The organism is Streptomyces tardus (assembly GCF_018101125.2).
Lineage (GTDB): Bacteria > Actinomycetota > Actinomycetes > Streptomycetales > Streptomycetaceae > Streptomyces > Streptomyces tardus.
Genome location: NZ_JAELVF020000001.1, coordinates 293,189 through 349,984, shown reverse-complemented (window position 1 = coordinate 349,984; position 56,796 = coordinate 293,189). Strand labels below are relative to the sequence as shown.

Below are 56,796 nucleotides of genomic sequence, written 5' to 3'. Positions count from 1 at the left end.
GGCCGCGGTGGAGGCGGCGCTTCGCGGGATGCTGGAGGCGGCCCGCGGCGGCTCCAACATGATCGAACCGATGCTGGAGGCCGCTCGCGCGGAGGCCACCCTCGGGGAGATCTGCGGGGTGCTGCGCGAGGAGTGGGGCGAGTACGTGGAGCCGCCGGGCTTCTGAGCCGGCCGGCCCCTCCTGTCCCGCCCGCCCCGCACGGAGCGGCGTGCGACCGGCGTGCCCGACACGGTCCGCGCGAGGCACGCCGGGGCGCTCGGCTCCGGTGCCGTGCGGGTGCCGGCGGGAGCTGCGGAGCGCACGGTCCTGCCTCCCGGCGGTGCGGGCCGGGCTCTGCGTCCGGGCCCGGCCCGGCTGTAGGGACTGCAGGGCCGGGGGCGGGGGTTACGCGGTGGTGGGCGGCTCGCCGCGGTAGTGGCCGAAGGACCAGAGGTTGCCCTCCGGGTCGGCCATCGAGAACTCCCGGCTGCCGTAGGGCTGTTCGGCGAGTTCGCGGACGATGCGCGCTCCGGCGCGCTGTACCCGCTCGTAGATCTCGTCCACCCGGTCGGTGACCACGTAGCTGCCGCAGGTGCCGGGCGGCTGGGCGATGGCGGAGCCGTCCGGTCGGTGGGAGCCGAGCATGATGCCGCCGCCCTCGGGCCAGTCCAGCTGGGCGTGGGCGACCAGGTCGCCGTCGGCGTACACGGCGGTTCTGACGAAGCCCACCGTTTCCACCAGGAAGTCGATGAGCGCGTGGGCGTCGTCGGCGAGCAGGGTCGGCCAGACGGTGGGGGCGGGGGTGCTGTTCTGTGTGTTCATGTGCCCCAGTCTTCGCTGCGCTGGTGTGCTCCGGCTTGGATGTTTCGGCGCTCTTCGGCCAGCCAGCCGGTCGGGCTGGTGCCGGTGTACTGGCGGAAGTCGCGCACCAGGTGGGAGTGGTCGTAGTAGCCGGTGGTGTGGGCCACCTCGGTGAGGTCCGGAGCCGCGCCCCGGCCGAGTGTGCGGACGATCTGCTGCCGGGCGTACTCGAAGCGCATCAGCCGGGACGCCGCCTTCGGGGTGACGCCCAGCTCTGCGCGGAAGAGCTCGGTCAACTGCCTTCTGCTCAGCAGGACATGGCGAGCCAGTCCCTCCATGGAGCCGGCGCCCCGGTGTCGGGCGATCCACTGCCACGCCTCGGTGATCTCCGGACGGGGGCCGGGACGGCGGGCGGCCTCCTCGCGTCGTCGGCGCAGAAAGGCGGCCAGCAGTACGTACCGCTCGGTCCAGTCCTGCGCCTCGTGCAGCTGCTCCCGGAGACGGTCCGCACCCGACCCGAGCACCGCCCCGACGTCGTTGCCCAGCATCCCCAGCTCGCTTGCGGGCAGTCCGAGCAACTCCCGTGCCGCGCACGGCCGTACGGCGAGCTGGATGCCGGCCTGCCGGTGGGGCTGGGCGATGAACGCGGGACCGGTGTGCAGCCCGCCGAGGACGATTCCCTCGCGGTGCGCCTGCGGCCCGGTGGCGTGCGCGGGGGAGCGGCCGGTGACGATCGGCTCGTCCAGGCTCAGTACGAGGGTCAACGCGGGGGAGGGGAGGCCGCGGTGCACGCGGGGGGCCGAATCGGCCATCCGGTAGCCGACGGCCGAGACCACCGCGCCCGGCAGCAGCCCGGGCAGCGGGACGAACTCGTTCCGCGCGGCGTCGGCAGCCATGGGACCAGTATGGGCGCTCCGGCGCAGGGACGCTTCGGCCCGGTCGGCCCGGTCGGCCCGGTCGGCCCGGTCGGGCGTGCGGGTGGGCGTCTTGGTCGGGGCCGGTGGTCGGGCCGGAAACGAGGCCGGGTGTCGACGTACGGCCGGGGGTGCCGGTCCGGACGGCGGCGCGGCGCGTACGCCGGATCGGGCGGCCCGGTCAGCCGCTGACCGCGGTGATGCCGCCGACCAGCAGGAGCGCGAAGGCTGCGGCCCACTGCTCGTCGACGGGCTCGTCGCTCACCAGCACCCGGTGGACGACCGCGCCAGCGACCACGTCGAAGGTGAGGTCGATGAGCTGCTCGTCCTCGGCGGAGTCGGGGCGGTCCGCGGGGAGCTCGCCGCGTTCCTGGGCGCGCAGCCTGCCCTGGCGCACCAGACGCTTCTGCCGGTCGACGACGGCGGTGCGGATGCGGTCGCGCAGCTGGGGGCTGTGGGTCGACTCCGCGACGACGGCCATCAGGGCGGTTTTGGCCTCCGGGCGGCTCATGAGCGAGGCGAAGGACAGCACCACGCCCTCGATATCGCTCTGGAGGCTGCCCCGGTCGGGGAGTTCGAGCTCGTCGAAGAGCACGGCCACCGCGTCCACGACCATCTCGCTGCGTCCCGGCCAGCGGCGGTAGAGCGTGGTCTTGGCCACACCCGCACGCTCGGCCACGGCCGCCATCGTCAACTTCGACCAGCCCTTTTCCACCAGTTCGGCGCGGGTTGCGTCCAGGATCGCCAGGTCGGTGGCGGCGTTGCGTGGTCGGGCCATGCGGTGACCTTATCGAGTACATCAGTTACGCTACGACTCGTAGCGAAAAGCTTTGCCTCTCGCTGCGACGACCACAGGTGCCGGGTGGGGACCCGGTGCACCGAACGACCCGCGACGGGCCTGAGTGGCACACCCGGCGCGGCAGCACCAAAGAGCACCAAAGAGCACCGAACAGTGCCCGAGCAGCACCGGCTCGCGGCGGCGTCGGCCCTGCGGGCGAGCGGCGGGCCGTACGGCGGCAGAGGGCAGCGGCAGGCGGCTCGCGCCGGTCGGCAGCCGGTCGACCGGGCGGGGTGGCGGCCCGGGACGACGGCGGTGGCGCCTGCGTTGCGCCCGCTTCGGCACCGGCTTTCGGTTCGGCTACCACTTCGCGCCCGGAAGCAGGGAGACTGGACCCATGCAGCCAAGGAACATGCCCATGAGCGGAGTGGTCGACCTCGCTGCCGTGAAGGCGGCGGGAGAGGCCCGACAGAAGGCGGAGGAGACGCGCGAGCGGAACGCCGCATCCGGTGAGCAGGGTGCACCGGCACCGAGCAGCCTCGTGATCGACGTGGACGAGGCCGGTTTCGAGCGCGATGTACTGGAGCGCTCGGCCGAGGTTCCGGTGGTCATCGACTTCTGGGCCGAGTGGTGTGAGCCGTGCAAACAGCTCGGGCCGATCCTGGAGCGTCTCGCGCAGGCGTACGCGGGCCGTTTCGTGCTCGCGAAGGTCGATGTCGACCAGAACCAGGCGCTCTTCCAGCAGTTCGGGGTGCAGGGCATTCCGGCGGTGTTCGCGGTGATCGCGGGCCAGGCGCTGCCGCTGTTCCAGGGGGCGGCTCCCGAGGCCCAGATCCGCGAGGTGCTGGACCAGTTGATCCAGGCGGCCGAAGAGCGCTTCGGTATCGTCGGCGCGCCCGTCGACCCCTCCGCCGAGGCGGAGGTCGAGCAGCAGGAGCCCGAGGCGCCGGTGGACCCGGTGCTCGCTGCCGCGGAGCAGTCGCTCGCGGCCGGTGACGCGGAGGGCGCAGCCGAGGCGTACCAGCGCGCACTTGACGCCAACCCCGCCGACGCCGAGGCGAAGCTCGGCCTCGCGCGCGCCGAACTCATCCGTCGGGTACGGGAGTTGGACCCCGCGGCGGTGCGCAAGGAGGCGGCGGACAACCCCGGCGACGCGACGGCGCAGCTGCGGGTGGCGGACCTGGACCTGTCCGGCGGCCATGTCGAGGACGCCTTCGGGCGCCTGGTGGAGACCGTGCGTCGCGGCGCCGGGGACGACCGGAACGCCGCGCGGGTGCGGCTGCTCGAGCTCTTCGAGGTGGTCGGCCCCGAGGACCCGCGCGTAGTGGCCGCGCGCAGTGCGCTGGCCCGGGTGCTCTTCTGACATTCGAGTGGCCGCTTGCCGGGCCCGGCGCCGAGTGCGCGGCCTCCGAAGCGGTGCGAGGGGCCGGGTGTTGAGGTGACCGGTGCGGCGTTTCCGTGCGAGCCGTTCCCGCCTCCCGGTCCCGCTCTTCGTGTCCCCGTGTCCCTGTTGGTCAGGGGCGCGGGGACGCCTTGTTGACAAAGCCATGTTGCGCCTGGGTTTTGCCAAAATTTAGCCGTCACGGAACGTTGTTACTCGCGGTAAACAGAAACCGGCATTTCGCCCGCCGCCCGTCCGGTTTCACCCCCTGTGGGGCACTGTGCCGGGGCGACCCTGTGTGCTCGTTCACAGGAGCGGCGAGTCCGCGGGACATCCGGCCGTTACTCATAGGTAACGAGCCCCTTGTGCGACACCGGGTAAATAGACGACGATCGCCACGCTCGGTCCGTTTCCCTGCCCCGACATCCAATCGGTGCCGACGGAGGGCGGAACCCCACCGAGTGCACCGCGAACCGCAGTTGACGGTTCACGGCTGCGGGCAGTGCTCACTCACCCGTGGGCACCGCCCGTCCGGTCGCGTCACCGTGCGCGGCCATGTGGTTGTCGCTCGGGGGGTGAGTGTCGTCGGCCGAGATGACCGGATGTCATCCCTCGGCGGGCGGCGATCTTTCTCCCGAGGACGTAGCGCTTCTCCTGTCCCCGCCGGCCAATCCGCGTCAGAGAGCCGGCTGGCAGATGTACGTCCGAGATGGAGGAAAGTCATGGAGTCTGTGGCTCGTGGCAAGACCAAGTGGCGGCGGTTCGCCGTCGTGATGGTCCCAAGCGTGGCGGCGACGGCGGCGGTTGGCGTCGCACTCGGCCAAGGTGCTTTGGCCGCGTCGTTCAGCATTTCCGGTCAGCAAACCAAGATCGCCGTCGACCGGCTCGAAGGCACCGGCTTCGTGCAGTACGGCACCGTTGTCAAGCAGCACGGCGGGAAGACCGTCCCGGTTGCGGTCTCCGCGTTCAAGAAGGCCGAGATATCGGGTCTTTGTCAGTCCGTCGTGATACCCGTGCCGGGCTTCGGCGACATGTCCCTCACACTCAACGCCGGCGGCGGTTCCAAGAAGGTCGAGGCGTCGAACCTCTACATCGACGCCGACTCGCTCGGTGCCGAGGCCGAGTTCCGCAACATCAACATCGGTGTGGCCGCCGGTGACGCGACGAAGGGCCCGGCCATCGGCAAGGGCGACAACGTGCCCGGTGGGAACTTCGCCCAGGAGGCGGACTCGGCCGTACTGACCGACGTGCAGCAGAACGCGTGGGCGACCAACGCCGGCACCTTCAAGCTCACCGGTCTCAAGCTCGACGTCAAGAAGGGCAAGGACGAGTGCTTCTGAGGCATTGACGGGGAGGCGGGCACGGTCCGCCTCCCCGCCGGTACCTCACGAACCTCTACTGCCCGGCCCGAGGGAGCTGTATTTCAATGAGTGCCGAGTCCCTGGCAGCGCGTGAGCGCCTGGCCCGCTGGCGCGTGTCGTTTCGTCACTGGCGCTGGCAGCGCCCGTTCTGGGCGGGCCTGCTCACCCTGCTCGCCAGCGTGCCGATCGTCTACATCCCGTACGCCGATCCGAGCTTCAGCGACTTCTCGCTGCGACTGGCCACCACCACCGGATCGGGCTCGCTGATCATCGGCGTGCTGCTCATCGTTCTGGGCTTCACCTTCTGGTTCCAGCGGCACGCACGGGTGTTCGCCGGCGTCGCCGCCATTCTGCTGGGACTGGTGTCCCTGGTGGTCTCCAATTTCGGCGGGTTCCTCGCAGGGTTCCTGCTCGCACTGATCGGCGGTGCCATGGGCATCGCCTGGGTGTCGGGCGAGGACCAGGACGCTCCCGCCAACAAGCACCGCCGCAACGGTGGCGAGGAGCCGACCACGTCCGCGTCGGACTCCGAGGGCTTCAAGGACTCCGAGACTTCCGAGGAGTCCGGGGCGCCGACGGAGAAGGCCGACGCGCGCGCCGAGGCAGGCCAGTTGGACGGGGGATCGCGTGCCGGGTGAGGACCGCATGGCGAAGGGGCCGCGGCACGCGGCGCCCAGGAAACCGCTGCTGACCCGACTTCCCTCGGGCGGCCGGATCGCGTTCATGGCCATGCCGTCGGCGCTGCTGCTCGGGGTCGGCCTGAGCCCGCAGCTCGCGCAGGCCCAGCCCGGCGGCCAGAACCCGTTCCGCGACGGGCCCTGCGTCTCGGCGCCCGACCGGGATCCGGAGGGGGCCGACGACCGGAAGGACGCCGACGGCAGCGAGAAGGACGGCGAGAAGTCCGGCAAGGACGGGCCCGAGGAGTCCGACGGCAGCGGCGGCTCCGCGGGCGACCGGCCCGACGGCGGGGACGCGGACGGGCCGGAGCAGAAGCCCTCGCCCGGCAAGGACAAGCCGCAGGACGAGCCCGGTCAGCCGCAGGACGAGCCCGGCGACTCGGACGAGGAACCCGAGGACGAGCCGAAGCGCAATCCGCTCGACCCACTGGGCATCGGCGACAAGCTCCGTGACCTCTTCAACCCGGACCGCGACAAGGAGTCCGAGGAGAAGAAGGAGTCCGACTCCGGTTCCGGGGACTCCGCCGCGGGCGAGGACGAGGGCTCCGACGGGAAGTCCGGCGACGGGAAGTCCGCAGCCGAGAAGGTCGAGGAGAAGGCGGCCGAGGCGAAGAAGAAGCGCGAGGCCACCGAGAAGAAGATCAAGGAGGCCGCCGAGGAGGCGGCCGAGGCCGACCGCAAGGAGCGCGAGGCCGAGGACGCCGAGAAGGCTGCCGAGGCCGCGAAGGACGGGGAGGCCGGCGAGGACGCGTCCGGCAAGAAGCCCTTCCCCTGCCCGGAGTTCGACAAGGATGCCTTCGACGGTGCCGAGCGGGAGGAGACTCCCGCACTGGTGCCGGACGAGCCCTTCAAGCTGAACACCACGCGTCTGGGCCTCGGCGGACTGAAGTACCACGGCATCGTCAAGGTGCGCACGTACAGCGGCATCGAGAAGCGGGTGCTGAAGTTCACCGCGGAGAAGGTCGACATCAAGGACCTGCACCAGGTCGTGGTCGGGCCCGGCGGCACGGACCAGCACATCCGCAGCCGTGAGGGCAGCACCTCCACGTTCCGCGACAGCACCGTGACGATGTACACCGAGGAGCTCAAGGGCAACCTCTTCGGGCTCATCCCGGTCACCTTCAGTCCCGAGTCGCCCCCTCCGCTGGACATTCCGGCGGCCGTCTTCACCGACGCGCAGGTGACCCAGGCGGGTCAGTTCGGCGGCACGCTGAAGGTGCCCGGCCTCCGTCTCGGCCTGGAGTGACGTCCGGACGCAGCTGACAGGAGACGCCTCGGGCCGTACCGCGCACATGCGGTACGGCCCGAGGCGTTTCGGCCGGATCCCGGCGGCGCCGTACGGACGCGGCCCGCTCGGCCGGCGTCGTACGGCGGCCGGTTCAGCTCTCCTGGCCCAGGTGCAGGATGCGCACCATGTTCGTGGTGCCGACCACGCCGGGCGGCGAGCCGGCGGTCATGATCATCACGTCGTCCGCGTTGTACCGCTGGAGCTTCAGCAGTTCCTGGTCGACAAGGTCGACCATCGCGTCGGTGTTCTCCACTCGCGGCACCACGAACGTCTCCACGCCCCAGGCCAGCGTCAGCTGGTTCCGGGTGTGGGGGTCCTCGGTGAAGGCGAGGATGGGCTGCTCGGTGCGGTAGCGGGCCAGCCGCAGCGCGGTGTCACCGGACTTGGTGAAGGCCACCAGCGCCTTGGCGCCGAGGAAGTCCGCCATCTCGCACGCCGCGCGCGCCACCGAACCGCCCTGGGTGCGCGGCTTCTTGCCCGGCACCAGCGGCTGGAGCCCCTTGGAGAGCAGCTCCTTCTCGGCGGCCTGGACGATCTTCGACATCGTCTTGACGGTCTCGATCGGGTACTGGCCGACGGAGGACTCCGCGGAGAGCATCACCGCGTCCGCGCCGTCCAGGATCGCGTTGGCGACGTCGGACGCCTCGGCGCGCGTGGGACGGGAGTTGGTGATCATCGACTCCATCATCTGGGTCGCGACGATCACCGGCTTGGCGTTCCGGCGGCAGAGGCTCACGAGGCGCTTCTGCACCATCGGCACCAGCTCCAGCGGATACTCCACCGCGAGGTCGCCGCGCGCGACCATCACACCGTCGAAGGCGAGGACGACCTCCTCCATGTTCTCCACGGCCTGCGGCTTCTCGACCTTGGCGATCACCGGAACCCGGCGGCCGACCTCGTCCATCACCCGGTGGACGTCGCGCACGTCGGCCGCGTCCCGGACGAAGGAGAGCGCGACCATGTCGCAGCCCATCCGCATGGCGAACCGCAGATCGTCGATGTCCTTCTCGGAGAGCGCGGGGACGTTCACCGCGGCGCCCGGCAGGTTGATCCCCTTGTGGTCGGAGATCACGCCGCCCTCGATGACGATGGTGCGGACCTGCGAGCCCGCCACCTCGACGACCTGGAGCGCGACGTTGCCGTCGTTGATGAGGATCGGATCGCCCTTGGACACGTCTCCGGGCAGCCCCTTGTAGGTGGTGCCGCAGATGGTGCGGTCACCGGGGACGTCCTCGGAGGTGATGGTGAACTCCTCGCCGCGGACCAGCTCCACCGGTCCCTCGGCGAAGGTCCCCAGGCGGATCTTCGGTCCCTGGAGGTCGGCCAGCACGCCGACCGCGCGGCCGGTCTCCTCGGCGGCCTTGCGGAGACGGTCGTACCGCTCCTGGTGCTCCGCCTGGGTGCCGTGGCTCATATTGAATCGGGCCACGTTCATACCGGCTTCGATCAGCGTCTTGAGCTGGTCGAAGGAGTCGACGGCGGGGCCTAGGGTGCAGACGATTTTGGAACGACGCATGGGGGCGATCCTATCGTTTTGTTTAGACGCGAAACGTAACTGGGGTGACCCGGCTCACCGATCATGACCTGACCAGGGCGTACGTCTGGGCTGCGATCTCCAGCTCCTCGTCCGTCGGGACCACGGCGACGGCGACGCGAGCGTACTGCGGCGACACCAGGCGGGCGCGGTCGCAGCGCTCGGAGTTCAGCTCCGTGTCGAGTCCGAGGCCGAGCCCCTCCAGCCCTTCTATCGCCGCCTGCCGAACGGGTGCGGAGTTCTCCCCGACCCCGGCGGTGAAGGCCACCGCGTCCACCCGGCCGAGGACCGCCGTGTACGCGCCGATGTACTTCCGCAGGCGGTGCACGTAGATGTCGAACGCCAACTTCGCCCGGGCGTCGCCCTCGTCGCGGCGGCGGACGATCTCCCGCATGTCGTTGTCGCCGCACAGCCCGACCAACCCGCTGCGCTTGTTGAGCAGTTCGTCCACCTCGTCGGTGGACATCCCGGCGACCCGGGAGAGATGGAAGACGACCGCCGGATCGATGTCGCCCGACCTGGTGCCCATCACCAGGCCCTCCAGCGGTGTCAGGCCCATCGAGGTGTCCGCGCACTCGCCGCCGCGCACCGCGGAGGCGGAGGCGCCGTTGCCCAGGTGCAGGACGATCACGTTGGTCTCGGCGGGATCCCGGCCGAGGAGCCGCGCGGTCTCCCGCGAGACGTACGCGTGCGAGGTGCCGTGGAACCCGTACCGCCGCACCCGGTGCGCGTCCGCGGTCTCCACGTCGATCGCGTAGCGAGACGCGTGCTCGGGCATCGTGGTGTGGAAGGCGGTGTCGAAGACCGCCACCTGGGGCAGCTCCGGGTTGAGCGCACGCGCGGTGCGGATTCCCGTGAGGTTGGCCGGGTTGTGCAGCGGCGCGACCGGGACCAGCCGCTCGATCTCGGCGAGCACCTCCTCGTCGATGACGGTCGGCGCGGTGAACCGTTTGCCGCCGTGCACCACCCGGTGCCCGATCGCCGCCAGCCGGGGCGAGTCCAGGCCCATGCCGTCCGCGGCGAGTTCGGCCGCGACGGCGGTCAGGGCCGCGCCGTGGTCGCCCATCGGCGCCCGCCGCTCCCGCCGTTCGCCGTCGGCCGGGGTGTGGACCAGCCGCGAGGACTCCTCGCCGATCCGCTCGACGAGCCCCACGGCCAGCCGGGACCGGTCGGCCATGTCCAACAGCTGGTACTTCACCGAGGACGAACCGGAGTTCAGCACCAGCACCCGGTTCGCCGGGCTCGTGTTCCGGCCGCTCATCGGCTGTCGTTCCTCTCGGTGCGCGCCGCGGTGCGCTCGCCGCCGTCGGTCCTGCCCTGCGACTGGATCGCGGTGATGGCCGCGGTGTTGACGATGTCCTGTACGAGTGCGCCGCGCGAGAGGTCGTTGACCGGCTTGCGCAGCCCCTGGAGCACCGGCCCGACCGCGACGGCGCCGGCCGAACGCTGCACCGCCTTGTACGTGTTGTTGCCGGTGTTCAGGTCGGGGAAGATCAGCACGGTCGCCTGCCCGGCCACCGGGGAGCCGGGCAGCTTGGTCGCCGCCACCGAGGGCTCCACCGCCGCGTCGTACTGGATCGGCCCCTCCACCAGCAGGTCCGGCCGCCGCTCGCGCACCAGCTCGGTCGCCCGCCGCACCTTCTCGACATCGTCGCCCGAGCCCGAGGTGCCGGTCGAGTACGAGAGCATCGCGATCCGCGGCTCCACGCCGAACTGCGCCGCCGTTGTCGCCGATTGGATCGCGATGTCCGCCAACTGCTCGGCGCCCGGGTCCGGGTTGACCGCGCAGTCGCCGTACACCAGGACCCGGTCGGCCAGGCACATGAAGAACACCGAGGAGACGATCGAGGCGTCCGGCTTGGTCTTGATCACCTCGAAGGCGGGCCGGATCGTCGCCGCGGTGGAGTGCACCGCGCCGGAGACCATGCCGTCGGCGAGGCCCTCCTGGACCATCAGCGTGCCGAAGTACGAGACGTCGGCGACCACGTCGTACGCCAGCTCGTGGGTGACGCCCTTGTGTGCGCGCAGCCCCGCGTACAGCTCGGCGAAGCGCTCGCGCAGCGGGGAGGTCGCAGGGTCGACGACGCGGGCGGTGGCTCCGGTGTCCTCCGTGCCCCACCCGACGTCCTCGGGGCCGAGCAGGTTGAGATCGACGCCGAGGTCGGCCGCCCGCTTGCGGACGACGGCGTCCTCGCCGAGCAGGGTCAGGTTGCAGATGTTGCGCCGCAGCAGCACCTCGGCGGCGCGCAGCACGCGCTCCTCGCTCCCCTCCGGCAGGACGACGTGGCGCCGGTCGGCCCGGGAGCGCTCGATCAGCTCGTGCTCGAACATCATCGGGGTGACCCGGTCGCTGCGCACCACCGAGATGCGCTCCGTCAGCTGGCCGGTGTCCACGTGCGACTCGAAGAGGCCGAGCGCGATCTCCGCCTTGCGCGGGTTGGTCGCGTTCAACCTGCCCTTGAGCGTGTGCAGTTCACCGGCGGTGGGGAAGGAGCCACCGGGCACCGCGACCACCGGTGTACCCGGGGCGAGACGGGCCGCCAGCGCCATGGTCTCCTCGCCGGGACGCTGGTCGAGGGTGAGCAGTACACCGGCGATCGGCGGCGCCCCGGCCGAGTGCGCGGCCAGCGCTCCGATCACCAGGTCCGCGCGGTCCCCGGGCGTCAGTACGAGGCAGCCCTCGGTGAGCGCCGGGAGGAAAGTGGGCAGCATGGCGCCGCCGAAGACGAAGTTGCGGCAGTCGCGCGCCAACCCCGCCGGGTCTCCGAGCAGCACCTCGGCGCCGAGCTCGTCCACGACCTGCTGCACCGTCGGAGCGGAGAGCGCCGACTCCTCCGGCAGCACGTACACCGGCTCCGGCAGATGGCCGCCGAGCTCCTTGGCGGCCTGCGCGGCGTGCGCGTCGTCGACGCGGTTGGCGAGGGTGGCGATCACCTCGCAGCCCAGCGAGGCGAACGCATGGCGGGCGTTGCGCACCTCGTGGACGACCGACTCGGCGCTCTGCCGCAGCCCGCCCACCACGGGCAGTACGGCGGCGCCCATCTCGTTGGCCAACCGTGCGTTGAGGGTCAGCTCGGCGGGAAGGTTGGTGCCGACGTAGTCGGTGCCCAGGACGAGTACGGCCTCGTAGTCCCGGGCGATCAGGTGGTAGCGGTCCACGAGCCGGGAGACCAGCTCGTCGTTGCCCTTCTGCGCCTGGAGGGCGGCGGCCTCGTCGTAGCTCAGGCCGGTCATCGCGGCGGTGGACTGGCCGAGCCGGTAGCGGCTGCGCAGCAGGTCGAGCAGCGGGTCGGGGCCGTCGTGGGCCAGCGGACGGTACACCCCCACCCGGTCCACCTGCCGGGCCAGCAGCTCCATCACCCCGAGCTCGACGACCTGTCTGCCGTCGCCTCTTCCGACGCTGGATATGTACACGCTGCGGGTCACGCGTGCTCGCTCCTTGGCTTGGGGGCCACCGGGGCGGCCGGAGAACCACCCGGGGCCCGGCTGTGAGCGGGAGTTCGGCGGTGGCCGGTTCCCACGGGGTGCGCCCGCGGTCGGCAGCCGTCCGGAACCCTCCACTTCTCGTACCGAACCACTTCTCGACCGTACCTGCGCGCGGCTCCGCACCTGGTGCCGGGCCACAGCATATGGACAGGGTCACATCCTGCGTTCAACACATGAAACAATCCCTCCGCATCCGGACCGTCCCCCGATCAGGAGCAGGATCAGCATGCGCATCGGAGTCCTCACCGCCGGCGGCGACTGCCCCGGTCTGAACGCCGTGATCCGGTCGGTCGTGCACCGCGCCGTCGTGGACCGTGACGACGAGGTCATCGGATTCGAGGACGGCTTCAAGGGCCTCCTCGAGGGCCGTTATCGGCCACTGGACCTCAACTCCGTCAGCGGCATCCTCACCCGCGGCGGCACGATTCTCGGCTCGGCCCGACTGGAGCGGGACCGGCTGCGCGACGCCTGCGACAACAGCGAGGAGCTGATGGCGCGGCTGGGCATCGACGCACTCGTCCCGATCGGCGGCGAGGGCACGCTGACCGCCGCGACGATGCTCTCCGACGCGGGCCTGCCGGTGGTGGGCGTGCCGAAGACCATCGACAACGACATTTCGGCCACCGACCGCACCTTCGGCTTCGACACCGCGGTCGGCGTCGCCACCGAGGCCATGGACCGGCTCAAGACCACCGCGGAGTCCCACCAGCGGGTCATGGTCGTGGAGGTCATGGGCCGGCACGCGGGCTGGATCGCGCTGGAGGCCGGAATGGCCGGCGGCGCGCACGGCATCTGCCTGCCGGAGAAGCCGTTCGCGGTGGACGAGCTGTGCAAGATGATCGAGGAGCGCTTCAGCCGCGGCAAGAAGTTCGCCGTGGTCTGCGTCGCCGAGGGCGCCCGCCCGGCCGAGGGATCGATGGAGTACGGCAAGGGCAACATCGACCAGTACGGCCACGAGCGCTTCGTCGGTATCGGCAACCGGCTCGCCACCGAGCTGGAGCACCGCATCGGGACCGAGGCCAGGCCCGTCATCCTCGGCCACGTGCAGCGCGGCGGGACCCCGACCGCCTACGACCGGGTGCTCGCCACCCGCTTCGGCTGGCACGCGGTGGAGGCCGCCCACCGGGGCGACTTCGGCATGATGACCGCGCTGCGCGGTACGGACATCGTGATGACGCCGCTCGCCGATGCCACTCGCGAGCTCAAGACCGTTCCCCAGGACCGGATGGACGAGACCGAAGCGGTGTTCTGAGCAGCTGCCGACGGCCCGGTGACGGTGTGAGCGGGGGCGTGCGGTGGCGGTGAGCCGACCGCCCGCGCTCCGTCGCCGGGCGGTCAGGCCCGGTCGATCAACTCCCAGAAGTGGGCGTCGATTTCGTCCAGGTAGCGGTGCCCCGCGTCGGCGGGCCCGCGGGCGGTCTCGCTGTTGGTGTCGATCCAGCTGAGCGAGACGAAGCTGCGCCGGTGGTACTCGTCGTGCAACCGCTCCAGGACCCGCTCCACGCGCCGTTTCGTCAGGCTCGGCAGCATCCGGTGGACGGGCCGGACGTACGCCTGCCAGCGCACGCTCGCCGCGCTCCGCAGCAGCCCGGCGAGCTCCGCCTCCCGTCCGGTCAGCGCGATCCGCGCGCGCGGCGGCAGCCGCAGCAGCTCGGCGAGGACCGCCGCCTGGCGGTCGGTCCCGGTCCAGCGCCCGGTGCGTTCCACCCGCTCGTACTCGGCGAACGGCATGCCCAGCCGCATCGCCACGTCGGGCTGTGGCACCCCGGTGGCCAGGCGGTGCTCGCGCAGGGTGCGCGGGGTGCCGATCAACTCCGACGGGTCGCACCACAGCGCCCCCGCGAGTGCGGTGAGTTCGGCGGACCCGGGGGTGCCGTCGCGGTTCTCCCAGGCCCGTACCGTCTCCGGGCCGACCCGTACGCCGTAGGAGGCCGCCATGCCGTCGGCGACCTGGGCCTCGGTCATCCCGAGCGCCCGCCGCAGTCGGCGGGCGGCGTCGGCGTCGAAGGGCGGGGACTGGCGCATCCGTTCACGCTAGGCCGCTACCGGTCGGGAACGAGCCGGTGCGTTCCGCCGAAGCGCGACCCCCTCGGCCCGCCCGAGCTCGTAGGACCGCACAACAGCCGGCCGCCCCCGGGTCCTGCTCGCGCAGGGGCCGTCCCGCTCACGCAGGGGCGGTACGGGCGGGTGTGTCCGTTCACCCCTTCACCGCGCCGCCCAGTGCGAAGCCCGAACCCAGGCGGCGCGCGATCAGCACGTAGAGCAGCACCGCGGGCGTCGAGTAGACCACCGAGAACGCGGCGAGCTGCCCGTACGCCACCTGCCCGGTGTTGCCGAAGAAGGTGAAGATGCTGACCGAGGCCGGCATCCGGTCGGGGCTGAGCAGCAGCATGAAGGGGACGAAGAAGTTCCCCCACATCGCCACGAACGAGAACACCGTCACCACCATCACCCCCGGCGCCATCAGGGGCAGCACGATCCGGCCGAGCGCCTGCATCGCCGACGCCCCGTCGGTCCACGCCGCCTCCTCCAGCGAACGCGGCACACCGTCCATGAAGTTCTTCATCAGCCAGACGGCGATGGGCAGTTGGGCCGTGGCGAGGAAGAGCGAGGTGCCCCACACGGTGTCGATCAGCTCGACCTGCACGAAGAGCCCGTAGACCGGCACCATGATCGCGGTGATCGGCAGGCTGGTGGCGAAGAGGATCGTCAGGAGGTACGGGCGGCTGAAGCGGGCCCGGTAGCGGGAGAGCGGGTACGCCGCGAGCGCCGCGCAGCAGACAGTCACCGCGGTGGCGCTGCCGCACAGCAGCAGCGAGTTGAGCATCGGGGTGAAGGTGATCTCGTCGGTCAGCACGGCGCTGTAGTTGTCCAGCGTGGGGTCGGTGGGCAGACGCACCCGCAGGTCCGCGCCGCCGTCGACCGAGGAGAGCACCAGCCACACCAGGGGCAGCGCGAAGGCCGCCGCCACTGTCAGCAGCGCGACGTTCGCCTGCCAACGGCCGTTGCGCGCAGGGGCGTTGCGTTTCCGTGGGTGGCCTGCCGGCGCCCTGCGGCGCGGCTGCGGCCGGGTGCCGGCGCGACCCCGGGGGTCGGTCGTGGTCATGACGGGCTCCCCTCCTCGTCCTCGCGCAGCAGCCGCAGGTAGACGACGGCGAACAGGCCGCCGACCACGAGCAGCAGCAGCGCCACCGCCGTGCCGTAGCCGATCAGGCTGTTCTTGAAAGCCTGTTCGTACATGTACAGCGGGAGAGTCTGGCTTCGGTTGCCCGGCCCGCCTCGGGTCATCGCCCAGATCAGCCCGAACACCGAGAGCGTCTGGAGGGTGTTGAGCATCAGGTTGGTGCCGATCGCACGGCGGATCATCGGCAGCGTGAGGTGCCACAGCCGCTGGAGCGTGCCGGCTCCGTCCAGCTGCGCGGACTCGTTCACCTCGTCGGGTATCTCGGAGAGCGCCGCCGAGTAGACGAGCATCGAGAACGCCGTGCCCCGCCAGACGTTGGCGAAGGCCACCGCGAGGATGGGCAGGGTGTAGAGCCAGTTCTGGCCCGGCAGCCCGAGGAAGGCGGTGACGGCGTTGAGCGTGCCGTCGTCGCGGAAGAAGGCGTAGAGCAGGAAGCCCGCGACCACCTCCGGCAGCACCCAGGCGGCGACCACGATGCCGCCGGTCAGGGACCGTACGGGCCGGGAGGCGCGCTGCATCAGCGCGGCGAGGGTCAGCCCGAGCACGTTCTGCCCGAAGACCGAGGAGACGAGCGTGAAGACCAGGGTGAGCCAGACCGCGTTGCGGAAGCCGTCGTCGGCGAAGGCCCGGCGGAAGTTCTCCAGCCCGACGAAGGACGCCGACTCCTGTCCGGTCAGCTGCATGTCGGTGAAGGCGATGTAGGCGCAGTAGCCGATCGGGCCGGCCAGGAAGACCAGCAGCAGCGCCGTCGCCGGCCCGATCGGCAGCCAGCGCAGCCCTCTGCCCGGGGCGCGCGGCCGGCCCGCCCCGGGGCCGGCCGCGGCCTTCGGGGACGCCCGGCGGGGCGGCGGACTCCCCGTGCGCGTCGACGAGTTGGTGGTCACTTCCCGGTGACCGCCCCGTCGGTGATCGAACGCACCCGCTCGTCGTACGCCTTCGCCGCCTCCCGCGCCGTGGCGTCGCCGGTGGTGACGGACTCCATCGCCTCCTGCGCCGCCGTGGACACCTGCGGGTAGGCCGGCAGCGCGGGCCGGTAGTGGGTGTGCTCGACCAGCTCGGTGAAGAAGTCGATCCCGGGCATCGACTTCAGGTACTCCGGGTCCTCGGCGACGTCCTCGCGGACGGCGATCCCGGCGTTGCTGACGTGCCAGTCCACGGAGTTCTGCCTCTTGCCCATCGTCTCGATGAAATCCCAGGCCAGGTCCGGGTTCCCGGCCTTGTCCGGGATCGCCCAGGTCCAGCCGCCGGACATGCTCACCGCTCCCGGACCCTGGCCGTCGCGGGTCGGCATCGGCGCCTGGCCGAGCACCTTCTCCCACTCGGGCCACGGCGTACCGCCGTCCTCCACCCAGTTGTTGCCGAGCCAGGAGCCGTCCAGCGCGATGGCCATCTTGCCCTCCGGCAGCCATTCACCCGGCACCCTGACCTGCACGTTGGGGTCCAGGGCCGCCGAGGGTTCGGGGCCCAGCCGCTCCTCGAAGACCGTCTCGACGAACTCCAGGGCGTCCGTCATGCCCCGGCTGCCGGTCACCCATTTTTTGCTCCGCGGCTCGTAGACCGGATCGGCGCCGGTGCCGTAGAGCAGCATCTGGAGCCCCTGCATCGTGGCCGCCTCGCCCGCTCCCTTGCCGGTGAGCACGTTGAGCGGGATGACGCCGTCGACCTCCTTCTTGACGGTCCGTGCGGCGTCCAGCACCTCCTTCCAGGTCCGGGGCTTCCAGTCGGTCGGCAGTCCCGCCTTCTCGAAGATCTCCTTGTTGAACCAGAGGCCGCGGGTGTCCGTGCTGTCCGGAACGCCGTACGTCTTGCCGTCCTGTGCCTTCGCGGCCTGCTTGGCGCTGTCGATGTAGCGGTCCCAGGCCGGCCAGCCGTCCAGGTACTCGTCCAGCGGACGCAGCAGCCCGGCGGTGATGTCCGCGTTGATCATGAAGGTGTCCTCGTAGACCAGGTCGGGCGCCGTCTTCGGGGAACGCATCATCTGCTGGAGCTTGGTGTAGTAGTCCGCGTCCGGCGCCTTGATGGGGAGGAGTTCGACCTTCTTGCCCGGGTTCGCCTTCTCGAACTGCTTCTTCATCCGGGCCAGATGGTTGTCCATGATGCGTACGTTGTTGTCCATCGACTGTTTGAAGGACACCCGGACCGTGTCCGGATCGCTCCCCGAACCACCGCCGCACGCGGTGAGGGTACTCGCCGCGAGGGTGGCGACGAGCGAGACGGTGGTCAGCCTGGCGTTGATGCGCACGGGACCTCCTGGAACTGCGTGAGCAGAGTTGGAGGGAAGGTACGAGCCGACCGAGAGCCGGTCAATGGCGCCTGTAGCAGCCGGTGTTGGCGTTCCCCGAGGTGCCGGCGGTGCGCACGTGGGTGTCTCTCCACGAGTACGTCACTGGACCAACGCACTGTGTTCACACCTCGGTGCCCCCTGGCGTGCGACGCTCCGATAGTCGAGTTCATGTCATCCGCGTGCCGCAGTGCTTCCCACGCCCTGCGCTACGCGCGTCAACCCGGAGGACACCCCCACATGGTCATCTCCAAGCCCAGGCACTGGAAGGCGATAGCGCTCGTGTCGAGCGCAGTGCTGGTAGCCGGCATCGCCCCGCAGGCCCTCGCCGGTGAGAACGCCCCGAAGGGCGCCACCGCGTCGAACGTCGCACCGGCCGACGCACCCGCCGGCTACTACGACGCCGCCGAGGGCAAGACCGGCGACGAACTGAAGACCGCTCTGAGCGGCATCATCAGCGAGCAGGAAGTCCTCTCCTACAGCGACGTCTGGGACGCACTCAAGCAGACCGACGAGGACCCGGCCGACTCCAGCAGCGTCGTCCTGTTCTACAGCGGGGAGTCCTCCTCCAAGGACAACAACGGCGGCGACCAGGGCAACTGGAACCGTGAGCACGTCTGGGCCAAGTCCCACGGCGACTTCGGCACCTCGCCCGGCCCGGGGACGGACATCCACCACCTGCGTCCGACCGACGTCCAGGTCAACAGCATCCGCGGCAACAAGGACTTCGACAACGGCGGCGAGCCCGTCGAGGGCGCGCCGGGCAACAGCACCGACAACGACTCGTGGGAGGCGGACGACGAGGTCAAGGGCGACGTCGCCCGCATGATCTTCTACATGGCCACCCGCTACGAGGGCACCGACAGCCACCCCGACCTGGAGCTCAACGACCAGGTCGAGAACGGCTCCGCGCCGCTGCACGGCAAGCTCTCGGTCCTCAAGGAGTGGCACGAGGCCGACCCGCCCAGCGACTTCGAGAAGAACCGCAACGACGTCATCTTCGACATCCAGAAGAACCGCAACCCCTTCATCGACAACCCGGAGTGGGTCGGCGAGATCTTCTGATCGCCCGCTTCCTCCTCGGTGCACAGCCGCCCCGCCCGACTTCCGGGCGGGGCGGCTGTGCACCGAGGAGGAAGCGGGCGATCAGAAGATCTCGCCGACCCACTCCGGGTTGTCGATGAAGGGGTTGCGGTTCTTCTCGAAGTCGCTGGGCGGGTCGGCCTCGTGCCACTCCTTGAGGACCGAGAGCTTGCCGTGCAGCGGCGCGGAGCCGTTCTCGACCTGGTCGTTGAGCTCCAGGTCGGGGTGGCTGTCGGTGCCCTCGTAGCGGGTGGCCATGTAGAAGATCATGCGGGCGACGTCGCCCTTGACCTCGTCGTCCGCCTCCCACGAGTCGTTGTCGGTGCTGTTGCCCGGCGCGCCCTCGACGGGCTCGTCGCCGTTGTCGAAGTCCTTGTTGCCGCGGATGCTGTTGACCTGGACGTCGGTCGGACGCAGGTGGTGGATGTCCGTCCCCGGGCCGGGCGAGGTGCCGAAGTCGCCGTGGGACTTGGCCCAGACGTGCTCACGGTTCCAGTTGCCCTGGTCGCCGCCGTTGTTGTCCTTGGAGGAGGACTCCCCGCTGTAGAACAGGACGACGCTGCTGGAGTGCGGCCGGGTCCTGTCCGTGCGGCGGCACGCGGGTGTCACGCGTACGGGTGGCGGAGGTGTGGCACCGCCACCCGTACGGGGTGCCGTCGAGCGCGCGCGCCGTACGACCGGACCGGGTTGGTTGCCCCGGGCTCCGGAGGCAACCGGACCCCGTTCGGCCGCGTCTGCCCACGTGGCGACGCACCCGGTCTCACTTGGTCACCGACGCGTTGCGGGCAGTCGCGATAAGTGCGAGAAGTGGCTGCTTCTCGCAAGCTGAATTCCGCTTGCAGTACGTCACTTGTGGGCAGCTTGACTAGTGCGTAGGAAAGGCGGACAGTGATGCCGGTTCGTCACTCACTCAAGGAATCTGCGGAGCCATGAACAAGGGATATCGCATCTTCAAGGGCAGCCGGCGCGAAGCAGTGGCCGAGATGCCTCAGGCGCACGTGTGTCCCACCTCCTTCGGCCAGGCCGTTTACGATCGCCGTGCTCAACTGGGCTGGTCCCAGGGCGAGTTGGCGGAGCGTGCCGGGCTGACGGTGGCCGCGATCGACCGTATCGAGGAAGGTGGCGCGACCCCCAGCCTCCACCTCCTGTGCCTCCTCAACGGGGCTATGGGCGACCAGTTGACCCCCTCCTGACACGCAGGTGCGGGCAGCCGCTCGGATGGGCACGTTCCCTTTCGTGCGCAACTTCGGAATTCCTTCCAGGGTGAGGCGCTAAGAAAGCGTTAAAAAAATCTACCGGGGTGTGCCGGTCACGGGCGCGGTCAAGTGACCTGAGCCACAGAAATTCCCCCCACATGCTTCAGAGGCAGGCCTCGCCCACCTGCCTCTTTTTTGTGCCCGCGGCCCCCGAGGCCCGGCGCGTACCCGCGGCCCCCGCCGCCCTGCCCCGCCCCGACCGCCTCCGTTCCTGCTTCCCGGCTGCTCGCGCCGGTCCCGCGGCACGCTCTTCCGCCGACGAAGGACCAGCCACTCGCCTCGCGCCCCGGATGCCGTGCCCGGACGCACCGCGGGGCGCCCCGGCCTCGCAGTGCCCGGGGCGCCCCGACAGGATCGGCGTGCCGGCTACGGCTGTCCGTCGTCCAGCCGGAAGCCGACCTTCAGCCCCACCTGGTAGTGGGCGACAGCGCCGTCCACGATGTGCCCGCGCACCTCGGTGACCTCGAACCAGTCCAGCCCCCGCAGCGTCTGCGAGGCCCGGGCGATGCCGTTTCCGATCGCGGCGTCCAGCCCCTCGGGCGAGGTGCCGACGATCTCGGTGATGCGGTAGGTGTGCTCACTCATCTGCTCTCTCCAGTGCTCGCGGTCCGACCCGATGCCGTGCCGGCGCCGGTGCGCCCGCACGGCGCCGGCACTTGCGCGCGTTCTGCGGCACGTACGCGTTCCACCGCCCCGGCCTCCACGGTGCCTCAGCGGCTGCCGCCCCGCGAGGCGACGGCTCTGCCCCACGGACGGCGGGTGCGCGCCGGCAACGCCGGTGCGCACCCGGGCCGGCACCGCCGCTCCGGCCGCCGGGTCAGGCCGGCTGGTACCAGACCGTCGCCAGCGGGGGCAGGGTGAGCGAGAGGGACGCCCCCCGACCGTGCTGCTCGTGCTGCCCGTGCTGTTCGGCCGGTACCGGGCTCGGCTGGACGACACCGCTGCCGCCGTACCTCTCGGCGTCGGTGTTCAGCACCTCGCGCCAGTGCGACGGACCGCCGGGGACGCCGATCCGGTAGTCGTGGCGCACCACCGGGGAGAAGTTGCAGGCCGCCAGCAGCGGGCTGCCGTCGGCGGCGAAGCGCAGGAACGCCAGTACGTTGTCCTCGCCCGCGTCGGCCACCACCCAGCTGAAGCCGGCCGGTTCGCAGTCCTGCTCCCACAGTGCGGGCGCGGCGGTGTAGCGAGCGTTGAGGTCGGCCACCAGGTCCCGTGTGCCGCGGTGGTCGGCCGCCGCGCCGTAGGCCGGGTCCAGCAGCCACCAGTCCGGTCCGTGGGACTCGGCCCACTCCGCTCCCTGCGCGAACTCCTGTCCCATGAAGAGCAGTTGCTTGCCCGGGTGGGACCACATGAAGCCCAGGTACGCGCGGTGGTTGGCGCGCTGCTGCCACCAGTCGCCCGGCATCTTGGACACCAGCGAGCCCTTGCCGTGCACCACCTCGTCGTGCGAGATCGGCAGCACGTAGTTCTCGGAGTGGGCGTACACCATCGAGAAGGTCATCTCGTTGTGGTGGTACTTGCGGTGCACCGGCTCCTTGGACATGTAGACCAGCGAGTCGTGCATCCAGCCCATGTTCCACTTCAGGCTGAACCCCAGGCCGCCGTGGCCGAGTTCGCCGCCGGGCAGATGGGTGGGGCGGGTGACGCCGTTCCAGGCGGTGGACTCCTCGGCGACGGTGACCACGCCGGGGCAGCGGCGGTGGAGGACGGCGTTCATCTCCTGGAGGAAGGCGACCGCGTCGGGGTTGTCGCGCCCGCCGAACTCGTTGGGGCACCACTCGCCCTCCTCGCGCGAGTAGTCCAGGTAGAGCATCGAGGCGACGGCGTCGACCCGCAGCCCGTCGATGTGGAACTCCTCGCACCAGTACACCGCGTTGGCGACCAGGAAGTTGCGGACCTCCCTGCGGCCGTAGTCGAACTCCAGCGTCCCCCAGTCCGGGTGCTCGGCCCGCCGCGGATCGGCGTGCTCGTAGAGCGGTGTGCCGTCGAAGCGGGCCAGCGCCCACTCGTCCTTGGGGAAGTGCGCCGGCACCCAGTCCATCAGCACACCGATGCCGGCCCGGTGCAGCGCGTCCACCAGGTACCGGAAGTCGTCCGGGCCGCCGAGCCGCGCGGTCGGTGCGTAGTAGCCGGTGACCTGGTATCCCCAGGAGCCGCCGAAGGGGTGCTCGGCCGCCGGCATCAGCTCGACATGAGTGAAGCCCAACTGCGCCACGTACGCGGGGAGTTGTTCGGCCAGCTCGCGGTAGCCGAGCCCCGGACGCCAAGAGGCGAGGTGCACCTCGTAGACCGAGAAGGGGGACCGGTGGACCGGCCGGGCGCCGCGCCCGCTCATCCACTGCGCGTCGTTCCACTCGTAGGCCGAGTCGGTCACCACCGAGGCGGTCGCCGGCGGGCACTCGGTGCGGCGCGCCATCGGGTCGGCGCGCAGGGTGCGGACACCGTCCGGCCCGCACACCTCGAACTTGTAGAGCGCGCCCTCCCCGACACCCGGCAGGAACAGCTCCCACACCCCGCTGGAGCCCAGCGAGCGCATCGGGTGCGCCCGGCCGTCCCAGTAGGTGAAGTCCCCGGTCACCCGCACTCCGCGGGCGTTCGGCGCCCACACGGTGAATCGGGTCCCGGTCACGCCCCGGTGGACCATCGGACGGGCGCCGAGCGCCTGCCACAGCTCCTCGTGCCGTCCCTCGCCGATCAGATGCAGATCGAACTCGCCGAGGCTGGGCGGCATCCGGTACGGATCGTCCACCGGCAGCGGGCCGTCGCCGTAGTCGACGAGCAGCCGGTGGGCGTCGGGCGCGGTGCCCGGCAGCACGCCGGCGAACAGCCCGTCGCCCAGCGACGGCAGCTCGGCTTCCACCCCCTCGGCGACGATCCGCACCGATACGGCGTGCGGTCGCAGTGCCCGGAAGAGCGTGCCGTCCGGGGCGGGGTGTGCGCCGAGCAGCGCATGCGGATCGTGATGGGCGCCGTCGAGCAGCCGGCGGCGCTCGTCCTCGGAGAGCGGCGGCGCGGGGCGCAGGGCCGCGGGCTCCGGGTGCGGCGCCCGGGAGGGACGGGCGGGTTGGGCGGTACGGGCGGCGGCTCCGGTGGTCGACGGTGCTGCGGTCGCCGGTTCGTCGCCCCAGTCCCCGGTGCCGGCACCGCGTGCAGGGGCGACCGCGTCGGGGCTTCCCGCCGGCGCCGGGTCTGCCGCGGGTACGCTCTCGGCCGAGCGCTTCCGGTCCGTCGTACGCGTCCTGCGGCCGGTTCCCGCGCGGGGAGCGGGCGGGGTGGGTTCGGAGGTCTGCGGGGCCTTCGGGCGGGCGGTCACGGGGTACTCCCTGGGTTCGGCGTCGGCACGGCGTCAGTGGTCGCGGGCGGTACGGGGACCGGGTGTTCGGGAACGGATCCTTCGGGGCCGAGCGCCGCGACCCGTGCCGCGCACGGCGGCTGCGTCACCGCTTGCGGCGGGGTCGGCGAACATCTCATCCGGGGCCTCCGGCCAGGCGGCGGACGGCGGCCATCGGGATCGGCAGCCAGCTGGGCCGGTGCCGGGCCTCGTACAGCACCTCGTACACGGCCTTGTCGGTCTCGAAGACCCGCAGGAGCGCGGCCTGGGCGCGCAGTTCGGTGCCGGCCGCCTCCTCGTACCCGGCCCGGTAGGCGCGGCGGTTGGCGCGCGCCCACGCGCGCGAGGCGGCGGTGGCGCCGCGGGAGTGAGCGGCGTAGTCGAACGAGCGGAGCATGCCCGCGACATCGCGCAGCACCGGTTGCGGGGTGCGCCGCTCGGCCAGGGACTTCGCCGGCTCGCCCTCGAAGTCGATGAGCGCCCAGCTGCCGCCGCCGGCCGAGGCGCCCGTGCGCAGCACCTGCCCCAGGTGGAGGTCGCCGTGGATGCGCTGGACGGGCACCTGGTGACCTGCGCGGGCCATGTCGACCACGGCACGGAAGGCGTCCCGCAGGGCGGGCCGGTAGCGGTCGAGTTCCGGCACGGCCTCGGTGGCCCGGTCGAGACGTTCGGTCATCTCCTCGGCCAGCGCGGCCAGTTCGCCGCCTGCCAGTACGTCGGTGGGCAGGGTGCGGGCGAGCGCGGTGTGCACGTACGCGGTGGCCCTGCCGAGTGCGTGGGCGGGCCCCTCGAAGCTCTCCCCGTCCGCCAGGGCGCGCAGCGCAAGCTGCCATCCGTCGCTGCTGCCGGTCAGATACGGCTGAAGGATGCCGAGCGTGAGCGGGCCGCCGCCGCTGGGCGGTTCGGCCGACTCGAACCAGGCCGCCGGGGCCGGTACCTCCCGGCATCCGGCCCTGGCCAGTGCGAGCGGCAGCTCCAGATCGGGGTTGGAGCCGGGCGCGACACGTCGGAAGAGCTTCAGGATGAAGGCGTCGCCGTACACCACCGAGGAGTTGGACTGCTCGGCGTTGAGCGGGCGCGGGCTCAGCCCGGAGCCGATCGCGGTCCCGGCCTCTCGCAGGAAGCGCAGCGCACCCAGGCGGCCGGGAGCGCGGAGCCGTTCCAGCAGCACGGCGGTCAGCCGCGGGTCGGGTACGGCGTCGTACACCGCGCAGCCGCGCAGTGGTCCGGTCTCGGGACGGCCGATCAGCGCGGGGACGAGCGCGGGAGGCAGTACGGCCCGTACACCGAGCAGCAGTTGGTAGCAGTCGGTGTCGCGGCCCTGGTGGGCGGTGACGAGCAGATGCAGCAGCCCCGGGGTGGCGCTGCCGGGACGGCAGGGGAGCAGTTCGGTGGCGGCGGCGAGAGTGAGCCCGTCGAGGGGGCGCCCCTTGCCGGCGAACCAGCGTTGGTTCGGCAGCCACCTGGTCAGCAGCGAGCTGAGCGAGCTGAGCAGCGTGGAATCGGCCGTCTCCGGCAGAGCGACACCGAGCGGGACGCTGTCCGGGATTACGGTCATGGCACCTTTCACCGGGCTTCCTCCGGACACGACGGTGATACGCGGAACAGCCCCGTCGCCTCCGGCCTGGGCCGGCCGCCACGGGACGCGCGTTGTGGGTTGGGACGTACGAGGTCATGCGGGGAGCGGGGCGAGGCCGGCGGCCCGGCGGGTGGCCGGGCCGCCGGTGTGCTCAGAGAGCGGTCGAGGCGTCCGGGCACTCCTGCGGCTTGCGCAGCCGGAACCAGTAGAAGCCGTGCCCCGCCAGGGTGAGCAGGAACGGCAGTTCGCCGATCGCCGGGAAGGTCACCCCGCCGATCAGCTCGACCGGATGGCGGCCGACGAACTCGCGCAGATCGAGCTCGGTCGGCTGGGGGAAGCGCGAGAAGTTGTTGACGCAGAGCACCACGTCGTCCTCGCTCGCGCTTCCCTCCGGCAGTTTCAGGTGCCGGATGTAGGCGAGCACCGCCGAATTGGAGGACGGCAGTTCGGTGTATTCGCCGAGCCCGAACGCGGGGTTCTGCTTACGGATCTCGATCATTCGCCGGGTCCAGTGCAGCAGCGAGGAGGGCGAACTCTTCGATGCCTCCACGTTGGTGACCTGGTATCCGTAGACCGGGTCCATGATCGCGGGAAGGCTGAGCCGTCCTGGATCGCTGGACGAGAAACCGGCGTTGCGGTCGGGCGTCCACTGCATCGGGGTGCGCACCGCGTCCCGGTCGCCCAGCCAGATGTTGTCGCCCATTCCGATCTCGTCGCCGTAGTAGAGAATCGGCGAGCCCGGCAGCGAGAGCAGCAGGGCGGTGAAGAGCTCGATCTGGTTGCGGTCGTTGTCCAGCAGTGGTGCGAGCCGACGCCGAATTCCGATGTTGGCCCGCATGCGCGGGTTCTTGGCGTACTCCGCGTACATGTAGTCGCGCTCTTCGTCGGAGACCATTTCCAGCGTCAACTCGTCGTGGTTGCGCAGGAAGATGCCCCACTGGCAGCTTGCCGGAATCGACGGGGTCTTGGCGAGGATCTCCGAAACCGGGTGGCGGGACTCCCGGCGCACCGCCATGAAGATACGCGGCATGACCGGAAAATGGAATGCCATATGGCATTCGTCGCCGCCCTTGTCGTAGTCGCCGAAGTAGTCGACGACGTCCTCGGGCCACTGGTTGGCCTCGGCGAGCAGCACGGTGTCCGGGTAGTGCGTGTCGACCTCGGCGCGCACCCGCTTGAGGAATTCGTGCGAGGCGGGGAGGTTCTCGCAGTTGGTGCCCTCCTGCGCGTACAGGTAGGGGACCGCGTCCAGCCGGAAGCCGTCGATGCCGAGGTCCAGCCAGAAGCGCAGGGCCGCGATCATCTCCTCCTGCACCTGCGGGTTCTCGTAGTTGAGGTCCGGCTGGTGCGAGAAGAAGCGGTGGAAGTAGTACTGCTTGCGCACCGGGTCGAAAGTCCAGTTGGACTGCTCGGTGTCGACGAAGATGATGCGCGCGTCCGCGTACTGCGAATCGTCGTCGGCCCACATGTAGTAGTCGCCGTACGGCCCGTCCGGGTCGGTGCGGGACTGCTGGAACCACTCGTGCTGATCGCTGGTGTGGTTCATCACCATATCGATGATGACCCGGATTCCGCGGCGGTGCGCGGCGTCCACGAATTCTACGAAGTCGGCGAGGTCGCCGAATTCTGGGAGCACCGATGAGTAGTCCGACACATCGTAACCGCCGTCTTTCAGTGGCGACTTGAAGAAGGGCGGCAGCCATACGCAGTCGATGCCGAGCCACTGGAGATAATCGAGTTTGGCAGTGAGGCCGCGCAGGTCGCCCACGCCGTCGCCGTTGCTGTCCTGGAAGGAACGGACCAGAACTTCGTAGAACACGGCCCGCTTGAACCACTCGGGATCGCGGTCCTTCGCGGGTGTGTCCTCGAACGTGTCGGGGACAGGCTCATTGACGCTCATCAAAGGGTGACCCTCCGGTCGGTGGGGACGGTCGCAGAGAAAAAATGTGCGCCGGGGCCGGAACGTCGGCTCTGCCGGGCTCCAGGCGCACATAGTTGTCCCTGCCCCAGTGGTAGGTCTCGCCGGTGAGCTCGTCGCGCACCGGATACGGTTCGGCGCCACGTGCCTGAGCGGGGGTGAGGCCGAAACCTTCGAGTTCCTCGGTATCCAACGACACCGTTGCCTCGTGGGTGTGTTGCGGATCGAGGTTCACGACCATGAGTACCGAGTCGGCGTAGGGGATGTTGCTGCGCTTGGAGTAGGCGAGGACCTGCTCGTTGTCGGTGCGGTGGAACCGCACGTCGCGCAGCTGTTGGAGCGCGGGGTGCTCGCGGCGGATGCGGTTGAGTGCGGTGAGCAGCGGCGCCAGCGAACGTCCCTCCCGCTCGGCCGCGGCCCAGTCGCGGGGCCGCAGCTCGTACTTCTCGGAGTGGAGGTACTCCTCGCTGCCCGGGACGGTGGGCTCGTTCTCGCAGAGTTCGAAGCCGGCGTAGACGCCCCAGGTGGGGGAGAGGGTGGCGGCGAGCACCGCACGGATGCCGAAGGCGGCGCGTCCGCCGTGGCGCAACGAGGCGGGCAGGATGTCCGGGGTGTTGACGAAGAAGTTCGGGCGCATGTACGCGGCGGCCGGACCGCTCAGCTCGGTGACGTAGTCGGTGAGCTCCTGCTTGGAGTCGCGCCAGGTGAAGTAGGTGTACGACTGCTGGAAGCCCACCCGGGCCAGCGCGTGCATCATTGCGGGTCGGGTGAACGCCTCGGCGAGGAAGATCACGTCCGGATCGTTCTTGTTGATGTCGGCGATGACCTTCTCCCAGAAGGCCACCGGCTTGGTGTGCGGGTTGTCGACCCGGAAGACGCGTACGCCCCGCTCCATCCAGAACCGCAGTACCCGTACCGTCTCCTCGACCAACTCCCGACAGGACTCGCGGGAGTTGTCGAATTCGATGGGGTAGATGTCCTGGTACTTCTTCGGCGGGTTCTCGGCATGGGCGATCGAGCCGTCGGCCCGGGTGCGGAACCAGTCCGGGTGCTCCTTGACCCAGGGGTGGTCGGGGGAGCACTGGAGGGCGAAGTCGAGCGCGATCTCCATGTCGAGGCTGCGTGCGGTGGCGACGAAGTGCGCGAAGTCCGCGAAGTCGCCGAGGTCCGGGTGGAGGGCGTCGTGGCCGCCGTCCAGCGAACCGATCGCCCAGGGCGAGCCGACGTCGTCGGGGCCGGCGCTCAGGGAGTTGTCCGGGCCCTTGCGGTACGCCTCGCCGATGGGGTGGACCGGCGGCAGGTACACCACGTCGAAACCCATCGCGGCGACCGCGGGCAGCCTCTCGGCGGCGGTGCGGAACGTGCCGGAGCGGGGCGGCCGGCCCTCCTCCAGCACGGCGCCCTCGGAACGCGGGAACAGTTCGTACCAGGAGCCGTACAGCGCCCGGCGGCGCTCGACCTGGAGCGGCAGCGCCCGGGTGGCGGAGACCAGTTCGCGCAGCGGGTGGTGGTCGAGGAGCGAGAGGACCTCGGGGGTGAGCGCCGCGGCGAGGCGCGCCTCGGGTTCCAGGTTCTCCGCCCGCAGTGCGCGGGCCGCCGCGCGCACGGTGGCGCGGCCCTCGTTCTTCGGGACCCGGCCGGCGGCCCGGTCCAGCAGCCGGGCGCCTTCGGTGAAGGTGAGGTCGACGTCGACCCCGGCGGGGATCTTCACCGCCGCGTGGTGGAGCCAGGTGGCCACCGGCGCGCTCCACGCCTCCACGGTGTACGTCCAGCGGCCCTCGCCGTCCGGGGTGACCAGCGCGCCGAACCGGTCGGTTCCGGGCGCCAGTTCGCGCATCGGGGTCCAGGGGGCGGTGCGACCGTCGGGTCCGCGCAGCACCACGTTCGCGGCGACCGCGTCGTGCCCCTCCCGGAAGACGGTGGCCGAGACCTCGAACGTCTCGTCCGTCACCGCACGCGCCGGCCTTCGCCCGCAATCGACGAGGGGCTGGACGTCCAGGATGGGAATACGGCCGATCATGGGCTCACCTGCGGTAGTTGGGGGAGTTTCGTCCCTTTTGTAGCCGCTTGGGGGGTGGGCCGTCCGGGTGCGTGCGGGTCCGGTGCCCCCACGTCACTCGTGTGGAGGTTCGAGGACTGTCGGCCCACTCGGACGCGAAAGGCGAACGACTCCGGAGTACGGGGTCGTTCGCCTCGGCCGTGGAGGGTCGGTCAGTCCTCGACCTTCCAGACCACCGGATCCTCGCGGAAGTTGCTCTGGTACGCCACGTTGGCGGCCTTCTCGCTCTTGCCGACCAGGAAGACGCGGCAGCTGGTGAAGTCCTCGCCCTTGGCCAGCTGCTGCGGCCGGCTGTTGACGCACTGTGCGACGTCGTCGTCCGTGGTGAAGATGCGGTCCGCCTCCTCGCCGCGGCCGTCCCGGAGCTTCGGGGTCACCCCGAGGGAGGGCACGCGCGGTGCTTCGCCGTCCACGTACCGGTAGTTGACCGTGACGTAGTACGGCACCATCTCGCGCTCCTTGCCGTCCAGGCGCACGTCCTCCAGCTCGGCGACCTCGCCCTTGACGACCGTTCTGGTGGTGACCTCCATCGTGGTCTTGGAGGTGCCCGAGTCGTGGGTGACCAGCGTGGTCTCGCCGAGCTTCAGCGTCTTGCCGAGGTCGGCGTCGACCTCCTTCCCCGGGGTCTCCGGCGTCTCCGGCTGGTCGGGCTTCTCGGGTTGGTCGGGCTCCTCCGGCTTCTCGGGCTGGTCGGGCTCCTCCGGCTGGTCGGAGGCGGGTGGCTTGGCCGGTGTGTCCGCCCCCGGGTCCTCGCAGGCGGTCGAGAGGGCCGCCATTGCGGCGACGGAGACTAGTGCGGCGATGGGCCGGATGCGCATGGTGTTCCCCCGTGAGGTGTGGCATAGGTGCGACTCGTGCGCGGGAATGCTCGCGGAGCGGACCCGGCGCGCAGACATCATCATCCGACCTGTAGACCCCGATCCATGGCCCAAGGTTGTCTGGTACAGCCCTGAGACACCGCTGTTGCCGGGCAACGGGCCCGTTTCCAGGGCGAGATGAGTGATCGGCGGCACCGATCCCGTACGACGGAGCAGCGCTGTGCCTCCACCGAGTGAAGTAGTACGAAACGCCACGGACCCGCACGGACCGGAAGAATGCGCCGTTACCTTCGAGGAGTGAAGGCCATTCGTCGTTTCTCCGTGCGTCCCGTACTTCCCGAACCGCTTCGACCGCTGGGTGAACTGGCGCGCAATCTGCGCTGGTCCTGGCACAGCGGCAGCCGTGACCTCTTCCGCCACGCCGACCCCCAGGGGTGGCAGGCCGCCGGGGGCGACCCCCAGCGGCTGCTCGGCTCCCTCTCGGTGTCCCGCCTGGCGGCCCTCGCCCACGACCGCGGCTTCCTGCGCCGCCTGGAGGTCGCCTCCGGCGATCTGCGCGACTATCTGAGCGAGCCCCGCTGGTACCAGCGCAGCGTCGCCGAAGGCGCCGAACTCCCCGCCGCCGTCGCCTACTTCTCGCCCGAGTTCGGCATCGCGGGCGCCCTTCCGCAGTACTCCGGCGGCCTGGGCATCCTCGCCGGCGACCACCTCAAGGCCGCCAGCGACCTCGGGCTGCCGCTGATCGGCGTCGGCCTGCTCTACCGGCACGGTTACTTCTGCCAGACGCTCTCCCGCGACGGCTGGCAGCAGGAGCGCTACCCGGTCCTGGACCCGGACGAGCTGCCGCTGTCCCCCTTGCGGGAGGCCGACGGCACCGATGTCGAGGTGAGCCTCGCGCTCCCCGGCGGTCGTACGCTGCGCGCCAGGATCTGGCAGGCCCAGGTCGGCCGGGTGCCGCTGCTGCTGCTGGACTCCGGCGTCGTGCACAACGACGCCGCCGAGCGCGACGTCACCGACCGCCTGTACGGCGGCGGGCGCGAACAGCGGTTGCTCCAGGAGATGCTGCTCGGCATCGGCGGCGTGCGTGCGGTGCGCGCGTACTGCCGTATCACCGGGCACGCGGAGCCGGAGGTGTTCCACACCAACGAGGGCCACGCCGGCTTCCTCGGGCTGGAGCGCATCCAGGAGCTGATCCGCCGGGGCAGCGACTTCGACGGGGCGCTGGAGGCCGTGCGGGGCGGGACCGTCTTCACCACGCACACCCCGGTGCCCGCCGGCATCGACCGCTTCGACCGGGAGCTGATCGACCGGCACTTCGGCGAGGACGGCGAGCTGCCCGACATCACCGCGGACCAGGTGCTGGGCCTCGGGACCGAGGACGCCCCGGAGACCGCCGGCCTCTTCAACATGGCCGTCATGGGGCTGCGCCTGGCCCAGCGCGCCAACGGCGTCTCCACCCTGCACGGCGCGGTCAGCCGGCAGATGTTCGCCGGTCTGTGGCCAGGCTTCGACGCCGCCGAGGTGCCCATCACCTCGATCACCAACGGCGTCCACGCGCCCACCTGGGTCGCCCCCGAACTCGCCGCCCACACCGGCCCGTTGCCCGACAGCAGGTTGTGGGAGCTGCGCCGTACGCTGCGCGAGCAGCTGGTCCAGGACGTGCGCGAGCGACTGCACCGCTCCTGGCGCTCCCGCGGCGCCGCAGACGCCGAACTCGGCTGGATCGACAACGTGCTCGACCCCGACATCCTGACTGTCGGCTTCGCCCGACGCGTGCCGTCCTACAAGCGGCTGACGCTGATGCTGCACGACCGCGAGCGGCTGATGGAGCTGCTGCTCCACCCCGAGCGGCCGGTGCAGCTGGTCGTCGCGGGCAAGGCTCACCCGGCCGACGACGGCGGCAAGAAGCTCATCCAGGAGCTGGTGCGCTTCACCGACGATCCGAGAGTGCGGCACCGCATCGTCTTCCTCCCGGACTACGGGATGCGGATGGCGCAGAAGCTCTACGCCGGCTGCGACGTGTGGCTGAACAACCCGCTGCGTCCGCTGGAGGCGTGCGGCACCAGCGGGATGAAGGCAGCGCTCAACGGCTGCCTGAACCTCTCCGTCCTCGACGGCTGGTGGGACGAGTGGTACGACCCGGACTTCGGCTGGGCGATCCCCAGCGCGGACGGTTCGGCCGCCGGCGACGACCGGCGGGACGCCATCGAGGCCGCCGCGCTCTACGACATGCTGGAGGCGCAGGTCGCACCGTGCTTCTACGAACGCCCCCAGCGCTGGCTGGAGATGATCCGCCAGACCCGGGAGCGTCTCGGACCCAAGGTGCTCGCCGACCGGATGGTGCGCGAGTACGCCGAGACGCTGTACGCCCCGGCCGCCCGCTCCCACCGCGAGCTGGACAGCGCCGCCGCCCGTGAGCTGGCGCGGTGGAAGTCGGTCGTACGGGCGCAGTGGCCGAGCGTACGGGTGGGCCACATCGAGGCGCAGGGCCCGGGTGAGGACAGCCTCGAACCGGGACCTGAGCTGGGAACCTCGCTCTCGCTGCGGGTGCAGGTCTCCCTCGGCGAGCTCCGGCCCTCCGACGTGGAGGTGCAGGCGGTCGCCGGCCGGGTGGACGGCTCGGACGACATCGCCGACCCGGTGCGGGTGCCGCTGAAGCCGGTCGGCGGCGCGGATCTCGCGGGCAACTGGACGTACGAGGGGCCGCTGGCGCTGGACCGCACCGGCCCCTTCGGCTACACCGTCCGCATCCTGCCCTCGCACCGACTCCTGGCCCACGGCGCCGAGTTGGGCCTCGCGGCGGGTCCGCAGGAGGTGTCGGCCCGGGACGAGGTCGCCGAGGTGGTGACGCCGTAGCGCCGCACCTCCCGCAGCCGAGCGGGGCCCGGCCACCGTGGTTTCGGTGGTCGGGCCCCGCCGCTGTGTTGCTGTGCTGCTGTGGGGTGGTGCTTGTGGTGCCGTGGTGCCGGATCAGCCGTTGACGTTGACTCCGGCCCAGGCGGCCTCCACGGCGGTGACCTCGGCGCTGTCCGCGCCGTAGAGGTCGGTGGCGGCGGCGACGGTGGCCCGGCGCGCGTCCGCGTAGTCCGAGGTGGAGGTCATCTGCTCGGTGAGGGCCTTGAACCAGATGTCCGCGGCCTTCTCGATGCCGATGCCCTCCAGCGTCGAGCCGTCGGAGGTCGGCGAGTTGTACTTGACGCCGTTGATCTCCTTCTCGCCGCTGCCCTCGGCCAGCAGGTAGAAGTAGTGGTTGGCGATACCCGAGGAGTAGTGGACGTCGACGTCACCGGCGCCCTCCTCCCAGAAGTCCAGGGACTTGCCGTCCTTGGAGGGCTCGTCCATGTAACGCAGCGGGGTGCCGTCGCCGTTGATGTCGATCATCTCGCCGACCATGTAGTCGGCGACGTCGGCCTCGCTGTCGACGTGGAACTCGACCGCGGCGGCGAAGATGTCGGAGGTGGCCTCGTTCAGACCGCCGGACTCGCCCTGGTAGACCAGGCCCGCGGTGGCGGAGGTGACGCCGTGCGTCATCTCGTGCGCCGCGACGTCCGTCGAGGTGAGCGGCTTCTCGTTGTTCTCGCCGTCGCCGTAGGTCATGCAGAAGCAGGCGTCGGACCAGAAGGCGTTGACGTAGTTGTCGCCGTAGTGGACCCGGGTCAGGGCGCCCTCGCCGTCACCGCGGATGCCGTCGCGGCCGTGGACGTCCTTGAAGTAGTCCCAGGTCGCGGCGGTGCCGAAGTGCGCGTCGACGGCCGCGGTCTCGCGGTTGGCGGGGGTGCCGTCGCCCCAGACGTCCGAGTCGTTGGTGAAGAGCTCGCCGTCACCGGACTGGCCGTTGTTGAGGTCGGTGGTCCGGCCGCTGCCCCGCTCGCCGTCGGTCAGCGTGAACTTGCCGTCGGCCTCGGTGGTGCCGAGCTCCACCTCGCCGCTGTACTGGCCGGTCCCGGTGCCCTTGTGGATGCCCTGGTACTCGAAGAGCTTCTTGCCGGTCTTGGCGTCGGTGAAGACGTGCAGCTCGTTGGGGGTGCCGTCCTTCTGGACGCCGCCGTTGACGGTCTCCCAGGCGAGCACCGGCTTGCCCTTGACGGCCAGTACGACCTGGCGCGGCGCCTCGCTGCCCTTGGCGGCGGACTTCTTCGGCTTGTGCGCGGCGACGGCGGCGTCGGTGTCGACGGCTATCTTCGCGTCGTTGGCCTTGGTGACGCGCTCGGTGTCGCCGCCCTTGGTCTTCTGGACGACCAGGTCGCCGCCGATGACCGGCAGACCGTCGTAGGTGCGCTCGTAACGGGTGTGGGTGTCCCCGTTGTTGTTCTTGATGACGCTGCGGACCTCCAGCGCCTCCTTGGAACCGAGCTTGAGCTCCTTGGCGACAGCCTTCTTCGCCGCGGGGGCGTCGGCGGCCTTCACCAGGCTGAGGTAGTCGCCGGCCGAAAGGCTGGCGGGCAGGGCGCCCTTGTTGGCGTCGGACGGCGCCGCGCCGGCGGTGCCGGTGCTGATGCCGGCGGCCAGCAGAGCGGCCGAACCGGCAAGCGCCGCGCCGATCGTGACGGCGCGGCGGGAGGTGCGGTGTACGCGGTGGGGTCTCACATGGGCTCCTTGAATGGGAGTGGGGGGTTTCCCAGTGCTTGGCGGCAGCCTGCCATGTGGGCCGCGTACATGTCAGGGGGGTAGCGGGCAGGGGAAAGGAATTCGTCCGTTCGCACAACTGCGCCGTATGCAGGGAGAATTGACCAAACCTTGACCGGATCAAGGGCGTCCACGGGGTGTTCCGAGACCGGTCCGAGCCCTGCTCGCCGATCCCGCGGCGGTGGTCGCATCGTGACCCACCTGCCCCGAGGGGCCGGTGGGTCACTCGGGGCAGACGACGTCGAGGAGTTCGCGCACGAAACGGTCGAGATCGTCGAGTCCTGCTGCGGCGAGAGTGGCGGGGCCGCCCGCCAGCAGGTGGGTGATCGCCCCGTGCAGGGCAAGGGTGACGGTGCGGGAGGCGGCCGGGGTGAGGGGCAGCCCGGCGGCCCGCTGGGCGAGCTCCATACCGGGGAAGTCCGAGGCGGCGATCGGGTCCAGGATGTCGGAGAGTGCCGGCCTGCGCGCTGCCTCCGCCTGGAGCTCCAGGCAGGCCAGCAGCCGGGCCCGGCCCGGCCCCGCGACATCGGCGAGCAATCCGGTGAGCTGCGCGACCAGCGCCCGGCGGCTGCCGGGGGCGGGGCCGCGGGCCGCCAACTCCTCGGTGATCGCCCGGTATCGCCGCACGCAGTGCTCGGCCGCCGCGCGCAGCAGGGCGTCCCTGCTGGGGAAGTAGTTCTTCGCGGTGCCGGGCGGCACGTCCGCGACCGCGTCGACCGCGCGGTGGGTCAGCCCGCGTCCGCCGTGCTCCGCCAGCACCTCCATCGCCGCGTCGCCGAGTCGGGTCCTGCGGTCGGTGTTCACCACGTCGTCTCTCTCCTCTGTCGTGCGGACATCATCCACGTTGCCCGTGCCACCCCAACCGTGGTACCACGTATGTGGTGGTTGCTCGGCAGGGCCAGGCCCGTCGGGACGGAACGCGGAAGTTCGGAGGGGCCATGACACGAACGACAGGCAGCACGGGCGAGCCCGGAAGCGCCGTCATCGTCGGCGCCGGTATCGGAGGACTGGCCTGCGCGCTCGGCCTGCGCCGCGCAGGCTGGCAGGTGACGGTCCTCGAACGGCGCCCCGAACCCGCCCGGTACGGCACGGCGTTCGGCATCCATCCGACGGCCCAGAGCGCACTGGAGCGGCTGGGCGTCGGCGCCGAACTGCACGCCCGTGCCGTCCCGTACCGCGAGGCGTACATCCGCTCGCCGCAGGGGCGACCACTCGCCCGCCTCCCGCTGGAACGCATCGAACGCCGCGAGGGCCGCCCCGAGCTGCTCCTCTCCCGCCACTACCTGCTCGACGCGATGCTCGGAGCGCTCGACGACTTCGGCGACGTCCGGATCAGCCACGGCGAGCGGGTCACCGACGCCCTGGGCCTCGCCGACCGGTACGACGTGGTCATCGGCGCCGACGGCATCGGCAGCACCGTGCGCACCGCACACTTCGGGGAGCGGAGCGCCCCGAAGGCGGCGGGGAACACGGCCTGGATCGGCATCGCCGACTTCGAGTCCCCGATCCACGGCGAGACCTGGGGCGCGGGCAGCTTCGTCGGCATGACCCCGATCGAGCCCGGCTGTACCAACTGGTACGCCGTGGTCCCCCGCAACACCACGATCGACGAACTGCCGGGCCGGTTCCGAGGCTGGCACCACCCCGTGCCCCGGCTGTTCGCGGAGACGGACCGGAGCACCTGGATCCGCTACGAGATGCGCCATCTCGCTCCGGCGTTGCGCTCGTTCGTCAGTACCCGGGGCCCCTGTGTCGCCCTCCTCGGGGATGCCGCGCACGCCATGACACCCAACCTCGGCCAGGGCGCCTGCACCGCGGTCCTCGACGCCGAGGCACTGGCGCGCGCCCTGGCCGTCCACGGCCGCGGCGCCCGCGCCGCCGCACTGCACGCCTACGACAGCGAACGCCGGCGCAGCGCCCAGCGGATCGCACTCGGATCCCGCACCCTGCACCGCGTGATGTCCACCCGACATGTGCGACTGCGCGACCGGGCACTGCGCCTGCTGCCCTGAACCGGCACGCCGTGGCCGTCCGTCGGAGCCGCGGCGGCGGGGTGGGTGTGTGGCGCGGGCTGCGTGGGGCGGTCGTGCAGGCGCTTGGCGTGAACTCGATGGGAGGCTCGCGGTCCGGAGGGAAGTACGGGGCCGGAAGTGTGGGCTCGACCGCAGGGCCGGACGGCCCCTAGCGGAAGGAACGGCGGTAGGCGTGCGGGCTGACGCCCGTGGTGCGCTTGAAACGGTCCCGGAAGGCGGTCGAGGAACCGAACCCGACCTGCGCGCCGACACGTTCCACCGCATGGTCGGTGGTCTCCAGCAGATGCTGCGCCCGGCGTACCCGTGCGCGGTGCAGCCACTGCAGCGGGGTGATGCCGGTCTGCTCGCGGAAGTGCCTGATGAGCGTACGGGTGCTGGTGCCGGCGCGGTCCGCGATGTCGGGCAGGGCCAGTTCGCGGCCGAGGTTGTCCTGGAGCCACTCCAGCAGCGGCTCCAGCCCCTGCCCGCGCGGAGTGGGCGGCAGGTCGTGGACGATGAACTGCGCCTGCCCGCCCTCCCGTTCGAGCGGCATGACCGAGAGCCGGGCCGCGTCCGCGGCGACCGCCGAACCGTAGTCGCGCCGGATCATGTGCAGACACAGGTCGAGCCCGGCGGCGGCGCCGGCCGAGGTGAGGAGGTGCCCGTTGTCGACGTAGAGGACGTCGGGGTCCACGTCGATCTCCGGGTGGAGGTCGGCCAGGGTCTGCGCTGCGGCCCAGTGGGTGGTGGCCCGCAGCCCGTCCAGCAGTCCGGTCGCGGCCAACGGGAAGGCGCCGGCGCAGATCGAGGCGATACGGGTGCCGCGCGCCGCCGCGTCGATCAGAGCCGCCCGGACGGCGGGCGACGGCGCGGCGAGCGTAGCCGTACCCGGTACGACGACGGTGTCCGCGCCCTTGAGTCCCTCCAGTCCGTGCGGCGCACGCAGGGCGAAGGCGTCGGCGTCGATCTCCGGCTGCTCCGCGCAGACGCGGACCTGGTAACCGGGGCGGCCGTCCGGCAGCCGGGTGCGGCCGAAAACCTCGATCGGGGTGGACAGGTCGAAGGGTATGACCTGCTCCAGGGCGAGGACGGCGACCGTGTGCATGCGTCGTAATTTACGCGGCCGGTCAAGAGCGGAAACCGGTGGTGGACGCGGCGATGTGGGGCATCGACGCAGGTCGGAGCGGAGTGTGTGGTTTCTGCGGGATTTGGCGGAAAGCCGTTGAAGGGTGTCGCTCCTGCCACTGGGAAGGCCGGGGGTGTGCGGCCTACGTTCGAGGCAGCCGCAGCCGCAGCCGCAGCCGCAGCCGCAGCCGCAGCCGCAGCCGGCAGCCGCAGCCGCAGCCGCAGCCGCCTGTGCGGTCGCCCGCGTAGCGTCGAACCACCGGAAGGCCCTTCCATGCATGCGCAGATCGTTCTCTTCGACGGCTTCGATCCGCTCGACGTCATCGGGCCGTACGAGGTGCTCCACGCGGGGGGCGCGGCTTCCGGCGGGGCCGTCGAGGTGGAGTTGGTGTCCGCGGAGGGGCCGCGCGAAGTGGTCAGCGGGACCAGCGGGGTGACGTTGCGCGCCACCGCGCGACTCGACCCCGAAAGTGTGGATCTGGTGCTCGTCCCCGGCGCCTCGGGCCGGGTGGGGCCGCCGGGGGAGCGGCCGGACGACGGGCTTGACGGCCCGGGCGGGCACCAGCCGCCGGAGTCGGTGCCGGTGCTGCTCGGCCGGACGCTGGAGACCGAACTGCCCGCACTGCTGGAACGAGCCGTGCGCAGCCCCCGGACCACCGTCGCCACGGTCTGCGGAGGCTCGCTCGTACTCGCCATGTCCGGCCTGCTGGAAGGCCGTTGGGCCACCACCCACCATCTCGGCGCCGATCTGCTGGACGCCACCGGTGCGCGTGCGGTGGAAGCCCGACTCGTCGAGGACGGCGACCTCGTCACCGCCGCCGGAGTCACCTCCGGGCTCGACCTCGGGCTGTATCTGCTGGAGCGCGAGGTGGGCCCGCGGATCGCACACGCCGTGGAACAGCTCTTCGCCCACGAGCGCCGCGGCACGGTGTGGCGCGACCGGGGGCCGGCTCCGGTGCCGCACTGAAGCACCGGGTCGCTGATGGTGACGGCGGCTGCGACGAGCGGCGCGCCGCGTCGTACACCTTCGCTCGCGGTTCGGATCCGCCTCACCGCGAGCACGTTGAGGGAAAAGAGGGAGACATGCCCGCAGAAGGCAGCTGGGACCCGGTCGTCGTCACACCGATCGGGAGGGTGGACGCCGTCGTCGAGTTCCACCGCGACGAGGGGCGGCTCCGCGGCACTGCGCAGGGGGCGGGGGAGCGGGTCCCGCTGGAGGACCTCGTCGAGCGGGGCGAGTAGCTCGCGTGGAGACAGGCGGTCACCCGCCCGTTGCGGCGCAACCTCGCCTTCGACGTCACCGTCCGGGGTGACACCCTGGCAGGTTCGTCGCGGGCCGGGCGCCTGCCGGCCTCCGCCGTCACCGGCACACGTCGCGCACCCGACGCCTCCGGCTCCTCCGCCACCTCCGGCTCCGAAGGCGAGTGCCGGCCGTGACCAAGCTGCTGCTGACCCTGCACGTGATCGCGGCCGTCGTCGCCGTCGGGCCGGTGACCGTCGCCGCCAGCATGTTCCCGCCCGCGCTGCGCCGTGCCGCCGCGGCCGGCAACCGGACGGCAGAACACGGGAGTTCCCCGTACGGGAGCGGGCAGGACCACACCGCGGATCGGGACGGGCTCGTCGTACTGCGGCTGCTGCACCGGATCTGCCGCGTGTACGCGGTGTTCGGAGTCTGCGTGCCAGTCTTCGGACTCGCCACCGCGAACAGCCTCGGGGTGCTCGGCAGCGCCTGGCTGATCGTCTCGATGGTGCTCACCGCAGCAGCCGCCGCGGTGCTCGGTCTGCTGATCCTCCCCGCCCAGGAACGCGAACTCGACGCGCTCCAGGGGGAGTCCGCCGACGTACGGGGCGACGGGAGCGACGTGCCAACCCGTCCGCAGGCACCTACGGAGATCCGTACCGCGGCCGTTCCGGAGGCGCGTTCGGTGCGGCGGGCGGCGGCCCGGTTGGGCATGGTGACCGGGATCTTCAACCTGCTGTGGGTCACGGTGACGATCCTCATGATCGTCCGTCCCGGCTCCACGACGAGCGTCTGACGGGCCGCCGGCCGTCGCTCCGGACACGTGCCGGGCGGCCACGCCGTCGTGGGCTCGGCCCGTCGGACGGGCCTGCCCCACGACGGCGGTGGCGCTCAACTCCCGCTGCGAACCCGGTCGTTGTCCGCCCCGGTCGAGGCATCGCCCGGGCCGACGTCCGCGCTCCGGAGCGGCCCGGCGTCCGTCCCTGCACCCGGCGCCGTGTCCGTCCCCGCACCCGGGCCGCCCGGGAGCGCCTGCTGCGGGGCGGGTGCGGCGGTGTGGGTGTGCGGGATGAGGGCGGCGATGGCGGCGGAGGCGAGCGCCAGTACGCAGCCGATGATCAGCGCCGTGCGGAATCCGCTCTCCGAGGTGAAGGTGTGACCGCCGGCGGTCGTGGTCATCTGGGCGAGCACGACGCCGACCACGGCTGCACCGACCGAGGTGCCCAGCGAACGCATCAGGGCGTTGAAGCCGTTCGCCGCAGCGGTCTCGCCGACCGGCACCGCGCTCATGATCAGTGCGGGCATCGCGCCGTAGGCGAGCGCGACACCGCTGTTCATGATCATCAGAGCGGCCATCAGCCCCACCGCCGTACCGGCGAGCAGAAGCGAGGCGAGGTAGCCGGTCGCCAGGACGAGCGCGCCACTGATCAGTGTGGTCTTCGGGCCGCGGGCGTTGGTCAGCATCCCGCCGAGCGGCGAGACGACCATCATCATCAGTCCGCCCGGCAGCATCCACAGCCCGGCGGCGAGCATGGACTGACCCAGCCCGAATCCGGTGGCCTCCGGATACTGCAACAACTGCGGAACGACGAGCATGCTCGCGTACATGCCGAAGCCGATGAGTATCGAGGCGAGGTTGGTGAGCAGTACGCGCGGACGGGCGGTGGTGCGCAGGTCCACCAGCGGCTCCCGGGTGCGCCATTCGAAGAAGCCCCAGGCGATCAGAGTCACCGCGGCGAGGGCGAAGAGCGTGAGGGTGGTGGTCGAACTCCAGCCCCAGTCGGCGCCCTTGGAGACCGCCAGCAGCAGGGAGACCAGGCCGACGGCGAGCCCGACCGCGCCCACGAAGTCGAAGCGCTGCCCCTTGGCGGTTGGCGGCGCCTGGGGCACCAGCAGATAGATCATCACCGCCACCAGCGCGGCGAGCACGGCCGAACCCCAGAACAGCGCGCGCCAGCTGGAGTACTGGGCGACCGCCGCGGCGACCGGCAGCCCGATACCGCCGCCGATCCCCATCGAGGCGCTGACCAGCGCGATCGACGAGCTGAGCCGCTCGGCCGGCACGACATCCCTGAGCAGGGCGATCCCCAGCGGGATCATGCCCATTCCGACGCCCTGGAGGCCGCGGCCGACGATCATCGGCACGACGCTGCTGGACAGCGCACACACCACCGAACCCGCCATCAGCGGCACCGAACAGGCCAGCAGCATGCGCCGCTTGCCGAGCATGTCGCCGAGCCGACCGATGATCGGCACGCAGCAACCCGCGACCAGGAGCGTCGCGGTGATGACCCAGGCGGCGTTGGAGGGTGAGGTGTCGAGTATCCGGGGCAGTTCCGGCAGCAGCGGGGTGACCAGCGTCTGCATCACCGCGGCCGTGACACCGGCCAGGGCGAGCGTCGCGACCACTCCGCCGGTCCGCGGGCTCGTGGACGGTTGGGACATGGAGGTTTCCTCGGGTGTGTGACGGGCGGCGCTTCGGTCGAGGCGCCGAGGTCTCGGCTGCGGCGGTGGCCGCTCCGCGCGGCTGCCGACCGGCGTGTCGGTGCGGGCGGCGGGTCCGTGCGGTGCGGGCGGTGCGGGGCGGGCGGTGTGGTGCGGGCGGTGCCGGTGTGGAGCTGTACGGGCGCGGGGTTGTGCGGTTGTGGTCCTACGGGTGCGGTGCGGTGCGGTGCGGTGCGTGCGGGTCGTGCTCGTGCGGGTGCGTGGGACGCGCTGGCGGTGCGGGTCGTGGTCGGGCAGGTGCGGGTCAGGGCGTGCTGGTCGTGGCTGGGCGGGCTGCTCGGGCGGCCGGCCCGTCTGCACGGCCCGGCGGTGCGCCGACGTCCCGGACCACGGGGTTCGAGTCGTGCGGGGTCAGATCGCGCAGGTCGGGTCGCGACGGCGACGGCTTTGGATACGGAAGCCAACCAGTAGCCAACTCTCACTTCGAGGGGCCGGCGAGTCAACTCGAAAAGATGGTGAACTATCACTTGTTAGGGTGGACGCATGCCCACAGGGACCCCCAGACCGTTGCGTGCCGACGCCGCCCGCAACTCGGAGAAGATCCTCCGCGCCGCCCGCGAGGTCTACGCCGAGGTCGGTCCGGACGCCTCGCTGGACGCCGTCGCCCGCCGCGCCGGAGTGGGCATCGCCACCCTCTTCCGGCGCTTCCCGGACAAGAGCGCGCTGCTGCGCGCCGTGCTCGACCGGCAGTTCGCCGAGCAGGTGGGCCCCGCGCTCGACCGCGCCCGCAAGGACCCCGACCCGCTGCGCGGCGTCGCCCTCATGCTGGAGACGGCGCTCGCCTCCGCCATCGCCCACCACCACGTACTCGTCGCCGCCCGGAACACCGGTGTCCTCACCAGCGGCGCGGGTGACCGGTTCTTCGAGGTGCTCGACCCGGCGGTGCGACGCGGCCAGCAGGCCGGAGTGATCAGGCAGGACCTCGTGCCGGAGGATCTGCGCCGGATCATGACCATGCTGATCAGCGTCACCTGGACGATGGAGCCCGGCGAGACCGGATGGCGCCGGTACGTGGCCCTGATTCTCGACAGCCTCTCGCCGGCCGGCGCCGGCACGCTGCCTGAACCCGCGCCACCGATCCGGCGCCCCGACTTCTGAGCGGCCCCGGCCCCGGCCCCTGAGCGCCGGCGACGCCTGAGCGCCGCGACTGCCGCCGCAGCGCCGCGATCGCCGCCGGGAGCGCCCAGGGCCCGGGATGCGGAGACAGCACGTCGCTCAGCCCGCCTCGCAGCCGCTCCGAACCTAGCCCCGCCGACACCTCCGGCCGCCGCCTCGCGGTGCTCCGGGGAGCACGCGCGTCGGGGCGGCGCCTGCGCCTCAGCTCAGGCTGTCGCGCCAGGCACGGTGGAGATCGGCGAACCGGCCGCTGCCCGCGATGAGTTCGGCGGGCGGACCGTCCTCGACGATCCTGCCGTCCGACATCACCAGCACCCGGTCCGCGATCTCGACCGTGGACAGCCGGTGGGCGATCACCATCGCCGTACGCCCGTGCAGCACCGTGTCCATCGCCTGCTGAACCGCCCGCTCTCCGGGCACGTCCAGCGAGGACGTCGCCTCGTCCAGGATCAGCACCGACGGGTCGGCCAGCAACGCACGGGCGAAGGACACCAACTGCCGCTGGCCCGCGGAGATACGGCCGCCGCGCTTGCGCACATCGGTGTCGTACCCGTCCGGCAGCGTGCGGATGAAGTCGTGAGCGCCGATCGACCGGGCCGCGTCCTCGATCTGCTCGCGGGTGGCGTCGGGACGGCCGATGGCGATGTTCTCGGCGACCGTGCCGCTGAAGAGGAACGCCTCCTGCGTCACCATCACCACCCCGCGTCTGAGCTCGGGCACTGCCAACTCCCGCAGATCCACGCCGTCCAGCAGCACCCGGCCGTGGCTCGGATCGTAGAAACGGGCGAGCAGTCTGGCGAGCGTCGACTTGCCGGCGCCCGTGGAACCCACCACGGCGACCGTCTCGCCGGCGGGAATGCTCAGATCGAAGCGCGGCAGCACCTCGCCGCCTCTGCGGTAGCCGAAGCTCACTCCCTCGAACTCCACCGATCTGCCCGGCTTCCCCTCCTCCCGCTCCGGCAGCTCGCGCGGTTGGGCCGGGTCGGGCACCGAGGGCTCCTGCGCCAGCAGACCCGCGATCTTCTCCAGCGAAGCCGCCGCCGACTGGTAGGAGTTGAGGAACATGCCCATCCGGTCGATCGGGTCGTACAGCCGCCGGATGTACAGCGCGGAGGCCGCGAGGACGCCGAGCGCCAGCGTGCCGTCCGCCACCCGGTACGCGCCCCAGACCACGATCGCGGCGACCGCGACGTTGGCGGTGAGCCGGGAGAGCACCACGTAGCGGGCCATCTCCAGGATCGAGTCGCCGTTCACCCGCATGTGGTGGGAGTTGAGCTCGGCGAACGCCGCGTCGTTCGCCCGCTCACGACGGAAGGACTTCACCGGGCGGATGCCGTTCATGGTCTCGGCGAACTTCACGATCACCGCCGCGATCGCCGTCGAACGCTTGCGGTAGACCCGCATCGAACGCTTCTGGAAGTTGCGCACCAGCATCAGCAGCGGCACGAACGACAGCACCGCAGCCCCGCCCAGCCCGACGTCCAGCACCAGCAGCATCGCCGTGATGTAGACGATCGACAGGACGACCTGGATCAGCTCCTGGAGTCCCTCGTCCAGCAGCTCCCGCAGCGCCTCCACGTCCGTGGTGGAGCGCGAGATCAGCCGGCCGGAGGTGTAGCGGTCGTGGAAGTCCACGCTCAGCGCCTGGGAGTGGCGGTAGATACGGCCGCGCAGATCCAGCAGCACCCGCTGGTTGATCCGGGCCGCGACCCTGATGAAGACGTACTGCAGGCCCCCCGAGGCGACCGCCGCCACCAGGTAGAGCGAACCCAGCAGCACCAGCGGGCCGTAGTCGTCGCCGCGCAGCGCGGGCACCGCCCGGTCGATGGCGAACGCCACCAGCAGTGGCCCGGCCTGCATCGCTGCCTGCTGGAACATCAGCAGCACCGCGGCCAGCGCCACCCACGGCTTGTGGTACCGCAGCAGTGAAACGAGCAGCCGACGCGGCGCGTCCTTCGGCGCCGGCAGCACGTCCCGGTCGAACGGGTCGGAGGAGGCCCCCTCCCCGGCGTCGGCCGCCGGGCCCCCGGCGTCGGCCGCCGCTTGTACGCCGGCGGGCGCCTCGGTGCCGGGGCCGTTCTCCGCGTCCTGACGTGCCTCGGTGCCGACGTGCGCCGGGTCCTGCGTACGCTTCCGCGCGTCCGTGCGTGCCTCGGCGTCCGACGGTGAAGTGGTGCTTTTCGCCTGAGAGTTGGCGGTCGAGGGTGTGGTGGTCACCGTGCTCCCCGTAGTTCTGGCTCACTCGGCGCCTGCTCGGGCGCGCCTGACATCAGATGGCGGTACTCCGCGTTGTCCCGCAACAACTCGTGGTGGGTGCCGACGGCCGTCACCCGCCCGCCGGACAGCAGTGCCACCCGGTCGGCGAGCAGCACCGTCGACGGGCGGTGCGCCACCACCAGCGCGGTGGTGGTGGACAGCACCTCGCGCAGCGCCGCCTCCACCCGCGCCTCGGTGTGCACGTCCAGCGCCGACAGCGGGTCGTCGAGTACCAGGAACCGCGGTTTGCCGACCACCGCCCGCGCCAGGGCGAGCCGCTGACGCTGCCCGCCCGACAGGCTCTGGCCCTGCTCGCCGACCTGGGTCTCGACGCCCTGCGGGAGCGCCGAGACGAAACCGTCAGCCTGGGCCACCCGCAGCGCGCGCCAGACATCCTCGTCGCTGACCTGCCCGTCGGCGTCCGCACCCGCGCCCATCGCGACGTTCTCCCGCACGCTCGCGGAGAAGAGCGTCGGCTCCTCGAACGCCACCGCCACCCTGCGCCGCAACTCCGCGCCGGGCAGTGTCGCGACGTCCGTGCCGTCCAGCAGAATGCGACCGCCGGACAGCTCGTGCAGCCGCGGCACGAGCGCCGTCAACGTCGTCTTGCCGCTGCCGGTCGCCCCGACCAGGGCCATCGTCTCGCCCGGACGTATCCGCAGATCGACGCCGTCCAGCACCGGCGGCGCGGACTCGGGCGCATCCGCGAACCGGAAGATGACGCCCTCCAGCCGCAGACCGTCCCCGCCCTCCCGCTCGGTGGGCTTGTGCTCCGACGGCTGCTGCTCGGATTGCTGCTGCCCGGACGGTTCCTGCTCGGTGCGCTCCTGCCCGGACGTCTTCTGCTCGGATTGCTGCCGTGTCGCGGCCTGCTCGGACGGGTCGTCCGTGCCGCGGGCAGCTCCTGACTTCGCGGGCAGGGTGTCCGGCGCCACGGGGGCGTCCAGCACCTCGTAGAAGCGATCCGTGGCCGTCGCCGCCTCGTTGCTCATCGCCAGCAGGAAGCCGATGGAGTCGATCGGCCACCGCAGCGCGAGCGCCGTCGACAGGAAGGCGACCAGCGTCCCCGCGGACAACTCCCCGTCCGCCACCTGCACGGTGCCGAGCAGCAGCGCAGCGCCGAGCGCCAGCTCCGGCAGCGTCATGATCAACGCCCAGATACCGGCCAGCAGTCGGGCCTTGCGCAGCTCGGTGCCGCGCAACCGGTTCGCCAGGTCGCGAAAGGCCCTCGCCTGGCTTCGGTGCCGCCCGAAGCCCTTGATGATCCGCACACCGAGCACCGACTCCTCGACGACCGTCGTCAGATCACCGACCTGGTCCTGCGCCAGCCGGGCCTGCACCGCGTACTTCCCCTCGAAGAGGGAGCAGAGCACGATCAGCGGCACCACCGGCAAGAGCAGCAGCAGCCCCAGACCCCAGTCCAGCGCGAGCAGAATCCCGCAACCGACCAGGATGGTCACGCCGTTGACCAGGAGGAAGGTCATCGGAAAGGCCAGGAACAGCCGCAGCAGCTGGAGGTCGGTCGTGCCGCGGGAGAGCAACTGCCCGCTCGCCCAACGGTCGTGAAAACTCACCGGCAGCCGCTGAAGACGCTCGTACAACTGCGCCCGCATCGACGCCTCGACCCCGGCCAGAGGCCGTGCCACCAGCCACCGCCGCAGGCCGAAGAGCAGCGCCTCCGCCACCCCGACCGCCAGCAGCAACCCGCCGCCGAGCCACACCCCTGCGGTGTCCCGATCGGCCACGGGGCCGTCCACGATCCACTTCAGCACCACCGGCACCAAGAGCCCCGTGCAGGAAGCGATGATCGCGATGAACGCGGCCGTGAAGAGCCGCGCCCGCACCGGTTTCACAAAGGGCCACAACCGCAGCAACGACCGCACGGCCGACCGCGACGGGTCGGCTTCCTGCTGGTCGGCGGCTTGGTCGACGGCCGCCTTCGCGACCTCTTCCGCCTCCACGGCGGCTGTCACGGCTGGGGGTTCGGTAGACGCGTTCATCAGCACCGAGCCTACGGTTCACCACTGACAACTCTCACTCGGTTTTTCGGCCTAAGACCTCAGCCCGATGTCGCTCTCCGGGGTCGAGCACCCCCAGCGCCGAGGTACGGCGTGCGTCGCGCGCCGGCGTACGGAGCTGGCCGCGGTGCACCGTGGCACGGATGGCGGATGGCGGATGGCGGATGACGAGTGCGTGCGTACCGGTGGCCCCCGAGGGCAGCGGGCACCGGCCGACTGCGCTGCCCGCTGCCCGGAGGGGCGTAGAAACCTGCCCCGCCGACACCTCACCGAGCGGCGGCGACTGTGGGTGCCGGGAGCGCGCGGGCGGTGAGGGTGTAGAGGACGTCGGTGTCCGCCGCGGTGACCGACACCAACTCGCGTATCCGCAGCCCGCGCAGCAACTCCTCGTGCGCCGACCGGTCCTGCGCCCAGAGGCGCAGCCGAACCCCCGGCGACGGAGCGTCGTCCGGTGCCGGGCGGAGAGCGGCGGTCGGCCACGGACCCGCTCCGGGCTCGAGGTCAAGCGCGCGGGAGAGCCGTACCGCCCGGCCCTTCAGCCAACGCAGTACCAATCGGGGGGAGTTGAGGCGGGCCGACGCCAGCAGGTACAGCGGCGAGGCGTCGAGGGGTTGGGCGTACACCTCGCACAGATAGCCCTCGCCGCACGGCTGCCGGGGCCGCTGCGTCACCGCTTGTTCGCCGTACGGGCGCGAGTCGGTACTCACCGGCGCAGCCGCGCCAGATGCAGACGCACCCGGGCCCGGAGAGCCGCCACCTCCACGGCCAACTCGTCCCCGCCGAGCACCCGTTGCCCGGTGGGTGCCGCAACATCACCGCCGTCCCCGGCGCTTGTGGTGGCAGTGCCGTGGGCGGCATCCGTGGTTGTTGTTGTCGGTGATGGCGGTAGCGGTGGCGGCGCGGGAGGCGTCGGTGGCACGGGTACGGCCCCGTCGGCGTCGAACCCGTCGTCGCAACTCCGGTGCGGACTGCTCACGGACGTCGCACCGCCTGATGCTCCGAAACCATGTGCCGTTGCAACAGAACCGTCCAATCGACCTCGCGCGACAGCTCGCCCGTCAGGCTCGCTGCCTCCCGCTCGCGCCGCAGCCGTACGCACTCCGCGCACCCGGCGACCTCCGACTCGTTGGAACTGTTCACGTCTCCCACCCCCTGCGCACTGCACCAGTCAACTCCCGTGCGGAGAAGGGGTGCACGGCTGCGAGCCCGACCAGCAGCACCGGCTCATGAGCAGGGAACTCCCAGATCTCCGACCACTCATGCGCCCCGGACATACCTACCCAGTTGTGGGCCGGCTCGGCCCCCAACTGCCTTATTCCGTCCGCTGTTCCACTCATGCGCCCCTCCGCGATCACGTGCGCCTGCCTTAGCTCCCCGTTCCGGTCGCCAGAACCGGTCCGTCGAGGGGGTTCGTGGCGCTACGTTTACGAGGGTGCGCGTCGAGTGACCGTTCGCACCAGCGCATGACGCGCTGTGCCGACGTCCTCCGCGACACGTTCCACAAAACCAACAACACGGCGTAGAAAAGGGAGCACCCGATGCCGATCAGAAGGGCCGTCACCGGCCGCTCGCAGGAACCCCGCGCCCGATTCGCCGAGGAACTGCGGTCCTGTCGCAGGCGACACGGAAAGACGCTGCGCGAGGTCGGGGCGGCGATCACCTGGGACCACTCGCACCTCGGCCGGATGGAACTGGGGGAGACCCTCGGCGGCCCGGAGATGGTCCAGGACCTCGACCGTCTCTACGGCACCGACTACCTCCTCATTCTCTGGGAGATCGCGCAGAAGGACCCCAGTCAGTTCCGCGCGCGATACCGCCGCTACATGGCGATGGAGGCCGAGGCCACCAGCATCCAGATCTACTCGCCCGCCGTCGTGCCCGGTCTGCTCCAGGTCGAGTCGTACGCGCGCGCTCTGCTCTCCGCCGGAGGTCTCACCGGCAGCTCGCTGGAGACACAGGTCAAGGCGCGCTGCGAACGCAGGCACCTGCTGCACGCCCCGAACGCACCGTTCCTGCGCGTCATCCTCTCCGAGGCCGTACTCCGCACCCCGACGAAGGACCCGGCGCACTGGGCGCAACAACTGCACCACCTGTTGCGCACCACGGAACTGCCCAACGTCTCCGTCCAACTCCTGCCGCTGGCAACGGGTTTCCACGCCCTGACCAACATGTACGTGGACTTTCTGCGTCTGCCCGACGCGAGAACAGTCGCCTGGATCGAGTCCGGCTACTCCGGCGAACTGGTTGAGGAAACCAGCCCGGTTGAGCGGCTCGTCCTCAGCTACGATCGACTCCGCGACGAGGCACTGCCGGTCGCCGAGTCGCTGAAGCTCATCGCCGATCTCATCAAGGAGCCGCCGTGCGACCCGACTTCCACCTGATGCCCGTTTCGTGGCGCAAGTCCAGCTACAGCAACCAGGACGGGGGCTCTTGCCTCGAAGTCGCCGACGGTTTCGCCGGCGTCGTACCCGTCCGCGACAGCAAGGTGCCCTCGGGTCCCGCGCTCGTACTCGCGCACGACGACTGGACGACGTTCCTCACTGCCCTCAAATCGGGCTCACTGAGCGACTGACCCCCGCCGCCCCGGACGCCGCACGAGCACTTCCATCACGCCTGTCACCAGCGGATTTGCCCTACGGTGTAGTTTTTTGGCCGTGCCGCGTCCGGAGCTGCGCCTGGGATCGACCACCACCGGAGATAGCCATGTCGTCCAAGTGGACCGGAGCTTCTGCCGAACCCGGCTACTCGGGTGAACTGGTTGACCCGGTTGAGCGCCAGTAGCTCAACTGCGATCGTCTCTCTGGTGAAGCATTGTCGGCTACCAAGTCGCTGAAGCTCATCGCCGATCTCATCAAGGAGCCGCCGTGCGACCCGACTTCCACCTGATGTCCGTTTCGTGGCGCAAGTCCAGCTACAGCAACCAGGACGGCGGCGACTGCCTCGAAGTCGCCGACGGTTTCGCCGGCGTCGTACCCGTCCGCGACAGCAAGGTGCCCTCGGGTCCCGCGCTCGTACTCGCGCACGACGACTGGACGACGTTCCTCACCGCCCTCAAATCGGGCTCACTGAGCGGATAGCCGTCGCCGTCCCGGGGCCCGCGCGACCACTTCCGTCGCGCCTGTCACCAGCGGATTTGCCCTACAGGGCCCGGGCGGATGGGATTGAGCCGAGTACGGGACGTCACCTGCCGGGCTGTGCCGCGGCCGGAACGACGTCCGAGATCGACCACGACCGGAGGTAGTCATGTCGTCCAAGCGTCGCCGTAAGAAGAAGGCTCGTCGCAAGAACAGCGCGAACCACGGCCGTCGCCCCCAGTCCTGAGGGGAGCGACGCGCGCCGGGCAGTAGCCCGCACGGAGGGGGTTGGAGCCGCACCCCGCGCCCCAACCCCCTCCGCGCACCCGCCGCACTCCAGCGGCACCGAACTTCCGCACTGCCGGAATCGTCAACTATGTCGCGATCCTCGGTAGTTGCGTCAAAGCCCTCTCCGCCGCCATAAGCCCAGGTCAACAAGACTGCTCCCCGCGCACGCGGGGATGGACCTCCCGGGTCGTACGCGACGAGGACGCCGGACCTCTGTGGCCGGCGCGCGCAGGAAATATCGCCGACTGCGCCCCGTGCGCGCGGGTGTTGGGGCGAGGGCTGGGTTGTGGGTGGGGGTGAGGTCGGTGGCGTCGCCGGACGACTCGACGGCGAGGGTGGTCGTGCTCACGCGGTGGCCGCGGTGACCGCTGCCTCGCCCGTGCCGCCGCCCTGCCGCAGCGCGACCACGACCGCCAGCGCGGTGGCGATCGTCGCCCGACTCACCTCCTCGCTCTCGGACTTCGAGCTCGGCAGGTGGTGGACGGCAGGTTCCGGCTCACCGTTCGGCGGGAGGGTCGGGAGGGTGACGCGGCCGAGGGGTCGGGGGACGGTGGCGAGCTCGGCAGGTGGGACGCGTACGACGTGCGGCGGAAGCGGCCGGTGGTCGTCGAGTTGGCGGAGCACACGCCGGGTCGGGCGGAGCGCGCGGTGGCGATCGTCGCGGCGTACGCCACTGTGCGGCCGCCGCAGTCGGTCGTGGTGGGTGACCAGGGCGAGTGGGTGGTCGGGGAGCGGCGGCTTTGCTACCTCGTCGAGGAGCCGTCGTCGTACGGGACGTTGGCCGCGTGGCTGGCTGCCGAGAGTCCGGTTCTGCGCGAGGTGGTGGCCTGGGGGCTCGACCTCGTTCGCGGGCTCGCGGTGCTGCATCGTGCGGGCGTCGTCCACGGTTCGGTGCGCCTGGACCGGGTGCTGCTCGACGGCGAGGGCGCGGCCGTACTGTCCGCGCCCGGCCTGACGGTCGCTGCCGACGCGACGCCGGATTTCGATCTGTACGCCTTCGGGCAGCTGCTCTACACGCTGGTCACCGGCCGCCCACCGGACGCGGAGAGCCCCGAGCCGGCGTGGCGCTACGCGTCCCGGGTGCCGCAGCGACTGGACCATCTGCTGCGGGAGCTGCTGGATCCGGTGCCTGAGCAACGGCTGCGCAGTGCACAGGAGTTGGAGCTGCGTCTGCGGGAGATCGCAGAGAGCACGCTGCCGGTGTCGGCGTTCGCGTCGGCTGCGCAGAACGCGCAGAACGCACTCGGCGGGGCAGGGGACGACGGGGTACGGGTTTCGAGAGCGGCGCGGAACGAGGCTGCCAGACGGGCGGGTGTGCGGCGTCCCCAGCTGCGCGAGCCGGGGGAGCGGCCCCTCGCGGTTCAGGCCGGTGCGGTCGCGCTGGTGACGGCGGTTGCTGCGGGGCTGCTCCTGGCGCTGGCCACCGGGCTGTCGGCGCCGCTCGTGGTCGGCGGTGCGGCGCTGGTGGTGGCAGTGCTTGCGCTGGTGTCGGTGGTCGTGGTGGAGGGCCAACGGGGTTCCCACAGCAAGGAGTTGTACGGTGCGCTCACGCTCGGCAGCGTGCTGGTGTGGGCGGCGGCCGCCGGGGTGGCGCTGCCGGTGCCGTGGTGGGCGGCGCTCGTACTGGTTCCGTTGGCCGGGATGGCGGGAGCGGTGGCGTCGGTGCTCGCGCTCTCGTTCATGGGCGCCGTGCCCCTGCGGATGGCGGCGTCCTGGCGGTACCCGCTGGTCGCGCGTTCGTGGATGACGGCTTCCGGTGTGGTCTTCGGTGTGGTGACCGGCGCCGTGCTCGGCGCGGGCGGGCACCTGTCGTGGCCGCCGGCGGTGGTTGCGGCGCTGGTGGTGCCGTGGGTCTACACACTGGTGCTGCTGCCCTGCCTGCTGCCGTTGCGACGGCGGCGGAGCTGACCGGTAGAGCTGACCGGCGGAGCGCAACAGCAGAGCTGAACAGCAGAGCGAAACCGCTGAGAGGCGAACGGCGAGAGCTGAACAGCAGAGCGCAGCGACGGTCGCGCTCGGGCGGTAGGGCTGGTCAGGTACGGGTGGTGGACCGCCGGGACAGGTGCGCGGTCTGTCCGGGCTGGGATCGAACTCCCGCGTGGCCGGGCCGGGTTCGCGGCGCGACGGCAGGATCGACGCTCGCCAGGCGTCGTTCGGGCGCGACAACCGAGCGGCGCCGCCGACGAGTTGCCGTTGAATGGCGCAGGCTGTCGAAGTAGCTCGGGCTGTCGGGCGGTGCGAATTGCCAGGCGGAGCGCCCGCCCCACGCCAGCCGGCCGGTCGGGACCGAACTCCCCGTCGCGTTCCGCCGTGTCCGAACGCTCGTGGCGCGCGAGTACCGCGCCGGGCGTCCCGTCGAGCGCCCGCATCGTCCTGGACGCGGTCGCCGGCTGCCGAGCAGGCGGCCCGAATGTGCGCGCCTACGCCGGGCCCGGGCGTCCGGTCGGAGGGCGCGACGCCTCCCACGTCCGTGCTGTGGTGCGCAGTCGGGCGGACGTCACGGCGTCCTGGCCGTGGTGGAGTTCGGCGTCGGCGAGTGCGTGGCGGAGCATCGCCGCGCCGCGCTCGGTGTCGCCGGTCGCCGCGTAGGCGCGGGCCAGGACGCTGCGGGCGTACAGACTGTCGGTGCGCAGTCGTCCGCCGTACTGCTCCAGCAGGCTCAGGGTGTGCTCCGCGAGGACGACGGCGCGTTCCGCGTCGCCGGACTCCAGGTAGGCGAGGGCGAGTTGATGGCGTACGGCGGCGAGCAGCGCGCCTACGTCCGCGGAGCCGGGGGCGTCCTCCAGGTCCGAGGCCAGTTCCTCGTGGGCGGCGACGGCGCGTGGCCAGTCGCCGGTCCGCCCGTACAGCTGGTTGCGCAGGGCCTGATGGTCGCGGGTGGCGGGGTGGTCGCGTCCGAGGTGTTCGCGCGCGAGGCGGACGTTCTCCTCCTGCAGGGTGAGTGCCCGTGCCGCTTCGTCGGCGGCCAGGTGTGCCCGTACGAGGTCGGCCCGCGCCGACAGGGTCGCGGGCTCGCCCGTGCCGACGGTCTCCTCCCAGCTCCGCAGGATCTCTGTCAGCAGCGCGCACGCTTCCCCGTGCTCGCCGAGACCGGACAGCACCTCCGCCAACTGGACGTGTGCGACGCGCACTTCGGGATGGCGGGTGGCGAAGGCCGCGCCCATCTCGGCGAGGTCGCGTTTCAACTGCTCGCGTGCGCCGGTGAGTTCGCCGCGCAGGAGGCGGTTGTCGACAAGCGCCGCGCCGATGTCCCTGGTGATCGGGTGGAGTGGCCCGAGCAGTTGTTCCGCCTCGGCGACGGATGTGGCCAGCAGGGATGCGGCGCGGAGCACGTCACCGGTGTCGTGGAGGGCTCGGGCGAGGTTGGTGCGGGAGACGAGAGCGTCCCGAATCGAGTGCCCGCCGTCGAGGGCGGTACGGCCGATGGGGCTCGTACCGCCCTCGGAGCCCGTAGCGCCGTCGGGGCCGGTGCTGCGCGTACCGCCGTGGGGGCTCGTAATGCCCGTACTGCGGTCCGGCTCCGCACTGCCCGTGCCGCCCGACCCGTCCGGCTTCGTACCGACCGTACCGCCCGTGCCGCCCGACCCGTCCGGCTTCGTACCGACCGTACCGCCCTCGACGGCGGCGTGCTCCGCGGCGCCCAGGACTGCTTCCTTGGAGAAGAAGCCGCTGAAGGGAGGAAGCGCGGCGAGGGCGAGTCGGTATCGGCCGACGAGGCGGAACGCGAGGGCCCGGTCGTTGCGGGCGGCACGGGCGGTACGGTCGGTACGAAGCCGGACGGGTCGGGCGGGCCCGTGCAGCGGGCCCAGGAGTACCGGACCGGGGTCCGGGTCGCGGCCGAGCACCGTGGTGTGGCGCCAGGTCGCGTAGGTGACCAGCGCACCGACGAGGGCCACACCGGTGGCCAGGACGGAGGTGGTGAGCGTCGGCGCGAGGCTGTCGCCGTCGAACCAGTCGGGCAGACGTGAGTAGAGCAGTCCGAAGCCGAGGGAGGGGACGGCGAGCAGCCACAGCACGGCGTTCATGGGCAGCGTGGCGGGGCGTACGGCGGGCGCGGTCGGCGCTCCGGAAACCGCTCGGCCGCCGTCTTCCACCTCCTGTCCCACGGCGCGTTCAAGGCACTGCTCTTCCTGACCGCCGGCGTGGTGATCACCGCGGCCGGCACCGCCTCGCTGGCGGCCATGGCCGCCAGCGAGGCGGTGCCGGCCGCGACCATCAGGCCCTGCGCAACCAGCTGTACGGGCGGACTGTGGCAGATGTGTCGGGGCGACGGTGTGCGCGGCCACCAACTCGTGCTCGGCGAGGGCGAGTCGGTATCGGCCGACGAGGCGGAACGCGAGGGCCCGGTCGTTGCGGGCGGCGAGCGTCCGGCTGTGCAGCGGGCCGTGCCGCGCGGTACGGCCCGCCACGGCGCGTTCCGCCCACCGCACCGCCTCCGCGCCCTGTCCGGCGTGGACGTGGGCGAGCGCGAGTGCGCCGGTTTCGGCGAGGTCGGGTTGTCGCGCGAACGGGATCCGGCTGTCGGCCGGCCCGTTGAAAACGTTCTCCTCGTGGAGCGCGATCGCCTCGCGCAGCCGGCCGGACTGCATCAGCGCGTCGGCGAGCAGCGTACGAGCGGCCCGGGCTGCCTCGCGTCGCATGCCCGGCAGCACCACGTCCCGCTCCAGTGCGGAGACGGCCCGCTCCAGCAGGCTCGCGGCTTCCTGGGCGCGCAGCTGCTCCGTGAGCAGGTACTGCGCCGCGTGCCGCAGCACGACGGCGGTGTCGGCGCGGTCCCGGACCGGGTCGGTGTGCCGGGCGTACGCCTCGATCTGCGGCAACAGGCTCTGCCAGTACGGCTGTTGGGCCGGATCGTCGTGGCGGTGTGTGCTGACCGCGGTGAGCAGCAGGTCGACGGCCTCCTGCCGCGCCGCCTCGACGGCAGAGGGGTTGCGGTGGGGGTCGCCGGGTTGCGGTGTGCGCATCACCGTGCCCACCAGCGGATGCACCGCGATGCTGTCGCCGTCGAGGCGGACAAGCCCGTAGGCGCGCAGCCGGCTCACCGCCCGTTCCCAGCCGGGGAGCGCGGTGTGCGCGGCGGACCAGGTGCCGGCGCCGCGCGGACGCCGCCAACCGACGCGTTGCGCGAGGCGTCTGCGAGCGTACGGGAGGGTCCAGCGCACCACCGTACGGGCGAGGAGGCGGCGCGAGGGGCGGGAGCGGTCCTCGCGCAGCGAACGCAGCAACCGCCGCGGAATCCGTTCCGCCGAGAACCAGCTCAGCACCCTGAGTACGTGCGCGCCGCGGGGGTCCTGCTCCTCGACCGCGGTCAGGGACTGCCGCAACACCTGGACGAGAGTGGTGCTGTGCGGGTCGTGCGGGCCGAGTGCCTGCGCGGGGTGCGCGCGCAACAGGCGCAGATAGTCCGCGGGTTGGAGCTGTTCCTGCTCCAGGTACGCGGCGGCCTGTTCCAGCGCGAGCGGCAAGTGGCCCAGCGCGTCGGCCACTTGGGCGAGCCCGGCGGTTTCGCGGTCGAGGCCGGAGAGGGCGGAGAGCATGGAGACAGCCGCGTTCGGCGGGAGCACGTCCAGCGCGAGCGTACGCGGCAGATGGTTCCAACCGGTGCCGAGACGGCTGGTGACCAGGTGGTGTCCGCCGGTCAACCGGCCGAGTATCGGGTCGAGTTCGGCGGGCTGCTCGACGTTGTCGAAGACCAGCAGCCAGTCCGAGAAGCTCTGGAGCCAGCCGATCGCCCATGCCGCACGCTGCTGCTCGTCCAGTCCGCTCAGCCTGAGGTGGCCCTGGGTGCGGTCGGCGAGAGCGGCCAGACCGGAGGTGATCTGCCGCGGGCTGTCGGCGCGCATCCAGTGGATGAGCCGGTAGCGACCGGCCGGGCCGCGTCGGCGACGCGCGTACTCCAGCGCGAGGGCGCTTTTGCCCACGCCGCCCAGACCGTGCACCACCTGGATACTGTGGCCCGCCTCGAACGCCGCCTCGATGCCCGCCAACTCCCCTTCGCGCCCGGCGAATCGGGCGTTGCCGGGGTGCGGCAGATCGATCCGGTCGACCGGCGGCGGCACCTCGGCCGGCGGCCGGACGGTGTCCGCGGGCAGGACGTAGGTGTCGCCCGTGCTGATCCGGCCGTGGTTGTCCCCGCCGACGTACACCGAACGCGAGCCGAAGGCGCCCACCGGCCCCGCGGGCGTACGGTCGGCGTCCCCAGCGCGGCCCGGCTGCGTCGCCCGGGCCTTGGCACTGCCGCGGTCCGACGGCGTTCCGCGCTCGCGTCGTCGGGGCATCAGCTGCGCGGGTCCCGCTCGATCCTGGTGTTGTCACCGGTGGCGATGACGCCGTTGTTGGTGGCCACTGCCACCGAGCGGTCGCCGGTGGCACGGAAGCTGTTCGCGGGGGCCGGGGGTGCGTCGCCGAGCAGCGCGGCCAGGTCTCGCCGCAGCGCCTCGTCGTCCACCAGCATCCGACGCAGCTCCTCCAACAGGGCGGTGCGCGCAGCTTCGTTGGCGGGATCGTCCGCCACGCCGCCGAGCTGACGCAGCAGGAACGGACGGGTCTCCTCGCGCCGCCACAGCCGGTTCAGCAGGCGGCGGCCGAAGGCGACGGCGGCGTCGGCGCTGTCGTCGCCCACGCGGGTCACCACCGCGGTGCCGTACGCGCCGACCGCCGCGCCGATGTACGGCCAGCTCTGCTGCACGACCCCTGCGACATCCAGCTCCACGCGACCCTCCCCGGCGCCACATCGCCGCAGAGCGCGGCGAGTCGACCTCCCATCATGCCAGGGGCCGGTGACTCGCCGCGCTCTGCGAGGGCGCGGTTGCCGGAGGGTCAGACGG

Annotated in this window: 45 protein-coding genes and 3 pseudogenes (1 of these 48 running past the window's edge); 19 read left to right on the top strand and 29 right to left on the bottom strand. The window is 71.3% G+C overall.

The window, feature by feature from the left end; all coding sequences use genetic code 11:
* Positions 1-166: the end of a coenzyme B12-dependent isobutyryl-CoA mutase large subunit gene (gene icmA, locus JGS22_RS01435; RefSeq protein ID WP_211039892.1), read on the top strand. The gene continues 1,535 nt to the left of window position 1, outside the view; 166 of the gene's 1,701 nt are visible here — the last part of the coding sequence; its start codon lies beyond the left edge, outside the window; it ends in the stop codon at positions 164-166.
* 219 nt (positions 167-385) lie between these two features.
* Here icmA and JGS22_RS01430 read toward each other — a convergent pair whose 3' ends face one another.
* From JGS22_RS01430 to JGS22_RS01420, 3 genes are all read right to left on the bottom strand, one after another.
* Positions 386-802, bottom strand: coding sequence for a VOC family protein (locus JGS22_RS01430; RefSeq protein ID WP_211039893.1), 417 nt, complete (start codon positions 800-802; stop codon positions 386-388).
* Complete coding sequence (locus tag JGS22_RS01425; RefSeq protein ID WP_211039894.1) at positions 799-1,677, bottom strand: AraC family transcriptional regulator; 879 nt, start codon at positions 1,675-1,677, stop codon at positions 799-801. The genes JGS22_RS01430 and JGS22_RS01425 overlap by 4 nt, the downstream gene beginning before the upstream one ends.
* 199 nt (positions 1,678-1,876) lie before the next feature.
* Positions 1,877-2,473, bottom strand: a complete 597-nt coding sequence (locus tag JGS22_RS01420) for a TetR/AcrR family transcriptional regulator (RefSeq protein WP_211039895.1) — start codon at positions 2,471-2,473, stop codon at positions 1,877-1,879.
* Between the two features lie 397 nt (positions 2,474-2,870).
* Here JGS22_RS01420 and JGS22_RS01415 point away from each other — a divergent pair, with 397 nt between their 5' ends.
* From JGS22_RS01415 to JGS22_RS01400, 4 genes are all read left to right on the top strand, one after another.
* The gene (locus JGS22_RS01415; RefSeq protein WP_211039896.1) at positions 2,871-3,836 is read left to right on the top strand and encodes a tetratricopeptide repeat protein; all 966 of its coding nucleotides are present in this window, start codon (positions 2,871-2,873) and stop codon (positions 3,834-3,836) included.
* Positions 3,837-4,576: 740 nt separating this feature from the next.
* Positions 4,577-5,194, top strand: a complete 618-nt coding sequence (locus JGS22_RS01410) for a DUF6230 family protein (protein ID WP_211039897.1) — start codon at positions 4,577-4,579, stop codon at positions 5,192-5,194.
* 86 nt (positions 5,195-5,280) lie between these two features.
* Positions 5,281-5,853, top strand: a complete 573-nt coding sequence (locus tag JGS22_RS01405) for a DUF6114 domain-containing protein (protein WP_211039898.1) — start codon at positions 5,281-5,283, stop codon at positions 5,851-5,853.
* Positions 5,854-5,860: 7 nt separating this feature from the next.
* Complete coding sequence (locus tag JGS22_RS01400; RefSeq protein WP_211039899.1) at positions 5,861-7,138, top strand: ICP22 family protein; 1,278 nt, start codon at positions 5,861-5,863, stop codon at positions 7,136-7,138.
* A 133-nt stretch (positions 7,139-7,271) separates the two neighbouring features.
* Here the strand turns inward: JGS22_RS01400 and pyk are convergent, their stop codons facing one another.
* From pyk to pta, 3 genes are all read right to left on the bottom strand, one after another.
* On the bottom strand, positions 7,272-8,696 hold the full coding sequence (gene pyk, locus JGS22_RS01395) for a pyruvate kinase (RefSeq protein WP_211039900.1): 1,425 nt from the start codon (positions 8,694-8,696) through the stop codon (positions 7,272-7,274).
* A gap of 61 nt (positions 8,697-8,757) precedes the next feature.
* The gene (locus tag JGS22_RS01390; protein WP_211039901.1) at positions 8,758-9,975 is read right to left on the bottom strand and encodes an acetate kinase; all 1,218 of its coding nucleotides are present in this window, start codon (positions 9,973-9,975) and stop codon (positions 8,758-8,760) included.
* Positions 9,972-12,140, bottom strand: a complete 2,169-nt coding sequence (gene pta, locus JGS22_RS01385) for a phosphate acetyltransferase (protein WP_211039902.1) — start codon at positions 12,138-12,140, stop codon at positions 9,972-9,974. Before pta ends, JGS22_RS01390 begins: the two co-directional genes overlap by 4 nt.
* Positions 12,141-12,426: 286 nt before the next feature.
* Between pta and JGS22_RS01380 the strand changes: the two genes are divergently transcribed.
* Positions 12,427-13,452 carry an ATP-dependent 6-phosphofructokinase gene (locus tag JGS22_RS01380; RefSeq protein ID WP_211039903.1) on the top strand — a complete coding sequence of 342 codons (1,026 nt, stop codon included), beginning with the start codon at positions 12,427-12,429 and terminating at the stop codon, positions 13,450-13,452.
* An 83-nt stretch (positions 13,453-13,535) separates the two neighbouring features.
* Here the strand turns inward: JGS22_RS01380 and JGS22_RS01375 are convergent, their stop codons facing one another.
* The 4 genes from JGS22_RS01375 to JGS22_RS01360 form a co-directional block, all read right to left on the bottom strand.
* Positions 13,536-14,225: a helix-turn-helix domain-containing protein gene (locus tag JGS22_RS01375; RefSeq protein WP_211039904.1), complete on the bottom strand. Its 690-nt coding sequence runs from the start codon at positions 14,223-14,225 to the stop codon at positions 13,536-13,538.
* 172 nt (positions 14,226-14,397) lie between these two features.
* A complete protein-coding gene (locus JGS22_RS01370) occupies positions 14,398-15,306 on the bottom strand; it encodes a carbohydrate ABC transporter permease (protein ID WP_211039905.1) in 909 nt (302 codons plus the stop codon).
* The gene (locus JGS22_RS01365; protein WP_211039906.1) at positions 15,303-16,268 is read right to left on the bottom strand and encodes a carbohydrate ABC transporter permease; all 966 of its coding nucleotides are present in this window, start codon (positions 16,266-16,268) and stop codon (positions 15,303-15,305) included. The genes JGS22_RS01370 and JGS22_RS01365 overlap by 4 nt, the downstream gene beginning before the upstream one ends.
* Positions 16,265-17,626: an extracellular solute-binding protein gene (locus tag JGS22_RS01360; protein ID WP_308405462.1), complete on the bottom strand. Its 1,362-nt coding sequence runs from the start codon at positions 17,624-17,626 to the stop codon at positions 16,265-16,267. Before JGS22_RS01360 ends, JGS22_RS01365 begins: the two co-directional genes overlap by 4 nt.
* Positions 17,627-17,905: 279 nt before the next feature.
* Between JGS22_RS01360 and JGS22_RS01355 the strand changes: the two genes are divergently transcribed.
* Positions 17,906-18,730, top strand: coding sequence for an endonuclease I family protein (locus JGS22_RS01355; RefSeq protein ID WP_211039907.1), 825 nt, complete (start codon positions 17,906-17,908; stop codon positions 18,728-18,730).
* An 81-nt stretch (positions 18,731-18,811) separates the two neighbouring features.
* Here JGS22_RS01355 and JGS22_RS01350 read toward each other — a convergent pair.
* Positions 18,812-19,360: pseudogene (locus tag JGS22_RS01350) on the bottom strand (endonuclease I family protein); the annotation flags it as partial.
* A 317-nt stretch (positions 19,361-19,677) separates the two neighbouring features.
* Between JGS22_RS01350 and JGS22_RS01345 the strand changes: the two are divergent.
* On the top strand, positions 19,678-19,941 hold the full coding sequence (locus JGS22_RS01345) for a helix-turn-helix domain-containing protein (protein ID WP_211043860.1): 264 nt from the start codon (positions 19,678-19,680) through the stop codon (positions 19,939-19,941).
* A gap of 429 nt (positions 19,942-20,370) precedes the next feature.
* Here JGS22_RS01345 and JGS22_RS01340 read toward each other — a convergent pair whose 3' ends face one another.
* From JGS22_RS01340 to JGS22_RS01315, 6 genes are all read right to left on the bottom strand, one after another.
* Complete coding sequence (locus tag JGS22_RS01340) at positions 20,371-20,589, bottom strand: dodecin (RefSeq protein WP_211043752.1); 219 nt, start codon at positions 20,587-20,589, stop codon at positions 20,371-20,373.
* A gap of 232 nt (positions 20,590-20,821) precedes the next feature.
* Positions 20,822-23,317, bottom strand: coding sequence for a 1,4-alpha-glucan branching enzyme (gene glgB, locus JGS22_RS01335; protein ID WP_216814803.1), 2,496 nt, complete (start codon positions 23,315-23,317; stop codon positions 20,822-20,824).
* A gap of 154 nt (positions 23,318-23,471) precedes the next feature.
* On the bottom strand, positions 23,472-24,893 hold the full coding sequence (locus JGS22_RS01330) for a maltokinase N-terminal cap-like domain-containing protein (RefSeq protein WP_211040612.1): 1,422 nt from the start codon (positions 24,891-24,893) through the stop codon (positions 23,472-23,474).
* A 172-nt stretch (positions 24,894-25,065) separates the two neighbouring features.
* Entirely contained in the window at positions 25,066-26,814 is a 1,749-nt protein-coding gene (gene treS, locus JGS22_RS01325; protein ID WP_211040613.1) for a maltose alpha-D-glucosyltransferase, read from the bottom strand.
* A complete protein-coding gene (locus JGS22_RS01320) occupies positions 26,801-28,852 on the bottom strand; it encodes an alpha-1,4-glucan--maltose-1-phosphate maltosyltransferase (RefSeq protein WP_211040614.1) in 2,052 nt (683 codons plus the stop codon). The genes treS and JGS22_RS01320 overlap by 14 nt, the downstream gene beginning before the upstream one ends.
* A gap of 191 nt (positions 28,853-29,043) precedes the next feature.
* The gene (locus tag JGS22_RS01315; protein WP_211040615.1) at positions 29,044-29,709 is read right to left on the bottom strand and encodes a hypothetical protein; all 666 of its coding nucleotides are present in this window, start codon (positions 29,707-29,709) and stop codon (positions 29,044-29,046) included.
* A gap of 297 nt (positions 29,710-30,006) precedes the next feature.
* Here JGS22_RS01315 and glgP point away from each other — a divergent pair, with 297 nt between their 5' ends.
* Positions 30,007-32,565, top strand: a complete 2,559-nt coding sequence (glgP, locus tag JGS22_RS01310) for an alpha-glucan family phosphorylase (protein WP_211040616.1) — start codon at positions 30,007-30,009, stop codon at positions 32,563-32,565.
* A 114-nt stretch (positions 32,566-32,679) separates the two neighbouring features.
* On the opposite strand, the gene JGS22_RS01305 is transcribed toward glgP, so the two are convergent.
* Complete coding sequence (locus tag JGS22_RS01305) at positions 32,680-34,296, bottom strand: M4 family metallopeptidase (RefSeq protein WP_211040617.1); 1,617 nt, start codon at positions 34,294-34,296, stop codon at positions 32,680-32,682.
* A 261-nt stretch (positions 34,297-34,557) separates the two neighbouring features.
* Entirely contained in the window at positions 34,558-35,139 is a 582-nt protein-coding gene (locus tag JGS22_RS01300; RefSeq protein WP_211040629.1) for a TetR/AcrR family transcriptional regulator, read from the bottom strand.
* 134 nt (positions 35,140-35,273) lie between these two features.
* On the opposite strand from JGS22_RS01300, the gene JGS22_RS01295 reads away from it, so the two are divergent.
* Positions 35,274-36,347, top strand: a complete 1,074-nt coding sequence (locus JGS22_RS01295; protein ID WP_211040618.1) for an FAD-dependent oxidoreductase — start codon at positions 35,274-35,276, stop codon at positions 36,345-36,347.
* 169 nt (positions 36,348-36,516) lie between these two features.
* Here JGS22_RS01295 and JGS22_RS01290 read toward each other — a convergent pair whose 3' ends face one another.
* Complete coding sequence (locus tag JGS22_RS01290; protein ID WP_211040619.1) at positions 36,517-37,452, bottom strand: GlxA family transcriptional regulator; 936 nt, start codon at positions 37,450-37,452, stop codon at positions 36,517-36,519.
* A gap of 294 nt (positions 37,453-37,746) precedes the next feature.
* On the opposite strand from JGS22_RS01290, the gene JGS22_RS01285 reads away from it, so the two are divergent.
* The 3 genes and pseudogenes from JGS22_RS01285 to JGS22_RS01275 all read left to right on the top strand — a co-directional run bounded on the left by JGS22_RS01285 (position 37,747) and on the right by JGS22_RS01275 (position 39,508).
* The gene (locus JGS22_RS01285) at positions 37,747-38,439 is read left to right on the top strand and encodes a DJ-1/PfpI family protein (RefSeq protein WP_211040620.1); all 693 of its coding nucleotides are present in this window, start codon (positions 37,747-37,749) and stop codon (positions 38,437-38,439) included.
* 116 nt (positions 38,440-38,555) lie between these two features.
* Positions 38,556-38,909: pseudogene (locus tag JGS22_RS01280) on the top strand (hypothetical protein).
* Positions 38,906-39,508, top strand: coding sequence for a hypothetical protein (locus tag JGS22_RS01275; protein ID WP_211040621.1), 603 nt, complete (start codon positions 38,906-38,908; stop codon positions 39,506-39,508). Before JGS22_RS01280 ends, JGS22_RS01275 begins: the two are co-directional and overlap by 4 nt.
* 95 nt (positions 39,509-39,603) lie before the next feature.
* On the opposite strand, the gene JGS22_RS01270 is transcribed toward JGS22_RS01275, so the two are convergent.
* On the bottom strand, positions 39,604-41,157 hold the full coding sequence (locus JGS22_RS01270) for an MFS transporter (RefSeq protein WP_211040622.1): 1,554 nt from the start codon (positions 41,155-41,157) through the stop codon (positions 39,604-39,606).
* Between the two features lie 543 nt (positions 41,158-41,700).
* On the opposite strand from JGS22_RS01270, the gene JGS22_RS01265 reads away from it, so the two are divergent.
* Positions 41,701-42,315 carry a TetR/AcrR family transcriptional regulator gene (locus tag JGS22_RS01265; protein WP_211040623.1) on the top strand — a complete coding sequence of 205 codons (615 nt, stop codon included), beginning with the start codon at positions 41,701-41,703 and terminating at the stop codon, positions 42,313-42,315.
* Positions 42,316-42,534: 219 nt separating this feature from the next.
* Here the strand turns inward: JGS22_RS01265 and JGS22_RS01260 are convergent, their stop codons facing one another.
* The 5 genes from JGS22_RS01260 to JGS22_RS01240 form a co-directional block, all read right to left on the bottom strand.
* The gene (locus JGS22_RS01260; RefSeq protein ID WP_308405461.1) at positions 42,535-44,550 is read right to left on the bottom strand and encodes an ABC transporter ATP-binding protein; all 2,016 of its coding nucleotides are present in this window, start codon (positions 44,548-44,550) and stop codon (positions 42,535-42,537) included.
* Positions 44,547-46,589: an ABC transporter ATP-binding protein gene (locus JGS22_RS01255; RefSeq protein ID WP_211040624.1), complete on the bottom strand. Its 2,043-nt coding sequence runs from the start codon at positions 46,587-46,589 to the stop codon at positions 44,547-44,549. The genes JGS22_RS01260 and JGS22_RS01255 overlap by 4 nt, the downstream gene beginning before the upstream one ends.
* A gap of 284 nt (positions 46,590-46,873) precedes the next feature.
* Positions 46,874-47,314, bottom strand: coding sequence for a hypothetical protein (locus JGS22_RS01250; protein ID WP_211040625.1), 441 nt, complete (start codon positions 47,312-47,314; stop codon positions 46,874-46,876).
* A 265-nt stretch (positions 47,315-47,579) separates the two neighbouring features.
* Complete coding sequence (locus JGS22_RS01245) at positions 47,580-47,747, bottom strand: hypothetical protein (protein WP_211040626.1); 168 nt, start codon at positions 47,745-47,747, stop codon at positions 47,580-47,582.
* A complete protein-coding gene (locus JGS22_RS01240; protein WP_211040627.1) occupies positions 47,744-47,944 on the bottom strand; it encodes a hypothetical protein in 201 nt (66 codons plus the stop codon). The genes JGS22_RS01245 and JGS22_RS01240 overlap by 4 nt, the downstream gene beginning before the upstream one ends.
* A gap of 201 nt (positions 47,945-48,145) precedes the next feature.
* Here JGS22_RS01240 and JGS22_RS01235 point away from each other — a divergent pair, with 201 nt between their 5' ends.
* The 5 genes from JGS22_RS01235 (at position 48,146) to JGS22_RS01220 (ending at position 51,877) form a co-directional block, all read left to right on the top strand.
* Positions 48,146-48,988: a helix-turn-helix domain-containing protein gene (locus tag JGS22_RS01235; RefSeq protein ID WP_211040628.1), complete on the top strand. Its 843-nt coding sequence runs from the start codon at positions 48,146-48,148 to the stop codon at positions 48,986-48,988.
* The gene (locus JGS22_RS01230; protein WP_211040631.1) at positions 48,988-49,179 is read left to right on the top strand and encodes a DUF397 domain-containing protein; all 192 of its coding nucleotides are present in this window, start codon (positions 48,988-48,990) and stop codon (positions 49,177-49,179) included. Before JGS22_RS01235 ends, JGS22_RS01230 begins: the two co-directional genes overlap by 1 nt.
* A gap of 313 nt (positions 49,180-49,492) precedes the next feature.
* On the top strand, positions 49,493-49,684 hold the full coding sequence (locus tag JGS22_RS01225) for a DUF397 domain-containing protein (RefSeq protein ID WP_211040632.1): 192 nt from the start codon (positions 49,493-49,495) through the stop codon (positions 49,682-49,684).
* A 166-nt stretch (positions 49,685-49,850) separates the two neighbouring features.
* Positions 49,851-49,928 carry a 50S ribosomal protein bL37 gene (locus JGS22_RS27575; protein WP_503003238.1) on the top strand — a complete coding sequence of 26 codons (78 nt, stop codon included), beginning with the start codon at positions 49,851-49,853 and terminating at the stop codon, positions 49,926-49,928.
* A gap of 518 nt (positions 49,929-50,446) precedes the next feature.
* Positions 50,447-51,877, top strand: a complete 1,431-nt coding sequence (locus JGS22_RS01220) for a protein kinase family protein (RefSeq protein ID WP_216814802.1) — start codon at positions 50,447-50,449, stop codon at positions 51,875-51,877.
* A gap of 512 nt (positions 51,878-52,389) precedes the next feature.
* Here JGS22_RS01220 and JGS22_RS27245 read toward each other — a convergent pair.
* The 3 genes and pseudogenes from JGS22_RS27245 to JGS22_RS01210 all read right to left on the bottom strand — a co-directional run bounded on the left by JGS22_RS27245 (position 52,390) and on the right by JGS22_RS01210 (position 56,681).
* Positions 52,390-53,361, bottom strand: a complete 972-nt coding sequence (locus tag JGS22_RS27245) for a tetratricopeptide repeat protein (protein ID WP_372454291.1) — start codon at positions 53,359-53,361, stop codon at positions 52,390-52,392.
* A 207-nt stretch (positions 53,362-53,568) separates the two neighbouring features.
* Positions 53,569-53,991, bottom strand: a pseudogene (locus JGS22_RS27530) (NADH-quinone oxidoreductase subunit L); the annotation flags it as partial.
* Positions 53,992-56,246: 2,255 nt separating this feature from the next.
* The gene (locus JGS22_RS01210; RefSeq protein WP_308405460.1) at positions 56,247-56,681 is read right to left on the bottom strand and encodes a hypothetical protein; all 435 of its coding nucleotides are present in this window, start codon (positions 56,679-56,681) and stop codon (positions 56,247-56,249) included.
* Positions 56,682-56,796: the final 115 nt, after the last annotated feature.

What these genes read in the sequence shown, in the direction of transcription:
- JGS22_RS01430 (WP_211039893.1), bottom strand. Translation starts at nt 802, where the DNA reads ATGAACACACAGAACAGCACCCCCGCCCCCACCGTCTGGCCGACCCTG.
- JGS22_RS01425 (WP_211039894.1), bottom strand. Translation starts at nt 1,677, where the DNA reads ATGGCTGCCGACGCCGCGCGGAACGAGTTCGTCCCGCTGCCCGGGCTG.
- JGS22_RS01420 (WP_211039895.1), bottom strand. Translation starts at nt 2,473, where the DNA reads ATGGCCCGACCACGCAACGCCGCCACCGACCTGGCGATCCTGGACGCA.
- JGS22_RS01415 (WP_211039896.1), top strand. Translation starts at nt 2,871, where the DNA reads ATGCAGCCAAGGAACATGCCCATGAGCGGAGTGGTCGACCTCGCTGCC.
- JGS22_RS01410 (WP_211039897.1), top strand. Translation starts at nt 4,577, where the DNA reads ATGGAGTCTGTGGCTCGTGGCAAGACCAAGTGGCGGCGGTTCGCCGTC.
- JGS22_RS01405 (WP_211039898.1), top strand. Translation starts at nt 5,281, where the DNA reads ATGAGTGCCGAGTCCCTGGCAGCGCGTGAGCGCCTGGCCCGCTGGCGC.
- JGS22_RS01400 (WP_211039899.1), top strand. Translation starts at nt 5,861, where the DNA reads ATGGCGAAGGGGCCGCGGCACGCGGCGCCCAGGAAACCGCTGCTGACC.
- pyk (WP_211039900.1), bottom strand. Translation starts at nt 8,696, where the DNA reads ATGCGTCGTTCCAAAATCGTCTGCACCCTAGGCCCCGCCGTCGACTCC.
- JGS22_RS01390 (WP_211039901.1), bottom strand. Translation starts at nt 9,975, where the DNA reads ATGAGCGGCCGGAACACGAGCCCGGCGAACCGGGTGCTGGTGCTGAAC.
- JGS22_RS01380 (WP_211039903.1), top strand. Translation starts at nt 12,427, where the DNA reads ATGCGCATCGGAGTCCTCACCGCCGGCGGCGACTGCCCCGGTCTGAAC.
- JGS22_RS01375 (WP_211039904.1), bottom strand. Translation starts at nt 14,225, where the DNA reads ATGCGCCAGTCCCCGCCCTTCGACGCCGACGCCGCCCGCCGACTGCGG.
- JGS22_RS01370 (WP_211039905.1), bottom strand. Translation starts at nt 15,306, where the DNA reads ATGACCACGACCGACCCCCGGGGTCGCGCCGGCACCCGGCCGCAGCCG.
- JGS22_RS01355 (WP_211039907.1), top strand. Translation starts at nt 17,906, where the DNA reads ATGGTCATCTCCAAGCCCAGGCACTGGAAGGCGATAGCGCTCGTGTCG.
- JGS22_RS01345 (WP_211043860.1), top strand. Translation starts at nt 19,678, where the DNA reads ATGAACAAGGGATATCGCATCTTCAAGGGCAGCCGGCGCGAAGCAGTG.
- JGS22_RS01340 (WP_211043752.1), bottom strand. Translation starts at nt 20,589, where the DNA reads ATGAGTGAGCACACCTACCGCATCACCGAGATCGTCGGCACCTCGCCC.
- JGS22_RS01330 (WP_211040612.1), bottom strand. Translation starts at nt 24,893, where the DNA reads ATGACCGTAATCCCGGACAGCGTCCCGCTCGGTGTCGCTCTGCCGGAG.
- treS (WP_211040613.1), bottom strand. Translation starts at nt 26,814, where the DNA reads ATGAGCGTCAATGAGCCTGTCCCCGACACGTTCGAGGACACACCCGCG.
- JGS22_RS01320 (WP_211040614.1), bottom strand. Translation starts at nt 28,852, where the DNA reads ATGATCGGCCGTATTCCCATCCTGGACGTCCAGCCCCTCGTCGATTGC.
- JGS22_RS01315 (WP_211040615.1), bottom strand. Translation starts at nt 29,709, where the DNA reads ATGCGCATCCGGCCCATCGCCGCACTAGTCTCCGTCGCCGCAATGGCG.
- JGS22_RS01295 (WP_211040618.1), top strand. Translation starts at nt 35,274, where the DNA reads ATGACACGAACGACAGGCAGCACGGGCGAGCCCGGAAGCGCCGTCATC.
- JGS22_RS01290 (WP_211040619.1), bottom strand. Translation starts at nt 37,452, where the DNA reads ATGCACACGGTCGCCGTCCTCGCCCTGGAGCAGGTCATACCCTTCGAC.
- JGS22_RS01285 (WP_211040620.1), top strand. Translation starts at nt 37,747, where the DNA reads ATGCATGCGCAGATCGTTCTCTTCGACGGCTTCGATCCGCTCGACGTC.
- JGS22_RS01270 (WP_211040622.1), bottom strand. Translation starts at nt 41,157, where the DNA reads ATGTCCCAACCGTCCACGAGCCCGCGGACCGGCGGAGTGGTCGCGACG.
- JGS22_RS01265 (WP_211040623.1), top strand. Translation starts at nt 41,701, where the DNA reads ATGCCCACAGGGACCCCCAGACCGTTGCGTGCCGACGCCGCCCGCAAC.
- JGS22_RS01255 (WP_211040624.1), bottom strand. Translation starts at nt 46,589, where the DNA reads ATGAACGCGTCTACCGAACCCCCAGCCGTGACAGCCGCCGTGGAGGCG.
- JGS22_RS01240 (WP_211040627.1), bottom strand. Translation starts at nt 47,944, where the DNA reads ATGAGTGGAACAGCGGACGGAATAAGGCAGTTGGGGGCCGAGCCGGCC.
- JGS22_RS01235 (WP_211040628.1), top strand. Translation starts at nt 48,146, where the DNA reads ATGCCGATCAGAAGGGCCGTCACCGGCCGCTCGCAGGAACCCCGCGCC.
- JGS22_RS01230 (WP_211040631.1), top strand. Translation starts at nt 48,988, where the DNA reads ATGCCCGTTTCGTGGCGCAAGTCCAGCTACAGCAACCAGGACGGGGGC.
- JGS22_RS01225 (WP_211040632.1), top strand. Translation starts at nt 49,493, where the DNA reads ATGTCCGTTTCGTGGCGCAAGTCCAGCTACAGCAACCAGGACGGCGGC.
- JGS22_RS27575 (WP_503003238.1), top strand. Translation starts at nt 49,851, where the DNA reads ATGTCGTCCAAGCGTCGCCGTAAGAAGAAGGCTCGTCGCAAGAACAGC.